Source organism: Mesorhizobium sp. B2-3-6 (assembly GCF_006442305.1).
In the GTDB taxonomy this organism is placed as follows: Bacteria; Pseudomonadota; Alphaproteobacteria; order Rhizobiales; family Rhizobiaceae; genus Mesorhizobium.
Map to the genome: position 1 here is coordinate 227,110 of NZ_VFVW01000009.1, position 54,607 is coordinate 281,716.

The window sequence follows — 54,607 nt, forward strand, 5'->3', positions numbered from 1 at the left end:
GATCGACATCATTATTGACTATTACGAACGGTTCTTCGCCGTAAGATTGGGTCTATCTCGAGCAAATTTGACAGTCCAGGAATTGCAAAACTGGGTTGAAAGCATTGAGCTCCACGTGTCTGCGGGCAAATTTGACCCTGCGTTCAATCTTATTGGAGAGGTCCTCCGAAGCGGCCTATACCAGCTCAATAGCCGGGAATTCGTGCGCGTTTGCGGAATTCTTTTCTCTCAAGATATTTGGGCGAATCACTCGTCCTACGAGGCGTTCGACAGGATCGCTACTGCTTACACGAGCGTTTTAGCAGACTTGGGACGGGTGGATGAAGCGCGTAGGTTTCTTGCTCAATATAGAGAGACTATTGAGGGGAAGAGTGCTCGCTATATTAATTACTGCGATATGTTTTGCTACTTAGAATGGGTTATCGGCGAATTCAAAGAATCTATTAAATGGGGTGAGGAAGGCGATAGGTTGAAGTCGAAGGCGAATACTGACACGGTCTTCGATAGTCGCCATAACCTTGCGCTGGCTCGCAGGGACAGCGGAGACATCGATCCTGCGCTAACGTTTTTTTTGAAGGGCAGAGCGATTGAGGCTGCGTTAGATCCAGACGACTTGGACGAAAAAGTAGACGGCTCTTACTACGGGAATATTGGGAGGTGTCTCCAGCTTATGGGCCAAGTGGATACCGCTTTGGTATGCTATCGAAAATCGGCATTGCTGATTGAGAAAGATGAGGCGGGTCGGGCAGTAAGCAATCGAGGATATGTGCGCCAATGGATTGGCGAGGTATTCGCAACCAAGAATGCTCTTGCCGACGCAGCCAAGTTTTTAAAGGCTGCGATGAAGATATGGGAGATGACATCTCCGGTTCGCGAATCACGCCTGATGGCTTTGGTTGCGTCAAGACCGGAGTTGGCAATTAAGGTAGCGGAGACGGATGAGGTCGAGTCCGAGCGATATTGCGTAGCCTGGTTTTTCGGCAGAGAAAGCGATCTTTAAAGTCCCTTAATCCCCCATCTTCAAGGCCTGAATAAACGCCTCCTGCGGGATATCCACCTTGCCGAACTGCCGCATCCGCTTCTTGCCTTCCTTCTGCTTGTCCAGCAGCTTGCGCTTGCGGCTCACGTCGCCGCCGTAGCATTTGGCCGTCACGTCCTTGCGCAGGGCGGAGATGGTTTCGCGGGCGATGACCTTGCCGCCGATCGCGGCCTGGATCGGGATCTTGAACAGATGGTGCGGGATCAGCTCCTTCAGCTTCTCGCACATCTGGCGGCCGCGCTTTTCCGCCGCGGTGCGGTGGACCAGCATGGAGAGCGCGTCGACCGGCTCCTCGTTGACCAGGATCGACATCTTCACCAGGTCGCCCTCGCGGTAGTCGGTGAGGTGATAGTCGAACGAGGCGTAGCCCTTGGAGATCGACTTCAGGCGGTCGTAGAAATCGAACACCACTTCGTTGAGCGGCAGGTCGTAGGTCAGCATGGCGCGCTTGCCGACATAGGAGAGGTCGGCCTGGATGCCGCGCCGGTCCTGGCAGAGTTTCAGGATGCCGCCGAGATAGTCGTCGGGGGTCAGGATGGTGGCGCGGATCCACGGCTCCTCGATGGCCGAGATCTTCACCACGTCGGGCATGTCGGCCGGGTTGTGCAGCTCCTTCACCGAGCCGTCATTGAGCAGCAGCCGGTAGACGACGCTGGGTGCCGTGGCGATCAGGTCGAGGTTGAACTCGCGCTCCAGCCGCTCCTGGATGATTTCCAGATGCAGCAAGCCAAGGAAGCCGCAGCGATAGCCGAAGCCGAGCGCGGCACTGGTTTCCATTTCATAGGAGAAGGAGGCGTCGTTGAGACGCAGCTTGCCGACGGCGGCGCGCAGATCCTCGAAATCGGCGGCGTCGACCGGGAACAGGCCGCAGAACACCACCGGCTGCGCCGGCTTGAAGCCGGGCAGGGCATGCGCGGTCTGGCGCTTGTCCTCGGTGATGGTGTCGCCGACGCGGGTGTCTGCCACTTCCTTGATCGAGCCGGTGAAGAAGCCGAACTCGCCGGGGCCGAGCTCCTCGACATTGATGCGGGCGGGCGTGAACACGCCGGTGCGCTCGACCAGGTACTTGGCGCCGGTGCCCATCATGCGGATGGTCTGGCCCTTTTTCAGCACGCCGTCGATGACGCGCACCAAAACGATGACGCCGAGATAGGCGTCGTACCAGCTGTCGACCAGCATCGCCTTCAAGGGCGCGGTCGCGTCGCCCTCGCGCGGCGGCGGCAATTGGTGGACGATGGCTTCGAGCACATCGGGAATGCCAAGGCCGGTCTTGGCCGAGATCAGCACGGCGTTGGAAGCGTCGATGCCGATCACCTCCTCGACCTGCTCGCGGATGCGCTCGGGCTCGGCGGCCGGCAGGTCGACCTTGTTCAGCACCACGACGATCTCGTGGTTGTTGTCGATGGCCTGGTAGACATTGGCGAGCGTCTGGGCTTCGACGCCCTGAGAGGCGTCGACCACCAGCAGCGAGCCCTCGCAGGCGGCGAGCGAGCGCGACACTTCATAGGCGAAGTCGACATGGCCGGGCGTGTCGATGAGGTTGAGGATATAGTCCTCGCCATTGTTGGCGCGGTACTTCAATCGCACCGTCTGCGCCTTGATGGTGATGCCGCGCTCGCGCTCGATGTCCATCGAGTCCAGCACCTGCTCCTTCATGTCGCGCAGCTCCAGCCCGCCGGTGAGCTGGATCAGGCGGTCGGCAAGGGTGGATTTGCCATGGTCGATATGGGCGACGATGGAGAAATTCCTGATATGGTCGAGGGGCGTGCTCATGCCGCGCGCTTTAGCAGGGGCGGCAAGCGGCGGCAAGGCTTGCGGCGCAAGGGCCCCCTTGGCGATCACAAAGCGGTGAACCGGGTGCGAAAGCCCGAAACAGCGGGCGGGGGCGGCCGGATGCTTAAACTTTGAACGATCCTCTTAGACCCCGGTTTGCCGGCGCATGTTAGTTCCCCCGCAGGTAACCGTTTTTTGGGGTAAGAAAAAATGCCGGGGCTTGCAGGAAGGTTCGCCCGCTCTCGCGGCGGCTCGATGATGCCGCTGTTCTTCATCAGCCTGGTGCCGCTGGTCACCGTGGTCGGCTTCTCGGTCGACTATACATCGGCGGTCCAGACCCGCTCCAACATGCAGCAGGCGCTCGACGCGGCGACGCTGGCCATCACCACGCTGCCGAAGACGACGGCGCTGGCGGCCCGCCAGCAGATGCTCCGGGACACCTTTGCCGCCAATGGCGGGCAAGGCACCGCCACGCTGGTGAGCTTCACCATCGCGGCCAACGGCACCGCCACGGCGCAGGCTTCCGCGAGCTTCGCCATGCCGACCGACTTCATGCAGATCGCCAGGATCGACACCGTGCCGGTCGGCGTCACCTCGGCGGTCAACAAGGCGGCGGCCCTGGTGCAGACCACCTTCAAGATCGAGAAGGCGTCGGGCTGGTGGGACAAGACGATGTATCTCTACGGCACGCGATTTGGCTCGACCACGAAGCAGAAGCTGATGCAGATCAGCTATGTCTACAACAAGGGCGGCGATCCCAAGGGCTATGGCACCACCACCGTCTCAACCGTCAGCGGCACCACGCTTACCCAGGTGCAGCAGCAGGTGTGCAACACCACGACGGTCGCCAATTTCGACAACACGCCCTCTGGCGCCATCACCAGCACCGACGGCAACGGCGTCATGCGGCAGACCGTCTGCACCACCACGCCGGCCAACAGCACCGGCGCGGTCATCGACGTCAGCCAGATGGACCAGCTCTATCTGGAGATGAACGTGCCTTCCGCCGCGACGGCCAAACCAGCCCAGCCGACCACGCTGAGGTCGAACGATCCGAACACCTCGAACCGGCTCTATATCGGCACCAGCCCGACCGACATGCCCGAAATCGCCACGGGCCAGACCGTCGATATCTTCACCGCCGTGCCGTGCGGCCAGACGGGCTACCAGGCCTGGGAAGACGGCGGCTCGGCCGTGCCGGCGCCTGTCGTCAACGCCGACTTCTTCTACACCGTGATGGGCAAATGCGACTTCAACCAGCGCCCCTCGCAAACGGTGCTGACGCAGTGACACTGCGGCTTCTTCCTTCTCCCCTTGTGGGAGAAGGTGGCCTCGCGAAGCGAGGTCGGATGAGGGGTGTTCCAGGCAACGCCAACGCCTCACTCCGCTGGAACAGCCCTTTTGCGCTCGGCCTCGTCCCGTCCGCCGGGGCTATAGACGGATCGCAGCGTTCGACTAGTCTGGCGCCATGCCGCACCAACCCGTCACCCCCGCCAAGCGCAACTTTGCTCGCTCACTCCGCCGTGACATGACGGAAGCGGAAGACAGGCTTTGGCAGGAACTGCGAGACCGCAGACTGGACCGGATCAAATTCAGGCGCCAGGTTCCTTTTGGAAAATACATTGCCGATTTCGTTTGCCTCGAAGCCGGGCTGATTATCGAGATCGACGGCAGCCAACACGCGGACTCGGATGCTGACCGGATCCGCAAGGCCGAGCTGGAGGCTAGGGGTTTTCGCGTTCTGCGCTTCTGGAACGACGATGTCCTGAAAGAGATGAATGCCGTTTGCGACACGATCATCGCCTATGTGCGGGACAGAAGTCTGCAGCCCTGGAGATAGTGGCGCCGTTTTCCCTTCTCCCCTTGTGGGGTCCGAAGGACGGGGCGGGACGCGTGGCTCGCCCCCGGGCGGTGGCCTGGCGAAGCGAGGTCGGATGAGGGCTGTTCCAGGAAACGCCAACGTCTCACTCCGCTGGAACACCCCTCAACCGTCTCGGCGCTGCGCGCCGATCCACCTTCTCCCACAGGGGGAGAAGGAAGAACCCGCTGGCGCTCAATCACAAACCGGTGAGCGCTGTAACGAAGCGATAATTGGCGGCGAAGTGGGGACATCAGCGGCGCATCGCGGCGCCGTCGCCCACGGAGCAATCCATGTCGCAAGCCAAACGTAGCAGGTCCCTCGCAGTGTCCAGCCTGGGCGCGCTTGCGCTCGCGGCGTCGGTCGGTGCGGCCGCGGCGCAACCGCTTACCGTTGTCGAGCTGTTCACCAGCCAGGGCTGCTCGTCCTGCCCGCCGGCCAATGCCAATCTGATCAAGGTCAAGGACCAGCCTGGCGTGCTGGCGCTGTCCTTCAACGTCACCTACTGGGACTATCTCGGCTGGAAGGACATTTTCGGCCGGCAGGAGTTCACGCAGCGCCAGGTGAGCTACGAGCCGCCGCTCGGCCGTGACGGGCCGTTCACGCCGCAGGTGGTGGTCAACGGCCATGCCGACGCGGTCGGCGCCGCGCCCGGCGAGATCGAGCGGCTGATTGCGGCGAGCGGCCGCATCAAGGGGCCGTCGCTGTCGCTCGATGGCGGCAAGGCCAGCATCGGCGCGGGGAGCGTGCCGGGCGGCAAAGCCGACATCTGGCTGGTGCGCTATGCCAGGGGCGTCGTCGAGGTGCCCGTGGCGCGCGGCGAGAACACCGGCCGCACCTTGCCGCACGGCAATGTCGTGCATGCGCTGAAAAAGCTCGGCAGCTGGACCGGAGAGGCCACGACGCTCGACGTGCCGGCCGCCGCCGATGGCCTCAGCACCGCCGTGCTGGTGCAGTCGCCCGGCGGCGGGCCGATCCTGGCCGCCGCCGCCGATTAGCTTGCCTCCGGGAACTTCCCGTTTGCGGGGAGAGACCATCAGAAATTGCGCAACGCCGCGCCTGCGGCGCCGCAACAGCCGGCCGCCGCGAGGGCGCGCCACCCAACCAAGGAGACCATCATGACCGTTCTTTCCCGCCTGACGCTGCCGGCGCTCGCGCTCGCTTTGTGCTCGACGGCATTGCTGGCCGGCGGCATCGCCCGTGCCGACGAGGCCACCAACGCCATGAAACCCGCCGCCGACGCGATGAAACCGGCAACCGATGCGATGAAGCCGGCCGACCCGATGGCCACCAATGCCATGAAGCCCGCCGCCGATGCGATGAAACCGGCGGACGCCGTGAAGCCGGCGACGGATGCGATGAAGCCTGCCAACTAGGTCAAGCCGCGGCGGAGAGTTACGCACCCGCTGGGGCCGCACGAGAATGTGAGCCTCCGCCGCAACTCGCGCATCGCACCGGCTCCGCTAATTCAATAGACTGGACCCTATGCAAGCCATTAGGAGTGCAACCATGACCGACATCAAGAACCGTTCGAGCGGCCTCGTCCGCGGCGCGCTCGCAGCTTTCGCGCTCGCCGTCGCGGGCGCCGCCTTCTGGCTGACGCCGGCCGTCTCGGCGGAAGACGCCGTGGTGATCCCGCCGCCGGCGCTCGATGAAAAGGCAGCGGGCGGCAGCGAGACGGCAGTCTTCGCCGGCGGCTGCTTCTGGGGCGTGCAGGGCGTGTTCCAGCACGTCAAGGGCGTCACCAAGGCGGTCTCGGGCTATACCGGCGGCGCCAAGGACGACGCCGTCTACGAGACGGTCGGCACCGGCCGCACCGGCCATGCCGAATCCGTCGAGATCACCTACGATCCCTCCAAGATCACCTATGGCCAGCTGCTGCAGGTGTATTTCTCGGTCGCCCACAATCCGACCCAGCTCAACTATCAGGGGCCCGACTCCGGCACGCAGTACCGCTCGACGATCTTCGCCGAAAACGAGGCACAGAAGAAGATCGCGCAGAGCTACATCGCCCAGCTCGACCAGGCCAAGCTGTTCGGCAAGCCCATCGTCACCACGATCGAAACCGGCAAGACCTTCTACCCGGCCGAGGAGTACCACCAGGACTTCCTGACGCTCAACCCGACCTATCCCTACATCGTCTACAACGACCTGCCCAAGGTGGCGAATTTGAAGACGCTGTTCCCGCAGCTTTACAGCGACAAGCCGGTGCTGGTGCTGTCGGCCAGCAATTGAGGTTCAGAAGCGGAGGCGCTGGCGGGAAGCGCCTCCTGCTGCCCTGCCGGCCAGAGGGGGCGCGAGGGATCGCGGCCTCTCCTGCGAAGAAGGCTACACCCTCTTCCGCCACGGCAGGCTCCAGCGCGCCTTCTCCAGCGAGGCCTTGGCTTCGACCGTGGCCGGGGCGGCCTGGGCTTCGCGGTATTGCACCGAGCCCTGCGGCGGATAGGGCAGGCTGTCGTTGAGCTCCAGCCTGTCGAGCTGGCTGAAATCGGGGAAAGGCAGTTTTTCCTCCTCGCGCCAGGCGCTGACCCGCTTTTCCGCGGCGATGCGCTTTTCCTGGTCGAGCGGCAGGTCGGCGGCGCTGTATTCCAGCTGCGCCGGGAATGCGAACTGGGCGCCGGCCTCGTCCATCACCGCGATCATCGACAGCAATATGTCCTCGCGGATGGCGAGAAACTCCGAGCCATCCGCGGTCGTGATGTAGGTGAAGACCTCGATGTCGAGTGAATAGGGGCCGAAGCCGACGAAGCGCACGCGGCACGGGTCGTCGATGACGCGCGGATGAGCGATCAGGAGCTTGCGCAGCGCCGCCAGCGTGTAGCGCAGCTGGTCGGGCGTCGTCTCGTAGCGCAATTGCAGCGTGGTGGCGAAGCGGGTGCGGTCGCGATGGGCGTAGTTCTCGATCTGCATGCCGGCGAAGTCGGAATTGGGCACCGAGATCACCGTGCGGTCGACCGAGCGGATGCGGGTCGAGCGCATGCCGATATGCTCGATGGTGCCGGACTGGTTGCCGAATTTGCAGAAGTCGCCGACGCTGACCGGCCGGTCGGCATAGAGCGTCAGGCCGGAAAGAAAATTCTGCAGCGTCGGCTGCGCCGCCAGCGCCACCGCCAGGCCGCCAATGCCGAGGCCAGCCAGCACGCCCTGATAGGGGATCGCCAGCACCTCCGCCAGGAGCAGGAAGGCGACCACCAGGGCGGCGATGCGCGCCACCCCGGTCAGCAGCGAGATCAGCGTCTCGTGGTAGCCGGGCACGTTGAAGGTGGCGCGGTAGCGCTCGGCGATCTTGCCGATCAGGTGCCAGACGACGGGAACCGCGCCGATCAGGATCAGGCTCCAGGCCGCCGCCTTGGCGGATGCCGCGATCACCTGCGGCAAGCCGAGCGGCCGCAGCGCAAACAGCAGGAACAGGCCGAGGAAGATCGAGCGCACCGCCCATTCGACGACGCGGAAGAAGCCGGCCCGCCCCGAACTCCTGCCGCGGCGGGCGAAGAACACGATGACGGCGTTGGCAAGGAAGCCGAAGGCGATGCCGGCAAGCACGGCAATGCCGAGCCCCAGCCATTGCCAGCGTTCGATCGGCCCGGCGCGGGTCAAAAGGGCAGGGCTGATCTCGCGGGCAAGGCCCCTCGTGGCGAAGAACGGATCGTTGCTGGCGAAGGCGGTGAATTCCGGCGCCACCGGCGCGTCCTCGATATCGGCATAGAGCGTGCGGATGTTGGCCAGCGTTTCCGGCGTGAATTTCCACAGCTTGCCGCCTTTCTCCGTCCCCACCGGAGCGACGACGATGTTGCCGGCCGGGTGCTCGAAATACACATAGGGCGTGTTGCTTTGGGGATCGTCGGGAATTTCCTGCCAGTAGACGTAGCCGATGCGGTCGATGACTTTCTTGAGATAGCTCTCGAGCAGAACCGCCTCGTCGGACCGCACCGCCGGATTGTAACCGCGCATGTCGAGCGCCGTTTGCGTCGAACCGCCATTCTGGTCGGCGATGCCGCCGAGCAGCATCTTGAACGTGTCGCGCGGCGAGGCGAGCTTGGCCGGATCGTCGACCATGTCGGGGGCTTCGCCACGCGCCGCCTGGAACTCGGCGAGCTTGGCCTGCAGCACGGCGAGCTGCGGCCCGACGATGAACCATTCGCCGGCCTTGCGGCGGAAGGTGACGTCGAAGAAAACCTTGCTGCCATATTGCTGCAGCCTGGCTGTCACCTCGTCGCCGGGGATCGCATCATGCGGCAGGTTCCACAGGCGCAAGGTGGCGTTGTCGATCACCGAAAACAGGAGCTTGGTGTAATCGGGCATGTTGAGGCCGCCGCGATCGGCCTCCGTGACGTCGACGAGGCCGGCCGCCAGCGCGGCAAGGCCCATGCCGCCGCCGGTGGCGCGCGGCACATTGTCGGCGCCGCTCTCGTTCATGGTCTGCAGGAATGAGCGCATCGTCGTCATCGGGCTGGTCTGGTCGACCTTGAGGGTCTCGGCGGCGTCGACGCGCACGCCCGTCCACCATTCGGCGGTGGCGGATTCGAAACGGCCCATGAAGCTGGCGCCGTCCGGCGCCATGACGAAGCTGAACTCGCCCTGGCGACTGCCCTCGAACCAGCGGCCGAACAGCTTTTCGCCTTCGGTCTTGGCTTCGATGCGGCCGCCATACAGGGGATAGACGCCCTTCACCTCGGCGCCGTCCTGCTCGAAGGTGATCTGGGCGCCGCCGCCGCGCCATTTGGTGTCCCAGACACCGGCCCAGTTGGCCGTCTGCTGGGCATGAGCGGGCTGAATGACAGGCAGCAGGCCGGCCAGCGCAAGCGCGGCGATCAGCGTGACCAGGCGGATCAGGACCAGAGCAATTCCAGGAAAGCGGCGTAGCGATTTTCCCGGGAAAACTGCGTAGCGCTGCCGCGCCTGCGGATCGTGTTCTATCGAGGCAACCGGGACACCGCGCATTGCATTGCCCTTCTTCTCGGACCGCTGCCATCAGGCCGCAGCATGTCGCGGAAGGTTATTCCGCGTGAAGATGAATATTGTCTTTCCGGCAGGCGACAGGCGGCAGGCGGAGGCGATGATTTCGCGCCGTCGCCTGGCCCTTCAATCGTAGGTCAGGTCCCTCGCCTTGCCGCCGAACACGCGGTAGGCATAGAAGGAATAGAAGATGATGATCGGCAGCACGACCACGGTGCCGGCCAGGATGATGGCCAGGCTTTCGGGTGCGGAAGCCGCCTGCCAGATGGTCAGCCTGTCGGGCACCACGAACGGATAGAACGACCAGGCGAGCCCGGCAAAGCCCAGCGCGAAGATGGCGGCCAGCGTCAGGAACGGCGTCAGCGAATGGCGGTCGTCGGGCCTGGGCAGATGAGAGGTCTGCCGCCACAGCCACAGGAACAGCAGCGCCGACAGGATCGGCAGCGGCGACAGATAGAGCATTTCGGGCAGCACGAACCATTTGGCGAAGATGCGCGGGCTGGCGAAGGGCGTGGCCAGCGACACGGCAGCCATGCCGAGCGCGGTCAGCACCAATGTGGTGCGCAGCCAGCGCACCGCCTTTTTCTGCAAGTCGCCTTCGGCCTTGTAGATGACCCAGGCCGCCCCCATCGCGGCGTAGGCCGCCGCCAGGCAGAACGCCACCAGCACGCCGAACGCCATGCCGCCCAGGCCGAAGTCGAGGCCAAGCACATAGACGCCCAGCATATAGCCTTGCGCCAGCGAGGCGATGAGCGAGCCGAGGAAGAAGATGCGGTTCCAGCGATGCTTGCGCTCCGTCGCCACCTTGGCGCGGAAGTCGAAGGCCACGCCGCGCAGGATGAGGCCGACCAGAAGCACGAACACCGGGATATAGAGCGCGCTGAGGATGACGCCATGCGCCATCGGAAAGGCGACCAGCAGAAGGCCGACGGCCAGCACCAGCCAGGTCTCGTTGGCATCCCAGAACGGGCCGATGGCGGCGATCATGGTGTCCTGCTCGGCGTCCTCGGCCGCCGCGAACAGGATGCCGATGCCGAGATCGAAGCCGTCGAGAATGACGTAGATCAGGATGGCGAGGCCCATCAGGCCGGCGAAGATGAGGGGGAGCAGGGTCGGCCAGTCATAGGTCATTTCTCTCTCTCCTACTCGCCAGCCGCGGGCTGTGACATCGGCTTGTTGAGCACGCCCGGCAGCGGCGAGGTGTCGCCGTCCTTGGCCGCCTTCAGCGCCAGGTGGACCAGAACGCCGAGATAGGCGATCAGCAACAGCACGTAGAGAGCGAGATAGACGGCCAGCGTCAGCGCCACATGGCTGCCGGTCACCGGGCCGACGGCGTCGGCGGTCCTCAGCACGCCCGTCACCAGCCAGGGCTGGCGGCCGATCTCCGTCGTATACCAGCCGGCGAGCGTCGCCACCCAACCGGAGATGGTCATCGGCACCATGAGCAGCGCCAGCGGCCTCGGCAAGCCATGACGGCGCTTGAGGAAGAAGGCGGCCGACCAGGAGACGGCGAGCATCAACAGGCCCGTGCCGACCATGACGCGAAAACCCCAGAACACCGGGAAGACGGGCGGATGATTGCCGGGATAGTCGTTGAGTCCCGGTACCACGCCCCTGGCACTGTGCCGCAGGATCCAGCTCGCCCCGTCGGGAATGGTCACCTCGAACCTGTTTTCCCTGGCCGCTTCATCCGGAATGGCAAACAGCACCAGCGGCACGTTGGGGCCGGTGTTCCAGTTGGCCTCCATGGCGGCGATCTTCTGCGGCTGGTGCTCGAGCGTGTTCAGGCCGTGCTGGTCGCCGGCAAGGATCTGGATGGGGATGAGGATGGCGGCGGTGAAGACGCCGGTGCGCAGCGCCTTCCACATCGATTCCGAGCGGTCGCCCTTGAGGTAACGCAGCGCCGACAGGCCGGCGATGAGAAACGATACCGTAAGCCCGGAGGCGAGCAGCATATGGACGAGACGGTAGGGCATGGAGGGGTTGAAGAGGATCGCCCACCAGTCGACGGCGTGGGCGACGCCGTCGCGCATCTCGAAGCCGACCGGCGTCTGCATCCACGAGTTCAGCGCGATGATCCAGAAGGCCGACACGGTGGTGCCGCCGGCGACCAGCACGGTCGCCAGCGTGTGGATGCGGTTGGAAACGCGGCGGAAGCCAAACAGCATGATGCCGAGGAAGGCTGCCTCGAGGAAAAAGGCGGTGAGGATTTCGTAGGCCAGCAGCGGCCCGGCGATGTTGCCGACCGTTTCCATGTAGCCCGGCCAGTTGGTGCCGAACTGAAAGCTCATGGTGACGCCGGAAACCACGCCCATGGCGAAGGACAATGCGAACACCTTCACCCAGGTGAAATAGGCGCGCATCCAGGCCGAATCATTGGTCGCGTTGTAGCGGAGCTTGAAGAAAAGCAGCACCCAGCCGAGTGCGATGGTGATGGCTGGAAACAGAATATGAAACGAAATATTCGCACCGAACTGAATGCGCGAAAGGATGAGCGGGTCCATGGCGGGCTCCGGCTGCTTCTAATAAGCGGAGAATAGGCTTGTAGGGCCAGCCGGTCAAAGCGGCGTCCCGCCGCGAGGCGGAACGCCGCAGCGCCATGCGGCGGCAATGTCGAGAACTGTCAGCAACGGCATTGACTTGCGGTTGCATGCGGCGACATTCGTCCTATATCTGGGGTCCTCTTTCAAGCAGCCGTTTTCAGCCATGCAGCCTGTCATCTCCATTTCCGGGGTCACCAAGACCTACGCCACAGGCTTCAAGGCGCTGAAGGAAATCAATCTCGATATCGAGCGCGGCGAGATTTTCGCGCTGCTTGGCCCCAACGGCGCCGGCAAGACGACGCTGATCTCGCTCGTCTGCGGCATCGTCAACCGTTCGTCCGGCAGCGTCACGGTGGACGGCCACGACATCACCAAGGACTATCGCGCCGCGCGCGGCCTGATCGGGCTGGTGCCGCAGGAGCTGACCATCGACGCCTTCGAGAGCGTCTGGGCGACGGTCAACTACAGCCGCGGCCTGTTCGGCAAGCCGGCAAACCATGCCTTTGTCGAGAAGGTGCTGCGCGACCTGTCGCTGTGGGACAAGAAGGACGCCAAGGCGATCACGCTTTCGGGCGGCATGAAGCGGCGGCTGATGATCGCCAAGGCGCTGTCGCACGAACCGCGCGTGCTGTTCCTCGACGAGCCGACGGCCGGCGTCGACGTCGAACTGCGCCAGGACATGTGGGCGATGGTGCGGCGGCTGCGCGAGGACGGCGTCACCATCATTCTCACCACCCACTATATCGAGGAAGCCGAGGCGATGGCCGACCGCGTCGGCGTCATCAACCGCGGCGAGATCATCCTGGTCGAGGGCAAGGCCGAACTGATGCGCAAGCTCGGCCGCAAGCGCCTGGTGATGGAACTGCGCAGCCCGCTCGGCGCCATTCCGGACGCCTTCTCGCACTACGCCCTGGAATTGTCGCCGGATGGCGGGCAGATCACCTACACCTATGACAACCAGAGCGACCGGCCGGGCGTGGCGTCGCTGATCCGCGATCTCGAGGCCGCCGACATCCAGTTCCGCGACCTGGACACGCAGAACAGTTCGCTGGAGGAGATCTTCGTCAATCTTCTGAGGCAAGAGCCATGAACCTGCGCGCGGTATGGGCGATCTACCGGGTGGAGATGGCGCGCGCGCTGCGCACCGTTTTGCAGAGCATCGTCTCGCCCGTGCTGTCGACGTCGCTGTATTTCGTCGTCTTCGGCTCGGCCATCGGTTCGCGCATCACCGAGATCGACGGCATCAGCTACGGCGCCTTCATCGTGCCCGGGCTGATCATGCTGTCGCTTTTGACGCAGTCGATCTCCAACGCCTCCTTCGCCATCTACTTCCCGAAATTCGTCGGCTCGATCTACGAGCTGTTGTCGGCTCCGGTCTCCTATCTCGAGATCGTCCTCGCCTATGTCGGGGGCGCCGCCACAAAGTCGATCATCCTCGGCCTGATCATCCTGGCGACGGCCTCGCTGTTCGTGCCGCTCTCGATCCAGCATCCGTTCTGGATGCTGGCCTTCCTGGTGCTGACGGCGGTGACCTTCAGCCTGTTCGGCTTCATCATCGGAATCTGGGCCAGGAGCTTCGAGCAGTTGCAACTGGTGCCGCTGCTGATCATCACGCCGCTGACCTTCCTCGGTGGCAGCTTCTATTCCATCAACATGCTGCCGGGCGCCTGGCGCACGGTGACGCTGTTCAATCCGGTCGTCTATCTGATCAGCGGCTTCCGCTGGAGCTTTTTCGGAAAATCGGACGTTTCGGTCGGCATCAGCCTCGGCATGACCGTGGTTTTTCTGCTGATCTGCGTGGCGACCGTCGCCTGGATATTCAGGACCGGCTACCGGCTGAGGAATTGAGGGGCGAAGCCACGCTGAGCCGCGGTCAGAGCTAGATCGCCTTCACCAGCCGCAGCAGGCCCAGCATCTCGACATAGGTTCCCTTACGGAAGGCGACGTAGACCGGCTCCTCGATGCCGTGGAAACGACGCTTGAACGCCGCCTGCCCCTGCAGGTTGAAGCGGCGGCGGTTGACCCAAGGCGAATCATAGGCGCGCTGGAAGGCGTTGCGCCAGAAATCGCTTTCGGCGAATCCGCTGGGGCCGACGTCGACCAGCGGCGACAGCCCGAGCGTGACGACCGAAATGCCTTCCTCGCGAAAGCGGTCGACGGCGAATTTGGTCAGGCCGACCTCCGCATGCGGCGAGGCGTCGATGTGCTTGCGCTTGAAGGCTGTGGTGTAGCCGATGACCTTGCCGCCGCGAAACAGCGGATCGAAGTCGAGCAGGGCGACCAGTTCGCCATCGGGGCCGTGCAGCACGAAGCGGCGCATGTCGACGCCCACATGATCGGCGAAGTGCCGGTTGAGGAAGCCCATTTCCCAACGCTTGACGATGCGGTCGCCGCGCCAGTTCGCCGAAAGCCGGGAGATCTCGTCGAGAAAGATCGTCCGCTTGTCCTCGGCGAACGAAAAGCCCTTCTTCAACAGCCAGCGCTCGGAGTAGCGCACGGTTTCGTTGCGCTTGCCGGAAAAATCGTGTTCGGGCAGCGGCAGACGGGTGTCGATGCCCAGCCGGTTGACCTTGTAGCCGAGCCCGGCCAGCACCCGCGCCGACTGTTCGCCGATCTGCACGAACCAGGGGCTGCCGGCGGTCTCGACGAAGCGCCTGATGTAGTCGGCCCGATGGGCCGGATCGGCGACCGGGTCGCCGAGCGCGAAATGATGCTTCATCTTGGTGCCGAAAGCGATGTAGCCGTCGGCATCGCCGAAATAGGAGAGCCTGCCTTGCACGGCGGAGGAGTAGGCGAGTGAGAAGTCGCCGTGGCGGCGCACCAGCGCCAGCCGTTCGGCATGGGTGAACGCCTGGCGCTCGACCTTTGGCGAGGCACGCTCGAGGATTTTGTCGAGATAGATCCGCAAGGAGGGCATGGGTCGAGATTCCGCGTGCATCTGCGGCGCGCACCCGGGTACGCTATACGCCGTGGCGCCTTGATTTTGCACAGGAAGCCGAAAAAAGCGTTTCGAGGACTTCGGATTCCTGTACCGGTAACAGAGATCCGCCAGCCCCCGGATCTCGAATCAATCACATTGCCGCGACCTGATTATCGCCGATCTCGCGTATATGCCATATAGGACGCAACCGCGGTGCGGCGCATGGCCTCGAAATCCGGGGCCGATCTGCTGTATGGATCATGCGCGGGAGGGCGTTCTGCCGGTGTCGGCGGAAGCGCCACAAGGGTGGAATGGGGTTCGTGAGCGAATGGCAGATACGACAATCAGACCGGCAGCGCACCAGACGGTAACCATCGAACCGGCGATCGTCATCGGCGCCGGCGCCGCCGGTCTCGCGGCAGCGCAGGCCTTGGTAAAGGCCGGCGTGGCGACGGCGATCCTGGAAAAGGAGAGCCGGCTGGCGGAGCCATGGCATCGGCGTCACCAGCAGCTGCGCCTCAATACTCACCGCGACCTTTCGGCACTTCCCGGCCTTGCCTACCCGAAGGGCACGCTCGCCTTCCCCCACAGAACCGCCGTCATCCGCTATCTGAACGATTTCAGCGAGGCGAACCGGCTGCCGGTGGAGCTCGGCGTCGCCGTCGAGGCGGTCCTGTTCCGGGGCGACCACTGGGCGATAGAAACCAGCGCCGGGAAGCGCCTGGCGCGCCACGTCGTGATCGCCACCGGCCGCGACAGACAGCCGTTCATCCCCGAATGGAAAGGAATGCGGGATTTCGCCGGCCGCATCATCCATTCGGCGGATTTCGGCGACGCGAAGGACTATGCCGGCAAGAAGGTGCTGGTCGTCGGCGCCGGCAATTCGGGTATAGACGCGCTCAACCACCTGGCCCAGGCAAGCACCGCCTCGCTGTGGCTGTCGGCCCGCAATGGTCCGTCGGTCCTGCCCAAGCGCATCGGCAAGATTGCCGTGCACCGGCTGTCGCCGCTGATGGCGCGGTTGCCTTTGCGGGTCGCCGATGCGGTGATCGCCTTGACGCAACGGCTGGTTTTCGGCGACCTGACGAAATTCGGCGTGCCGCCGGCACCGGTGGGCGGCGCCAGCCGCCTGACCACCGACTACACCGCGATCGCCGCCGACGAGGGCGCGATCGACGCCATCCGCTCGGGCAGGATCACCGTCGTGCCGGCGGTGCGGGAATTCACCCGCGACGGCGTCATCCTGGCCAATGGCAGCCTGATCGATCCCGACATCGTCATTGCCGCGACGGGATACCGCACCGGGCTTGAGCAGATGGTCGGCGATCTCGGCGTGCTCGACGGCAAGGGCGTTCCGCTGTTCAATGGCGGGGATGCCGATCCGAAACTGCCTGGCCTCTGGTTCACCGGCATGCGGCCGAGCATCCGCGGCTGCTTCGCCAATGCCGCCATCCAGGCCAAGGCGATCGCCGAGCGGATTGCCCGGCGGATCGCCAATTCCGGCCCCTGAACCGGGCTGGAGGTTCGTTTTACGCGTCGGACGGAACCCCACTTTCCTGGAATTGCCCTCTAAATCGCGATCTTGCCGCCGCCTTGCCTGGTAATGGCGACGACCGCCGGCCGCACCGGCATGTCCGGCTTGAAATCGGGCCAGCGCGTCGACGGATCCTCATAATAGGACGGGCGGCCGAACGCCTCCCAATCCTCGCCGCCGTCGCCTGGATGCTGGACGGCGACGAAGGCGGTCTGATCGTCGGGCGCAAACAGCGGCCCGCACATTTCAGCGCCGATCGGCACGCGGAAAAACAGTTTTGACGTCGCGCGCGCCGGCCCTTCGGTGTCGACCGCCCACAGGCCGTCGGTGCGGCCGGTGGTCTTCGGGCCCTGGCCGTCGGTGGCGACCCACAGGCGCCCGGCCGAATCGACCGCGCAATTGTCGGGCATGCCGAACCAGCCATTGGCCGTGGTGGCGGTGGAGAAGGTGGCGCCGACATCGGCAACCGCTGGATCGCCGCATTTCAGGAGCACCTCCCATTTGCCCCTGGTGCCGGCGAAATCGCCGCCATCCTCCGATATCTCGATGATATGGCCGAAGGCGTTATCGGCGCGCGGGTTGGCGGCGTCGACCTGGTCGGCTTTGCGCTTGGAATTGTTGGTCAGCATGACATAGACCTTGCCGTTGACACGATTGGGCTGGATGTCCTCGGGACGGTCCATCTTGGTGGCGCCGAGCAGGTCGGCGGCACGCCGCGTCTCGATCAACACGTCGGCCTGGCCGGCAAAGCCGTTCTCGGCCGTCAGCGGGCCCTGGCCGAAGACGATCGGCAGCCAGTCCACCGTACCGTCCGCAGCGAATTTGGCGACATGCAGCGTGCCGTCGTCGAGCAGGTTCATGTTGGCGGCGCGGTCGTCCGGATCGAAACGGCCCGCGGTGACGAATTTGTAGACGTACTCGAAGCGCTCGTCGTCGCCGAGATAGAAGACGACGCGGCCATCCTTGGCGACGATCGATTCGGCGCCTTCATGCTTGAAGCGGCCCATTGCGGTGCGCTTCCTCGGCGTGGATGTCGGATCGTTGACGTCGACCTCGACGATCCAGCCGAAACGGTTGGGCTCGTTCGGCTCCTTGGCGAGGTCGAAACGATCGTAATGCGCGCCCCATTCATAGGCGCCTTCCGGAATGCCGAGGCGCTTGTAATTGGCGGCTTCCTTATGGCCTTCCGGCAGTTCACCGGAGAAATAGCCGTGGATGTTCTCCTCGGCCATGACATAGGTGCCCCAAGGCGTGACGCCGCCGGCGCAGTTGTTGAATGTGCCGATGACCTTGGTGCCGGATGGGTCGGCATTGGTCTTGACGCGGTCATGACCGGCGACCGGGCCCGACAGCGCCATTTCGGTGTTGGAGGTGATGCGGCGGTTCAACTTGCCGTCGCGCACCACCTGCCACTTGCCGCCTTCCTTGCGGATCTCGACGATGGTGCCGCCATGTGCCGCCATCTCGACATCGACCTGCTCCTTCGAGAGCGGCGCGAGTTCGGCCGCCTTCTTGCCGTCCTTCTCGACGATCCTGACGATGCCCGGGAACATCAGATGCGGATTGGTGTATTCGTGGTTGACGACCAGCAGGCCGTGCTCGGCGGAGCCACCGATCCCGATATAGCCGACATAGTCATTGTTGTAGCCGAATTGTCTTGCCTGGGCCTCAGCCGACTGCCTGGCCGGGTCGAACTCCGGCGAATCGGCAAACAGCGGATCGCCCCAGCGCAACAGCACGTCGGCATCGTAGCCCGGCGCGACATGGTGCTTGTCGTCGATACCGGCTTCGAGTTCCTCGAACGAGAAGGCGGAGCCCTCGGCGGCACGCGCATCGTCGGCGGCCACGAGCGCCAGCGGGCTGACGGTGGCGGCGATGGCCGAGACGGCCAGCGAGCCCTTGAGGAAGGCGCGGCGGGAGAACCGCTCGGCAATGATTTCGCCCATGGTGCGGTTTTCGGTGGGGTTGGTCGCCGGACCGTCGTTTTCCTCAAGCAGGCTGGTGCGGAATCGGGCGTCGGGCGAGCGATGGTCGGTCATGGTCTGCCTCTGGCTGGATGGCTGGAGCGTGTCACGCGTTTCGACCCCTTATAGACGATCGGTCACACTTTCGTGACATTCGTGCACCCGCCAGCTGACCGCGAACCTCGCGCCACATTCGGTTTGAAACTCGGACCAAGGTCCTAAACCGATCGGGCGAAGGTCCGGATTGCCGCGGCATCGGTCGTGGGCCACTTACACGAACACGCCATGTCGCCGATGGTCGCGTACCTGCACGAGATGGCCCTTGAATTCGCCGGCCCGATCAAGTGAGGGACTGATGCGCAGCTCGATCATGGCTCATTGTTGCTGGCTGGCCCTGAGAGCAGTGCCGGCACTGGCGCTGACCATAGCCCCCTATCACCTCGATTTTCACGGTTCCGCCGCAGGCATTGTCGCGTCCAGCGCCCAAGCCAAGCCTGGCGGGAACAGCGGCAATGGCGGTAACGGCAATGGCGGCAATGGCGGCAATGGCGGCAATGGCGGCAATGGAAATAACGGCGGCGGCAACAATGGCAATGCCGGAGGCAACAATGGCAACGCTGGCGGCAACGGGAACAATGGCGGCGGCAACAGTGGCAAGGGGAAGGGTGCCAACAGCTCCGGCAAGCATGTGAACGCAACAACCGGCGATCGTGTCGAAATAGACGACAACAAGATCGTGGTGCAGCACCCTAACGGCTTCGGGGAAGAGATCGAGAAGGGTCGCTTCAAAATGACCGACGCTCTGGGCCGCACGATCGTCGAGCGCCCTGCGACGGCGGCGGATATAAGCCGCCTCAAGGGGTTGTAGAGCGGGCAATAGGCATCGCCCGCTTTACGTGTCACCTCCGCCGCCCCCCGGCGGAGGTGACCTTGTCGCTCCGGCCCCGTATAGGGGCCGTCTTTTTTGCCCTGGAGCGTTCCGCTGCTGCACCGCGCTTCAGGTTTTCATTTATGCGTGTCGTTATCCCAAACCGGGGATCCCTTGCGGCCGACCAGGATTAGCTGCCGGCCCGATCCCGCGCTTCGCGCATCAGCAGCGCCGCCTCGGTGCGATTGCGGACGTTGAGCTTGGACAGCACACCGGTCATGTGATGCTTGACCGTTTTTTCCTGCAGTGCCAGCCGCAGCGCCACTTCCTTGTTGCTCAGCCCTTCCGCCACCAGCTGCAGGATCTCGGCCTCGCGTCCGGTGAGCTGACGCAGGCGATCCGTCCTGCCGTTGGCCGGCTGCAGCGATTGCAGGTCCGAAAGCAGGCGAGCCGACAGGGTCGGCGACACATAGGTCTCGCCGGCCGCGACACCATGGAGGATTTCGGCCAGCATGCGCGAGCCGACCCCCTTCAGCACATAGCCGCGCACACCGGCATTCAGCGCCCGCGCCACGTCGGCATTGGCCTCCGAGACCGTCAGCATGACGATCTTCTGTCCGGGATTGGCACCCAGTATGCCGGCCACCGACGCAAGGCCGTCACCCGGCATGCTGATGTCGAGCAGCAGTATGTCGGGCTGCAAAGTCGAGGCGATGCGTTCGGCATCCTGCGCCGTGGCGCCCTGGGCCACCATTTCGAAGCCGCCGATCTCCGACAGGCTGCGGGTAACGCCTTCGCGAAACAGCGGGTGGTCGTCGACAATGGCGACACGGATGGTACCGATCATGGTTGATCCTCGACGGCTAGCGTAATCATCAATCGTGTTCCCTGTGGCCCGGTCGTGGTCTCGAACTGGCCACCAATGCTTTCGATACGTTCCCTGATGCCGGCGAGCCCCAGGCCCTCGGCTCGCCTTGGGTCGAATCCAGGCCCGCCATCCGACACTTCAACGAAGAACTTGCCGCCTGTCATCCCGGCCTTCACCTCCTGATCCTTGCCCTGCCCATGACGATAAGCGTTGTTCAGCCCCTCCTGGACGAAGCGATAGATGCTGATCTTCTCCGAAGCGCCCAGTTCGGGCAACTGCCTGGATAGGGTCAGCGCCACGGAACTGCGGGTCCTGCGTTGATGCTCGTCGACGGCAAGACGCAGAATGTCGCCGGTCGCGGCCGTTTCTATCTGCGGCAGGACGAGGCCGTTGCAGATGCCGCGGATTTCACGCATCGCGTCGTCCAGCGCCATGCGGATCATGGCGATCTCGGCGTTGCGGCTGTCGCTGGAGGCACCCTCGCCGGAAATGGCGGGGCTGTCCACACGCAGCGCCGCCAGCGCGACGAGCTGAGCCGGCCCGTCGTGAAGGTCGGCGCCGATGCGACGCAAGTATCGTTCATTGAGCGCCGTGGCACGGCGCGACGCCTGCTGGACGCGCAGGCGCAGCGCCCGGTTTTGCGAAACCAGCGCCTGCAGCTCGGAGACCTGACCCTGCAGAACGCCGCGCTGCTTGTCGATGGTGCGGCTGCCACGTATGACGATCCCCGACAACAGCAGCAGCGCCGTCAGCGTGGCGCCGGCCACGATCAGCCAGCTCGACAGCAAGGCGGAAGCCAGAGCCGCCTGGAAATCGTCGGCGATCTCGTAGAATTCGGTGACGGCGACCACCTCGCCCGACCAGGGTTCGCGGACTGGATTGTAGATTTCCAGCAGCGGCACGCCCGCGGCCCTCTCCTCCTTGTCGTCCTCGTCGCCTAGCTCGTTGAACTCGGCGACGACATTCCCGGCGAAGGCGGCACGCAGGTTGGCGCTCGGGCCGAACTGCCGGCCGATCAAGGCCGTGTCCTTCGAATACAGCACCGTGCCGTCCCGACGCCACAACTTGAAGGAAAACAGCCGTTTGCCGAGCGCGCCTTGGCCGAGGGTCTCGTCAAGCGCCCGTTTGACGGCGTCATCGAGCTGATGGTTCGTGCGCAGATCGGGGAGCAGCGGAGCGATCACACTGTCGACATAAAGGGCAGTCGTGGCCGCCGAATTGTGGAGCACGCTTTCGCGGATTTGCGCGGTGACCCAGAAGCCGACCACCAGCATCACCGCAAGCAGCCCGAAGCCGCCGGCAATGATGAACTGCAGCGCCAGCGTAAGCCCGTTCCAGCGCCGCGACAAGGTTTCGAGAAATCGCACGCCACGCTCCTCGCCCCCACCCGCAGGGGCAGGGTAGTGGCCGCGACTTTGGCGCTTCGGTCCTGCCGACACAAGAGCCTGGTCCCACGGCAGCTGCTTGACGTCCCGACGCGCTTGCGAAACAAGGCACGGACGACCGGCATCAATATCGAGGGCAGGGTGAGTTTTTCGGGGTTACTTCAGCTCGGTCTTTCGACCGTGATCTTTCTGCTGGCGGCGGCGGCCGCCAAGCAATGGGGGATGGCGCCCAGCCTGGGCAAGATCGTGCTGACGCTTGCGCTCTATTCGCTGGGCAACCTGATCATGCTGCGGCTGATTCGCGAGTTCGGCATGTCGGTGTCGTTCAGCCTGTCGGCCGTCATCCAGCTGGTATCGGTCAATCTGGTGGCGCTGATATTCTTCGGCGAGCGCATCAATACGCTGCAAGCGGCCGGCATCGTGCTGGCGATTGCCGCCGTGGCGCTGATCACGCTCGGGCCCTATGTGCAAGGGCGATGACCGGCAAACCATGGTTGCGAAACGAGGTTCGATGAAGACTGCGGCAAAGGCTCTGCTGAGCCGGGTCGAATTCCCGGTGCTGCTGGCCGGCCTTGTCGTCGCCGCCGGCCTGTGGGGCTTCGTGGAGTTGATGGAGGTGGCACGGGCCACCACGCCGCACGCCTTCGACGCTGAAATCATGCTTGCCTTCCGCCAGGCCGGCCAACCCGGTATCCCGATCGGCCCGCCATGGATGGAAGGGGCGATGCGCGATATCACCAGCCTCGGCAGCACCAGCGTGCTGGTGCTGATCACGGCGGCGACGATCATCTATCTGCTGTTGATCCGCAGGCCCGGGACCGCGCTTCTCATCTTCGTCGCCGTGGCGGGCGGCCAGATGCTGTCGAGCCTGCTGAAGCTCGGCGTCGACCGGCCGCGGCCCGAACTCGTCTCGCATCTGGTCAACGAGACCTCGCTTTCCTTCCCGAGCGGCCACGCGATGCTTTCGGCGGTGACCTATCTCACATTGGGCTCGCTTGCGGCGCGCTTCCTGCAGGGCCGGACGACGAAGATCTATGTTCTGGCGCTCGCCGTGCTGACGACGGTGCTGGTCGGCATCAGCCGCATCTATCTCGGCGTCCACTGGCCGTCGGACGTGCTGGCCGGCTGGTGCGCGGGCTTTGCCTGGGCCATGCTGTGCTGGTTGGCGGCAAGGGTCCTGCAACGGCGCAGGGTGGTGCGTGACGACGTCTGACGACGCTCGACCGGGAAGCGGTCAGATCAGCCGGTTGATCAAGTGTCCGCAGCCCGTTAGCAGAAGGACCACCGATACCAGGCATGCCGATGTCGTCAATGTCTTGAAAATGGTCAACCACGTTATCCCCTGCCCCAGATGGAACACCATAGCTCTCAATGCTCGGGAAGTATCCGAAAAATGCTCGATAGCGATGATGATCAAGGCTCAAGCATACATCCTGATGCTTGAAACATCATAATGATCGTATTATACATCATATCCGCAGACTCAGACGGGGATCCCGGCCGATGATCACTGCCGCGCAGATGCGCGCCGCGAGGGCGCTGGCCGGCATCGATCAGAAGACGCTCGCCGAGCGCGCCGGCGTTTCGCTTCCCACCATCCAGCGCATGGAAGCGAGCGACGGCGTGGTCAGGGGTGTGGTCGATACGCTGATGAAGGTCATCCAGGCCCTCGACGAGGCCGGGGTGGAGCTGATCGGCGAGAATCAACCCAGTGAGCGCGGCGGCCGGGGCGTGCGCCTCAAGCCTGCCGTGCCGCCCAATCCGAAAGCTGAGCCGGCATAAGTCGCGACGGCGACCGCCGACAGTCCTGCCGACGATCCCGCCGCCTTTCAGGTGCGGAAGGAAGTCCATGGACGAGATCGGGCAGACGCTCAACGAAACCGCGCGCAAACCGACCCATGGGCCGGCAAAGCCGACTTTTTCCGAACTGTTCACACCGAAACTGGTGACGGTCTGGCGCGAAGGCTACAGGCTCGAACATCTCAGGGCCGATGCCATTGCCGGGCTGACCGTCGCCATCGTCGCCTTGCCGCTGTCGATGGCAATCGCCATCGCATCAGGGGTGACGCCGGAGCGCGGGCTCTACACATCGATCATCGGCGGCTTCATCATCTCGGCGTTCGGCGGCAGCCGTTTCCAGATCGGCGGCCCCGCGGGCGCCTTCATCGTGCTGGTGGCGGCGACGGTCGCGCGGGTCGGCGTGGACGGGCTGTTGCTGGCGACGATGATGGCCGGCATCTTCCTCATCGCCATCGGCTATCTGCGGCTCGGCACCTACATAAAGTTCATTCCCTATCCGGTGACGGTCGGCTTTACCGCCGGTATCGCCGTCATCATCTTCTCGGGCCAGATCGTCGAACTGTTCGGGCTGAAGCTCGCCGGCAAGGAGCCAGGCCCGCTGGTGCCGAAGCTGACGGCGATCGGCGAGGCGGCCGGCACGATCAATCTCGCGGCGACCTTCGTGGCGGTGCTGACAATCGCAACCATCGCTTTCCTGAAGCGCTGGCGGCCGAAATGGCCGGCGATGTTGATCGCCATCGGTCTGGCGTCGCTCGCGGTGGCGCTGTTTGCGCTGCCGGCCGAGACGATCGGCACGCGCTTTGGCGGGATCCCGCGCAGCCTGCAATGGCCGGCGCTTCCCCCCGTCAGCCTCGACAGGATGATCGACGTGCTGCCGGACGCCATCGCCTTCGCGTTGCTAGGCGCCATCGAATCCTTGCTGTCGGCCGTCGTCGCCGACGGCATGACCGGCCGCCGGCACCGTTCCAACTGCGAACTGGTGGCGCAAGGCTTCGCCAACATCGCCTCGGCCCTGTTCGGCGGCATCTGCACCACCGGCACCATTGCCCGTACCGCCACCAATGTGCGGGCCGGCGCGCACGGGCCGGTTTCGGGCATGATCCACTCCATGATCCTGCTCGTCCTGATGCTGGCGGCAGCGCCGCTCGCCAGCTACATCCCGCTCTCCGCCCTCGCCGGCGTGCTGGCGGTGGTGTGCTGGAACATGTTCGAGAAGCAGGCTTTCGCCACGCTGCTGCGCGCCTCGCGCGGCGATGCGCTGGTGCTGATGGCCACCTTCCTGATCGTGGTCTTCCGCGACTTGACCGAAGGCATCGTTGTCGGCTTCGCGCTGGGCTCGATCCTGTTCATCGACCGCATGGCGAAATCCATCGCCGTCGAGGCCGACCAGACGCTGGTGCCTGAGGACGTCGCCGACCGCGAGAGCGTCTATGATTCCAGGGTCGCGACCGACGCCGACACCGTCGTCTACCGCATCTCCGGCGCATTCTTCTTCGGCGCCGCTTCGACCGTCGGCGCGGTGCTCGACCGCATCGCCGACCAGCGCAAGAACTTCATCCTCGACTGCTCGGCGGTGCCGTTCTTCGATTCGACCGCGGCCAATGTCATCGAGGGTGCGGCGCACAAGGCCAGGCGCGCCGGCGTGCGCTTTGTCATATCTGGCGCTTCGCCGCAGACAAGACGCACGCTGATCAACCACGGCCTCAAGCGCCCGCTGGTGACCTACGCCGCCTCGATCCGGGCAGCGCAGGCGCAGTTGGAGGGAAAAAGGGCAGCGCAGTAGCTTGCATTCTTCTTCCTTTCAACGCGCCGGGAAGCACCTCTCATGGGTTGAGCGATCGTGAACCGCTGACAAACGGACTTCCCCGGACGTAAAATCGCAGCAGGCGGTCGGCATCCTTCGAAATGCCGATCCGAACGCTCTGCCCGATTTCGCCGGGGTCGCGGCCATCGCTTGCAAGCCATAGAGGGCCTTCCCGGCAAAGATCGCGCCCGTCGAGCGAACGGTCGATCCGCAACGCCATGGCGAGCCTTCCCGGTCCTCGCGCCAGGTCACGCAGGCGCTCGATGCCGCGATTGAGCTGCATGATCGGAATGCCGTCGAGCGGCTCCAGTGCCCTGATCAGGACGCCGGTTCCGATGCCGGGCATCTCGCTCGAGACATTCAGCATGTATGAGATGCCGTAGGCGAGATAGACATAGGCATGCCCGCGCTCGAGGAACAGCGAGCGATTGCGCGGGGTCATTCCCCTGAAGCCGTGCCCGGCAGCATCGCCGGCGACATACGCCTCGGTCTCGACGATGCGGCCGCTGGCAATGCCTTCGGGCAATTCCCGGACCACGATCTTGCCGATGAGATAGCGCGCGAGAGCGGCCGTATCGTGCGGCAGTTCCGAACGAGCGAGCGGGCGGCGGACGACCATCCTCATGGCGGCTGGTTTTAGATCCGCCCGGCCCATGTGGCAAAGGCTCTCGTGCGGCCGGCTCCGAAAATCTTCTCAATCCAGCTTCAGCGCCGCGACTTCGCCCTCGTTCATCAGCGGGATATAGAGGATCGACTTGCCGTCGGTACCGATGCCGGTGCGCGAATGAAGGGCCAGCCCCTCCCGGCGAGCCATACACGGCCAATGCCGGCATGACCGGCGATGAATGCCGTTGCGTCACCTCGCCGCCAATTCCTCCGCGGGCGGAGCGCCGGCGAGATCGTCGCGCGCCTTGCGGGCCAGCTTCTTCGTCGAGCGCCTGGGACTGTCGCCGAACAGTTCGGCCGCCTCGGCAAGGCAGGACTTCCTCAGGCTCTTTTCGGAATGCTTCAGGAGTTTGCCAAGGAGTTTCGTATCCCCGGGCGGCCCAAGCGGCTCGCCGCCGGCCTCCAGCATCGCGCGCATGACGAAGACGTCGTGCAGTTCGCCGAGTTGCTCTGCGAGCTTGTCGACCGCCTTGCGACGAGCCTTGATTGGCGTCGGCCACAGGCGGCCGAGCAGCGACAGATGCATGCTGTGGGTCTTGGCCGCCTTGCGCAGGTCGTGGAAATCCTCGGCCCCGCCGCTCGAGGCCGCCTTGTCCAGTGCTTTGCGCGCGCGCCGCAATGTGGCGCGGGCGCCCTCCGCCAGAATGTCGGCGGCCTGCTCCGGCTGGTCCGGCAAGGACAGCCTCTCGACGCGTTCGAGGCCCTCCTGGCAGGCGGCGATGGCAGCTTTTATGGCCGCATCGAGACCGGCGCCGGCATGAAGCGCGTGCTGGCGCATCACCAGGCGATCGCGGGCGGGGCCAAGGCCGTCACCGGCGCTTTGCCCCGGAAAGGCGCCGGCCAGGCGGTCGATCGTCTCGATCAAGGCGGTCGCCTCGCGCGGTCCGGCGAGCAATGCCGAGACCTGCCTGTAGCACTCGTTCTCCGTGCGGCAGAATGTTTCGCTTCCGGAACGAACGAGGTGTAACAAGGCGCGTACGCTCTTCAGTCGTTTGCGGGATTTGTGCAGTCCCTGCTCCGGCCTGTCATGCGCCGTGTCGAGATGAGCAAGCGCCTTGCCGATTTCCTCGGCCAGGATACGCCTGACCTCGCCGGTCAGCGGCAGGCGCGGATCAATGCGAAAGCTCATGCGGCGATCTCCGGAATCCCCCCGAGGGCGAGCGACGCGTTGTAGAATTTCTGTTCGCCAGTCACTTCGCGGCCGAGCCAGTCTGGCAGCATTTCGTCCGGGACATCGTCCGGTGTCTCGAGTTCGGCCATCACAAGCCCCGCCAGCGCGCCGCCGAAGACATCGACTTCGTAGAGATAGCCGCCATGCCTAACATGGTGACGTGTCTTCTCGATGACACGCCCGATGGCGAAGCCGAGCATCTCCACGGCGTCGGCCAGCGGAATGGGATATTCGAATTCGTCGCGCTCGCGCGCCTTGCTGCCGAATTTGAGCGTCAACCTGGCCGAGGCGCCGTCACTGATGCGCACGCGCACCGTGCGTCCCGGCGCGGCGGCGAGATAGAACTGGAGGATGCGGATGTCCGCCTCGACCAGATCCCGCCATGCCGTGCCGGAGACCAGGAACTTGCGCTCGACTTCCTTGCCCATGGCCGCGCACTAAAGCCCGCGCGGGCCGGCATGGCAAGCCATGTCCGGGATCGGATTTGACTTTAATCAATCGATTGATTAAAGTCTGCCGCATGATCAAACCGCCCGAAGCCCGAACTCCTCGCCGCGAGCCGCCCGCCGCGGAGATGACGCGTGAAGCCCTGGTCCGCGCGGCGCTCAAGCTGTTCGGACGACAAGGCTTCGACGGCACCTCCACGCGCGAGATCGCGGCGGAGGCCAAGGCCAATATCGGTTCCATTGCCTATCACTTCGGCAGCAAGGAGGGGCTGCGCCTCGCCGCCGCCGACCATATCGTGGACACCATACAATCGGTCGCCGGCCAGGCACTCGGCGAAGCGGGGGCGTCGGCAATCGCGAACCCCGAGACGGCGCGCGCGCAGCTGTTCGCGGCGCTGGAGCGGATGGTGGCATTCGTCGTGGCGCAGCCGCAGGCCGGTGAGATCGTGCAGTTCGTGCTGCGCGAGCTCTCGCACCCGACCGCGGCGCTCGACCGCATCTATGACGGCGTGTTCGAGCCGACGCATCGGCGCCTGTGCCTGCTTTGGGAACAGGCGACCGGCGAGGCGGCCGAGAGCGAGGCGACCCGGCTCACCGTGTTCACGCTGATCGGACAGGTCATCTATTTCCGCATCGGCCGCGAGGCGGTCATGCGCCGCATGGGCTGGCGCGAGATCGGCGCCGCCGAGGCCGCCAAGGTGGCGGCCGTCACATCGGACAACCTCGGCGCCATACTGGCCGCCCGGAAGGGATCGAGACGATGAGCTTTCTTTGTTCGCTGCCGCTTGCCGCTCAACTCTTCGGCGCCTGCGCACCGGCTTCGCCGCTGGCCGTCGGCTATGTCGAAGGCGACTATGTGCTGCTGGCGCCGATCGAGGTGGCGCAGGTCGAGACCGTCGCGGTCAAGCGCGGCGATCGCGTCACATCGGGCACCACGATCGTGACGCTGGAAAACGCCGACGCGAAAATCGCGGTCGCACAGGCCACGGCAAGTCTCGCCCAGGCGCAGGCGCAGCTTGCCGATCTGCAGGTGGGCAAGCGGCCGGAAGAAATCGCCGCCCTCAAGGCCCAGGTCGACATGGCCAAGGCGCAGGCTGACGATGCCAGACGCAAATACGACCGCGCTGCCGACCTCTTCAAGCGCGGCACCGGCACGCAGGCCGACTACGACACCGCCTCGGCCACGCTGGAGACGGCCAACGCGCAGGTCGGACAGGCGCAGGCCAATCTCGCCGCGGGCGGCCTGCCGGCGCGTCCCGAGACGATCAAGGCCGCCGAAAGTCAGGTCAAGCAGGCACAGGCCGCGCTCGACCAAGCGGCGTGGCGGCTATCCAAGCGCACCCTGGCGGCCCCTTCTCCGGGCCGCGTCAGCGACGTCATTCGCAATCCGGGCGACACGGCAGGTCCGACCGCGCCCGTCATCTCCGTGCTGCCCGACGGCGCGGTGAAGCTCAGCGTCTATATACCGGAAGCCGCCTTCTCCTCGGTCAAGGTCGGCACCTTGCTCCGCGTCCATTGCGACGGCTGCGGCCCGGATGTGAAGGCGCGCGTCAGCTATGTCTCGCCCGATCCGGAATTCACCCCGCCGGTGATCTATTCGCTGGAGAACCGGCAGAAGCTGGTCTACCTCGTCGAGGCGCGGCCGGAGGGCAGCGCCGGCGCCTTGCAGCCGGGCCAGATCGTCGACGTCGAGCTGGCGGTTTCAGGGAAATGAACGTCATCGACGTGCACGGACTGGTCAAGCGCTTCGGCGACAAGACCGTCGTCGACAATGTCACGATGACGGTGGCGGAAGGCGAGATCGTCGGCTTCCTCGGCCCCAACGGCTCGGGCAAGACCACCACCATCCGCATCATGTGCGGCCTGCTGACCCCGGACGAGGGCGAAGGCACGGTGCTGGGTTTCGACATCCTCACCGACAGCCTGCGCATCAAGCGCGAGGTCGGCTACATGACGCAGAAATTCTCGTTCTACGAGGATCTGACGATCGGCGAGAACCTCGAATTCGTGGCGCGGCTCTACCGGTTGAAGCCGGTCGAGGAGCATGTCGCCAGGACCTTGGAGGAACTCGGTCTGACGACACGCCGCAACCAGCTCGCCGGGACGCTGTCGGGCGGCTGGAAGCAGCGGCTGGCGCTGGCCGCCTGCATCATGCACAAGCCCAAGCTGCTTCTGCTCGACGAGCCGACGGCCGGCGTCGACCCCAAGGCGCGGCGCGAGTTCTGGGACGAGATCCACCGGCTGGCGAGCGGCGGGCTGACCGTGCTGGTCTCCACCCACTACATGGACGAGGCCGAGCGGTGCCATCGCATCAGCTATATCTCCTACGGCAAGATGCTGGCGACGGGCACCGTCGCCGAGGTGGTCAGGAATGCCGGCCTGACCACTTTCGTCCTGCAGGGCCCGCGCCTCGACCAGGTGGCGCAAGCGCTCGAAGGCCGGCCGGGCGTCGACCAGGTGGCGCCGTTCGGCGCGACGCTGCATGTCGTGGGAGCCGACAGGAAGAAGCTGGAGACGGCGCTGGCCGATGTCGAGAAGGAACACAAGGGCGTGACGGTTGCGCCGGGCGAAACCAGCCTCGAGGACGTCTTCATCCAGTTCATGTCCGGCTCGAAGGACAACATGGCATGAACGCGGTCTTCTCCTTCGCCCGGCTCGGCGCGCTGCTGATCAAGGAGTTCATCCAGATGCGCCGCGACCGCATCACCTTCGCCATGATGCTGGGCGTGCCGCTGATACAGCTGGTGCTGTTCGGCTACGCCATCAACAACGACCCGAAGAGCCTGCCGGCGGCACTCGTGGCGACGAGCAGCGATCCCTATACGCGCGCCATGGTCTCGGCGCTGCAGACCACCGGCTACTACCGTTTCGACCATGTGGCGCAAAGTGCCGAGGAGGCCGAATTCCTGATGGCGCGCGGCGACGTCGCCTTCGTCGTCACCATTCCGGCCGATTTCGCGCGGCGGGTGGAGCGCGGCGACAATCCGCAGATCCTGATCGAGGCCGACGCCACCGACCCGGCGGTTGCCAGCGGCGCCATCTCGACGCTCAGCACCGTCGCCGGCCAGGCGCTGCTCAGAGCGCAAGGCATGCAGGAGGCCGCCGCCGAGGCCGCCCGGGGCCAGCTCGATGTGGTCGTGCACCGGCGCTACAATCCGGAGGGCATCTCGCAATACAACATCGTCCCCGGCCTGCTCGGCGTCATCCTGCAGATGACGATGGTGATGATGACCTCGATCGCGCTGACACGCGAGACAGAGCGCGGCACGATGGAGAACCTGCTCGCCATGCCGTCGAGCCCGCTCGAGATCATGCTGGGCAAGGTGCTGCCCTATCTGGCGGTCGGCGCGGTGCAGGTCGTGGTGGTGCTGGCGGCGTCGAAGCTTCTGTTCGCCATTCCCTTCACCGGATCGATGACGCTGCTCTTGTCGGCGGTGCTGGTGTTCGTGCTGTCCCTGGTGCTGCTCGGCTACACGATTTCGACCGTCGCGCGCACGCAGATGCAGGCCTTGCAGCTCACCTTCTTCTTCTTCCTGCCGTCGATCATGCTTTCAGGCTTCATGTTTCCCTATCGCGGCATGCCGGGCTGGGCGCAGATCTTCGGCGAGATCTTTCCCCTGACGCATTTCCTGCGCATCACCCGTGCCGTCATGCTGAAGGGCGCGCAGCTGCCGGCGGTGGCCGTGGAGATCGGCTGGCTGGTGGTGTTCGTGGCGCTGTTTGCCGGCGTCGCCCTGGTCCGCTTCCGCCGCACGCTGGACTGAAAAACAGCCCCTGAGAGGGTCCAGGGTTCCATCGAGCCCTGGACCCTCCCGTTGGAACCATGCTTCTGCCCCGGCGTTGTCGATCAGCCTCGCCGCTGCCACTTGCGGGCCAAGACGGCCCCCTCAGTGCAAGCGAAGCCCTTGGCATCTCGAGTCCGGCCGGATCATCTGGCGGGATGCGGAATGCCATCAAAACAACGGGATAGAGCGCAGACTTGCAAGTGTATTGCGCTCTATCGACCAGCAATGGAGGCAATGATGAGACTGTATCTTTCCGCCACCGCGGCCGGGCTTCTGCTAGCCGCCGGCATCGGTGCCGCCGCTGCTCAGGACGTGATCATCGAGCCGCAGCAGGAGACCGTTATCCGCGAATATGTGCACAAGAAGCCGATCGCCTCGGTCGACCTGCTGGGCGTCCAGCTGGCCATCGGCTCGACCTTGCCGGACACTGTTGAGCTGCATGCGATCGATGTTCCTGATGTGCAGTACCGCTATGTCGTCGTCAACGGTCAGACCGTCCTCGTCGATCCCGGAACCCGTCGCATCGTGAAAGTCATCGACTGACGGCACCGTCATCAGCTGACGGGCACTGGGCAATTCCAGGAAAAGTGCGCAGCGGTTTCCATCCGGAATTGCGAAACAACAAGGCTGCCCGCCCTGCCATGCAGGGCGGGCGTCAAGCGGCAGCAGCCATGATCTTGGCATAGGCGTCGAAATCGACATTGCCGCCAGACAGCACCACGGCCACGCATTTGCCGGCCAAGTCGATCCTGCCCGACGAGAGCGCGGCGAGCCCGACGCAGCCGCCGGGCTCCACGACGAGCTTGAGATGGGCCATGGCGTCGCGCATGGCCTGCTTCGTCGCCTCCTCCGAGACGGCAATCCCGCCGGCCAGCGTCCTGCGATTGATCTCGAAAGTGAGCGCGCCCGGCTCGGCGACGAGAAGTGAATCGCAGATCGAGGTGTGGCCGGGCTCATTCGCTACCCTGGTGCCCTTGGCCAGCGACCGGCTGGTGTCGTCGAAAAATTCCGGCTCTGCCGCCCAGACGGCGGTGGCGGGCGAACCGTCCTTGACCGCGATCGAAATCCCGCTGCTCAGCCCGCCGCCGCCACAGGGAACGATGACGGCGTCGAGGCTCACGCCAAGCGCCTTGGCCTGACGCAGCAGTTCGAGGCCGATCGTGCCCTGGCCGGCGATGATGGCGGGATCGTCATAGGGCGGCACCAGGACCATGCCCTTCTCCACGTAAGGCCGCACCACGGCCACGCGGTCTTCGCGGACGCGATCGAAGGCGACCACTTCGGCGCCCATCTTGCGGACATTGCCGATCTTCATGGCCGGTGCGTCCGACGGCATGGCGATGACCGCCCTGACGCCGAACATGGCGGCGGAAGCGGCAACGCCTTGCGCATGATTGCCCGAGGAAAAGGCGACCACGCCGCGGCCACGCTCCTCGGCCGATAGCGAGGACAGCTTGTTGTAGGCGCCGCGGAACTTGAACGAGCCGGTACGCTGCAGCGTTTCCGGCTTGAACAGGATGCGGCCGCCGAAGCGGCTGTTGAGCTCGGGCGATTCGATCAGCGGCGTCTCGACGATAAGGCCGGAGAGCCGGGCGGCGGCGGCGTGGATATCGGCGATGCCGGGAGGCGTGGTCATGGCGGGTCCTGTAAGATGTGGTCCGGCCATGGTGCACGCAAAGGGCCGCGCGAGGCCAACAAAAAAATGTAACCCTCACAAGGTTTGAGATCACGACGGCCGGCAGTGCTGGCAGTCACCTGCCTGCCGGTCCGTCCAGTTCAACCCTCACCCCAACAACGTCCGCTGCCGCTTGTTGCCGCCGGCCTTGCGCCAGGCGTTGAAGCGATGGGTGGCGGCGGCAAAGGAAATCTTCATCTGCTGGGAGACCGAATAGCGCGACTTGCCTTCGTCGAACATGCGGTAGCAGCACTCGACGCCTTCCTCGGTCAGCTTGCCGTCGAGGGTCTTGTTGTGCGGGTTGGCGGGATCGAACTTCTCGATCTGCTGCTCGACCAGACCTTTCAGGCGCTGCAGATCGGCCTCGATGCTGGCTATGAGGTCGAGGACGGGTTTCGGGTCGAAGTGATGGGCGTCCGGCTTTGCAGTCATCGGCGGCTTCCTCGGTTGTTGGCTTGAGTTTGGTCATATAAGTGAACATTTGCCGATAATGAAGAGGCGGCGCCGAATGGCGGCTTCAACAAATCTTGACCACTGCCCAGGCGCACGATTGACCGATGCGGCAGCAAACTTTAGTTTAGAACAATTCTAAACTAGGGTGATTTCCTCATGCTTTCCCGTGTTTTCGGCTTCGGCCGCCGCTCCTTCGATTCGCTCTCCGAACAGGAGATCCTGGCGCTTGCCATCTCGTCGGAAGAAGACGACGGGCGCATCTATCGCGCCTATGCGGATGGGCTGGCGGAGGATTTTCCGCAATCGGCCAAGATGTTCGAGGACATGGCCGAGGAGGAGGACGGTCATCGCGACGCGCTGATCGAGCTTTTCCGCAGGCGTTTCGGGGAGCGCATTCCGCTGATCCGGCGCGAGCATGTGAAGGGCTATTACGAGCGCAAGCCCGACTGGCTGGTCAAGCCGCTCGGCATCGAGCAGGTACGCCGCCAGGCCGAGGCGATGGAGCGGCAGGCCTATCTGTTCTATGTCGAGGCGGCCAGGCGCACCACCGATGCCTCGACCAGAAAGCTGCTCGACGAACTGGCGGCGGCGGAACAGAGCCATGAGAGCATGGCGCAGCGGCTGGAGCAGCAGCACGTGCCGGGCACCGTGAAGGTCGAGGAGGCGACGGCCGAGCAGCGCCAGTTCATCCTCACCTATGTGCAGCCGGGACTGGCCGGACTGATGGACGGCTCGGTATCGACGCTGGCGCCGATCTTCGCCGCCGCCTTTGCCACGCACGACACGTGGCAGACGCTTCTCGTCGGCCTCGCCGCCTCGATCGGCGCCGGCATCTCGATGGGCTTCACCGAGGTCGCCTCCGACGACGGCAAGCTGTCGGGTCGGGGTTCGCCGGTCAAGCGCGGCCTGACCGTGGGCATCATGACGACGCTCGGCGGCCTCGGCCATGCGCTGCCCTACCTGATCCCACATTTCTGGACGGCGACAGCGGTTGCCGCCGTGGTGGTGTTCTTCGAACTCTGGGCCATCGCCTTCGTCCAGAACCGCTACATGCAGACACCCTTCCTGCGCGCCGCCTTCCAGGTGGTGCTCGGCGGCGCGCTGGTGTTCGCGGCAGGCGTGCTGATCGGCAACGCATAACGCCATTTCCCTTCTCCTCCTCCTGTGGAGAAGAGAAAGGTGTTACCCGTTCACCGCCCGGCTATCGACCGGCGCCTCTTGCCTTTCACTCAGCCCATAATCGCGCACGACGTGCGCGATGCGCAGGCGGTAGCCGGCAAAGATGCCGCCGCGCCCGGCCTGCTGGGCCTGCCGGTGTTCTTGCGTGTTGCGCCAGGCCTTCACCGCTTCCTCGTCGCGCCAGAACGATAGTGACAGGATGCGATCCGGATTGGCGAGGCTCTGGAAGCGCTCGACCGAGATGAAGCCATCGATGCTTTCAAGCAGCGGCCGCAACTGCGCGGCGATGTCCAGATAGGCATCGCGCCTGCCCGCGGCCGGCTCGACCTCGAAGATGACGGCGATCACGGCAGCACCAGCTTCGCGTGCGGGCCGGACGCCAGTTTCAGGAACATGCGGTCCTCCTTGAGGATGAATTTTTCACGGCGGGCGAATTCGTAGTTTGCCTTGCCGGCCGGGTCGGCGGCAAGCCGGGCCCTATAGGCTTCATAGGCAGCCAGGCTTTCTATGTTGTAGGCGGCATAGGCGGTCGTGGCCGAGCCTTCATGCGGCGCGTAGTAGCCGATCAGGTCGGCGCCGCAGCGCGGAATGGCCTGGCCCCAGTTGCGGGCATATTCCTCGAACGCGGCCTTGCCGAACGGATCGATCTCGTAGCGGATGAAGCAGGTGATGGTCATTTCGGTCTCCCTGAGTTGACGCACAGATTATTCGATCTCTGTCGAAACGTCGCCTACGCCGTTGTGCTAAGCAGTTTCCTGTCAGGAGCATCGTCAGCGCTCCTTGAGCTCAGCGAAGGATAGTGATTATCTGGCGAGAATGCTTCGATAGGGATGAAACTATGCGCGAAGGACCCGACATTGCCCGCATCGCCAGCCTGATCGGCGACCCGGCCCGCGCCAACATGCTCAACGCACTGATGGGCGGCACGGCGCTGACGGCAAGCGAACTGGCGCTCGAGGCCGGCGTATCGATGCCGACCGCCTCCTCGCATCTGTCGAAACTGATGGAAGGCGGGCTGCTGACCGTGGCAAGCCAGGGCCGGCATCGCTATTACGGGCTCGCCGGGCCGCAGGTGGCTGAAATGATCGAAGCCATCGCCGGCGTCGCCGAAACCATCGGCCCCAGGCGCGTGCGGCCGGGCCCGCGCGACGGGGCCATGCGCGTGGCGCGCGTCTGCTACGATCATCTTGCCGGCGAGCAGGCGGTGGCGATGCTCGACCGCCTCATCGACCGGAGACTGCTGCTGCGAGACCACGGCGAAATCCGCTTGGCGCCTTCGGCCGCCTCGCATTTCGCGGCGATGGGCATCGATGTGGAGGCAAAGGCCCGGCGGCCGGTGTGCCGCGCCTGCCTCGACTGGAGCGTACGACGCTCGCATCTCGCCGGCACGCTGGGCGCCGCCATCCTCGACAAGATCCTCACCGAGAAATGGGCGCGCCGGGAGAAGGACAGCCGCGCCTTGATTTTTTCGCCGCCCGGCAAACAGGCGTTCGAGAAGGTGTTTTTGGCTTGAGCTATCGGCGCTGTTGCCAGCATCGATTCGTCGGCGGGACAGGCGCGAAGGATCGCCGCGCTGCAAATGCGGGCAGGATTACCCCCGCTTCAACACCTTCCCCTTCTTGAAGAAATCCTTCCACGGATCGGCTTCCGCGAGTTGCTTCAGCGTCGTCTTGTCGCCGATGGGGAATGCGTTCGGCGGCAGGCCGGCTTCGATCTCGGCCCAGGTCACCGGCATCGACACCGTGGCACCCTTCTTGGCCCGCGACGAGTAGGGCGCCACCGTGGTCGCGCCGCTGCCATTGCGCAGATAGTCGACGAATATCTTGCCGGTGCGCGCCTTCTTGGACAGCGTCGCGGTGTAGCGGTCGGGCGCGCCCTGTTCCAGCGCGCGCGCGAAATCATGGGCGAAGCCTTTCACCTCCTCCCAGTTGGCCGACGGCTTCAGCGGCACGACGACATGAAAGCCCTTGCCACCCGACGTCTTGACGAAATTGGGCAGCGACAGCTCGTCAAGCTTGCCCCTTATGTCGAGTGCCGCCGCCCGCACCGCCTTCACGTCGACGCCTTCATCGGGGTCGAGATCGAAGACGATCTGGTCAGGTCGTTCGAGCTCGTCGATGGTGCAACCCCAGATGTGGATCTCAACCACGCCGAGCTGGACAAGTGCCGCGACGCCGTCGAAGTCACGGATAAACAGGATTTCCTCGCCATCCGTGGGATCCCTCGTTTTCTCGATCTTGTCATGCATGCCTGGCGAGGCATGCTTCTGGAAGAAGCGCTGGCCGCCGACACCGTCGGGGGCCCTGACCAGGCTGAGCGGGCGGTTGACCACGAATTGTTTCATGCGCGGCCACACCAGCGCGTAATGATCGAGCAGCCCCTGCTTGGATATCTTTTCGTCGGGCCACAGCAGCTTTTCTGGGTGGGACAGCTTCACCGTGGTGGTTGCCGCCCTTGCCGGCGTTGCGCCGCTTGACGCCGGCTTGGCCCGGGCCGTGCTTTTGCCTGTCGGTGTCTTCGGCTTTTCCTGCACGACTTCCTCCGCCGGCTTGTCCTCGCGCAGCCCCTGGAACGAGGCGTGGCGTACTATACGGTCGGAGGTCCAACTGCGGAACTCCACTTCGCCGACAAGCTCGGGCTTAACCCAGACCAGGCCCTTGCCTCTCGGCACGGCCTTGTCGAAGGGCGACGACTTCGTTTGCAGCGCATCGAGCTTCTTCTTCAGGGCATTGGCGCCGCCGGTCGAGAAGCCGGTGCCGACGCGGCCGGCATAGTGCAGCTTGCCGGCCTCGAAATAGCCGAGCAGCAGCGAACGCAGCCCGCGCCCGGTCTTGTCGGACGGCAGGTAGCCGGCGATGACGAACTCCTGTCGCAGCGTGCATTTCGACTTCACCCAGGACGGCCCGCGCCCGCTGCGGTAGACCGCGTCGGCGCGCTTGGAGACGACGCCTTCCAGTCCCATGCGGCAGGCATGCTCGAGCATCACCTTGCCGGGCTCGGCGAAATGGTCGCTGAAGCGGACCGCCGAATCCTCCGGCTGGCTGGCCAGCAATTCCTGCAAGGCCTGCTTGCGCTCGACCAGCGGCTCGCGGCGCAGGTCCCGCCCATTCAGCCGCATCAGGTCGAAGACGTAGTAGATGAAGCGATCCGTGCGCTTCGCCGACAGGTCGGCCTGCAAAAGCGCGAAGGAAGAGACGCCGCTGTCGGCCAGCACCACGATCTCGCCGTCGATGATGGCGTCGCTGCATTTCAATCCGGCGAGCTCGGCGACGATCGCGTCGCCGAATTTCTTCGTCCAGTCGAGGCCGGTGCGGGTGAGCAGCCGCACGTCCGTGCCGGCGATCTGCGTCTGCATGCGATAGCCGTCGAACTTCACCTCATGCAGCCAGTCCTCGCCCGGCGGCGCTTCCCGCTCGAGCGTGGCCAGTTGCGGCTCGATGAAGTCGAGGCGCTTTGCGTGTCCGGCCTTGGCTTGGGCGGCGGCCGGTTTGTTGGAGTGCCAGACCTTCGCCTTCTCCCCTTTCGCGGCCTTGCCCGCCCCGACCTCCTCGATCGTCAGGCCCGACTTCACCGATTTCGGCGCTTCCTCCAGAATATCCTCGCCTGGCCGGGCCGCGCCATCGTCCGACTTGATCAGCAGCCAGTTGTCGCGCTTCTCTCCGGGGCGCGGTCTCAGCCGCACCAGGTGCCAGCGGCCGTGCAGCTTGTGGCCGTTGAGCTCGAAGTTGATATGGCCCTTCTTCATCGCCTTGGCCGGATCGCCCTCGGGCACCCATGTGCCCTCGTCCCAGACGATGACCGAGCCGGCGCCATATTCGCCCTTGGGAATGGTGCCCTCGAACGGCGCATAGTCGATCGGATGGTCCTCGACATGCACGGCGAGCCGTTTCTCGTGCGGATCGAGGCTGGGCCCGCGCGTCACCGCCCAGCTCCACAGCACACCGGCATGTTCGAGGCGCAGGTCGTAATGCAGCCTGGTCGCGGCGTGCTTGTGGATGACGAAGATGCCGCCTGCCTCGCTCTTCTTGCCGCGGGCGACCTTGCCGGGGGGTTCGGCGGTTTTCCTGAAATCGCGCTTGGCGTGATATTGTTCGAGGCTAGCCATCCCTTGATGTCCTCACGCCGATTTGCGCTTGGGCGCGGCTTCTTTCGGCTTGCCGCGTTTGACCGCCGGTTTGGCTTTCGCGGAGGCCTTGCCGCGGCGTTCGCCCGATCCGCCGTCCGACGAAAGGCTCTTCTTCAGAGCGTCGAAAAGATTGACGACGTTGGACGGCTTGGGCGCCGCCTTGGCCTTCGGCGCCTTGCGGCCCGCCTTCTTGGCGCGGATCAGTTCGAGCAGCGCATCCTCATACTTGTCCTCGAATTTCGAGGGATCGAACTTCGCCTTCTTCTTGTCGATGATGAGCTCGGCCAGATCGGTCATCTCCTGATCCGTCTTTACCGATTCGATGTCGCCGAAGACGGTGTCCGGCTGGCGCACCGTGTTGTCGTATCGCAACGTCGTCAGCACCATGCCCTTGCCGAGCGGTTCGATGACCACGGGACGTTCGCGCCGATAGAGCACGATGCGCGCCAGACCCGCCATCTTCTTGCCGGCCATCGCGTCGCGGATGACGGCGAAAGCGTCCTGCGAGACCTTGTCGGCCGGCGCGACGTAATAGGGCGTATCGAGATAGATCTGCTCGATGGAGGATTTGTCGACAAAGCCGTCGAGGCTCATCGTGTGCGAGGACTCGATCTGGATGGCCTCGATCTCGTCCTCTTCGATGTGGATGAACTTGCCATCGTCGTCCTCGTAGCCCTTGATCTCGTCGCCATCCTCAAGCGGCTTGCCGGTTTCGGCGTCGACATAGATCCGCTTCACCGTGTTGCCGGTCTCGCGGTTGAGGATGCGAAAAGAGACCTTCTCGGCATGGGTGACGACATTGGTCAGTTCGATGGCGCAGGTGACCAGCGAAAGCTTCAGATAGCCTCTCCAGGCGGGACGCGGCGCCATGATGATTTCCTGTAGAGAAAGACCTGGCTGGAACGGACGACGACCCCAACGGTTCCAATCCGGTCGAGCCAAGGCCGGCGCGATTGCCACCGGCCCCGGCTCTTTCAGCCCCTATTCGGCGGCCTGCAGGTTGATCTTGCTTTCCGCTATTTCGGTCAGCTTTCGATCCGTCGCCTGCTCTTCCTTGAGGTTCTTGGCCAGCACGTTGGCGCAGTCGCTGCGGCCAAGCTGCTTGGCCCAGGCGATCAAGGTGCCATAGCGGGTCATCTCATAGTGCTCGACCGCTTGCGCCGAGGCGATCAGCGCCGCGTCCAGCACCTCCTTGTCGTCGACGTCGCCACTGACGTCGTCGGCTTCCTCGAGGATGCCGTCTATGGCCGGGCAGTTGACCTCCTTGGCCTTGACGCCGTGCAGTTCGAACACCTGCTCGACGCGCTCGACATGGCCCCTGGTCTGCTCGAGATGTTTCTCGAAGCCGGCCTTCAGCTGCGGATCCGTCGCCTTGTCGATCATCTTCGGCAATGCCTTCTCGATCTGCTTTTCGGCATAATAGATGTCGCGCAGCGTGTGCACGAAGAGGTCGTCCAGGGTTTTGATGTCCTTCGAAAAGAAGCCCATGATTGCGGCCCTTCCTTTGCTCTTGCGGTTGCGGGTTAGCGTGGGGCCGCAGGTCGGCGGCCCCATGGCCGGCCATGCCGGCTCGAAGAATCAACGTCTCGTCCCGGGCCGGGTTCCGGACTTGCGGCGGCGAGCAAGGAAATTCTCCCGCCAGGGCGAAAGCTGAAACGCAACCGCACCCAGGCGACATTCAAACGAAACATATGTGATGCAAAAGTCACACACGCCGAAATGGCGACAAAAGGCGTGGAAAGACCCCGAATCAGCCGCATTCCGGCCATGAAGCGACGGGTTTTCGACCAGAAATTAACATCGCGTTCACCGACTATTCACGCCTCGACGCTATGATTTCCGCAATTCGGAAGGGACATCCGAAAGTCGGGACAGGGACAGGTAAAATGAACTTCCTCACGCACCTCATCGGCTATGCCGCAGCCATCCGCGAATTCGTCGCGCCGACCTATCGGCCCGAGCGCTACTACATGCGCGGACCAGGCCCGGCCTGCGCTCGTCGCGGCACCTCGCTGGGCGCGCACTGACCATGACTTTCGAGAGCCGACACAACAGCCGCATCTGCAGGCCGGACGCCGAGTCGCGCGCCACCACCTATCGCGCCGAGCGCCCGACCTTCGCCGATCGGCGGCGTGCGACATCGCCGCGGCTTTGAGACCGCCTTCGCCGGCTTAATGTCTCAGGACACAGGCCGCCGAGGCCCGCGTGAGCGACCTTCCCCAGTCCAGTCGCCCCAGTCCAGTCGGGCCCCAGTCCAAGCCGTCCTTCTGAATACCCTTCGATGCAAGCCAGCCGCTGACCGTCTTCGACGGCGTTTGCGCCAGCCGGGATGATCGTGCGCTACCGCGGCCGGCTCGCGCCGTCCGGCGCACACGGCTCCAGCACAATCGTGCCGCCGGCCACCTTGCCGAGTTCTCGGCAACCCTGATCTGTGCACAGTGTCCAACCATCACCGGTCGCGCCGGAGGCGGCGAGCATAAGGCTTCGCTGCGGCCCGACTTTCGGAGCATAGGCCCACCAACCGTCTCGCAGCACCGCGCCCTCGGGTGGTTCCATGCCGGCGCCGGAGCCCTTTATGCGCGCCTCGGTGACTTGCAGGCCGGTAGGCATCACCTTCCAGTGTTCCTCCCAGCGCGTGCGCTCCACCGAGTGCGTCCAGGACAGGGTGAAGGCGGCGGCCGCCAGCGTCACCGTCTTGCCGGCGGCAAGGATACACAGGCTCATGCTTGGGCCGTCGCCCGCCGCGCGCGCCAGAAATGCCAGCCGATCCAGGCGAACGACAATGCCCAGCCTGTCTCGTCGGTGAGCGGGATCGCCGCGACCAGCAGCACGCCGGCACAGAAGGCGACGAGCCGTTCCCACCACGCCATGCGCCTGGCAAGGAAGCCGACGGCGGCGGCGCCCCACAGCACGATGCCCATACACGCCTTGACGACGATGTAGGCGACCTCGAGGGGGTAGCCGAACTGGGCGGCGATCGGGCCTGGATCCTGCAGCATGAGCGCCGGCGTGTAGACGGCCATGAACGGCACGACGAAACCGGCAATGGCAAGCTTGGTCGCCTGGATGCCGATCTTGAGGCCGCTTTCCCTGGCCATCGGGGCGGCCGCGAAAGCGGCCAGCGCCACCGGCGGCGTAAGATCGGCCATGATGCCGAAATAGAAAACGAACATGTGACTGACCACCAGCGGCACGCCGAGCGACAGAAGCGCCGGGCCGGCCAGCGAGGAGGTGATGATGTAGTTGGGAATGGTCGGGATGCCCATGCCGAGCACCAGGCAGGTGAGCATGGTCAGCACCAGCGACAGGAACAGATTGTCCTGGCCGATGGAGATGATCCAGCCGATGAAAGTGGAGGCGATGCCGGTGAGCGTCAGCGTGCCGATGACGATGCCGACGATGGCGCAGGCGATGCCGACCGGCAGCGCGTTCTTGGCCCCTTCGGCGAGTGAATCCACGCAGATCCGCAGCGTTTCGCGCCCGCCCTTGAAGGCCAAGCAGGCGACGACGAGAGCGGCGATGACGAGGCCGAGTATGTTGACGCCGAAGCGCATGAACGAGGCGGCGGCGAGCCCGAGCGCCAGCCAGAAGACGACGCGGAAGGCGAGCGGTCCGATCAGGGCCGCCAGCGGCGTGCCGAGGATGAGCACGATGGTCAGCGCCAGCCCCATCGTGCCGGCGAAGATCGGTGTGTAGCCGGCAAACAGGAGATAGATGAGGGCCGCCAGCGGCAGCACCAGCGGCCAGTGCTGGCGCACGGCATCCCAGGGATTGGGCAGTTCGGCCTTGGCCATGCCGTGCAGGCCGGCCTTGCCGGCTTCCAGATGCACCTGCCAGAAACAGGCGCCGAAATAGAGCAGCGCCGGGATGATCGCCGCCTTGACCACTTCGGCATAGGGGATGTTCAGCGTCTCGGCCATGATGAAGGCGACCGCGCCCATCACCGGCGGCATGATCTGGCCGCCCATCGAGGAGGTCGCCTCGACGGCGCCGGCGAAGGCCGACCGGAAGCCGAAGCGCTTCATCAGCGGGATGGTGAACTGGCCGCTGGCCACGACATTGGCGACGCCGGAGCCGGAGATGGTGCCCATCAGCGCCGAGGACAAAACGCAGACCTGCGCCGGGCCGCCGCGCCACGAACCGACCAGGCCGAGCGCGAAATCGTTGAACAGCGCGATCATGCCGGCGCGTTCGAGGAAGGCGGCGAAGACCACGAAGATGAAGATATAGGCGGCCGAGACATAGACCGGCGTGCCGAATATGCCTTCGGTGCCATAGGCGAAAGTGTCGACGAGCTGGGCGAAATCGTAACCGCGATGGATGAAGGGCGGCGGCAGATGGTTGCCGACGAAACAATAGGCGAGAAAGATGAAAGCGATGATCGCCAGCGGCAGTCCCATCAGCCGCCGGGCCGCCTCGAAGACCAGCACCACCAGCACCGCGCCGACGACAAGATCCGGCGTGGTGAGGAAACCGGAGCGGCGGATGAGGTCGGTGTAGAACACCCAATTGTAGAGGCCGGTGCCGAAGCCGAGCACGCCGAGCGCCCAGAACACGGCCTTGGCCGGCAGGCTTCGGGCGCGCAGGTTGGCGATCAGGCCAAAGCCGAGCAGCAGCAGGAAACCGACATGCATGGCCCGCACCACCTGGCTCGGGATGCTGCCATAGGCGGCGACGTAGATCTGGAACACGGAAAAGGCGACGGCGATGAGGAAGGCAGCCTTGCCGGTGATGCCCTCGCCAAAGCCCGGCGGCAAGCCTTCGACCTGCTCTTCGGCGACGGGGAGACGGAAGGTGGAGGATTTGCCGTCGGCTGTCGTTCCATGCGTTGTTTCGCTCATCCGATGCACTCCAAAATGAGCGAATGACAGTGCGAAGACATCTCAGATAGTCCTCGCCTACTTCAGCAGCCCCTTCTCCTTGTAATAGCGTTCCGCGCCCGGATGCAGCGGCACCGGCATGCCGTCGAGCGCCTTGGCAGGGTCGATCGCCTTGGCGGCGGCGTGGGCGGCGGCTAGTTGGTCGAGATGCTCGAACATCAGCTTGGTCATCTGATAGGCCGTCTCGTCGGAAACATCGGCGCGGGTGACGAGGAAATTGCCGACGGCCGCGGTCGCGACGTCCTCGGCCTGGCCCTCATAGGTGCCCTTGGGGATAACCACCGACAGATAGGGGGCGCCGATCTTGGCGACATCCTCGGCCGGCACCGCGACGACGTTGATCGGCACCGAGGTGGCGAGATCGCGGATCGAGGCGACCCCGAGGCCGGCCGACTGCAGCGTGGCATCGAGCTGGCGGTTCTTGATCAGCTCGACCGATTCGGCGAAGGGCAGGTATTCGACCCGGCCGAGATCCTCGTATTTCAGGCCGGCGGCGGCAAAGATGGCACGCGCGTTGAGCTCGGTGCCGGAGGCCGGCGCGCCGACCGACAGGCTCTTGCCCTTGAGGTCGGCCAGCGTCTTGATGCCGGATTCCTGGCTGGCGACGATCTGGATATAGTTGGGGTAGATGGCGGCGATGCCGCGCAATTTGTCGAGCTTGCCGGGGAAGCCGGCCTCGGCATTGCCTTCGGCGGCCATCTTGACGGAATCGCCGAGCGCGAAGGCGATCTCGCCCTTGCCCTGCTGCAGCAGGTTGAGGTTCTCGACCGAAGCCTTGGTGGCCTGCACCTGGGTGCGGGCGCCTGCGATGCCCTTGCTGTAGATTTCCGACAGCGCCACGCCGAGCGGGTAGTAGACGCCCGACGTGCCGCCGGTCAGCACGTTGATGAATTCCTGTGCCCTGGCCGAGGCAATGCCGAGCCCAAGCGATAGCGCCATTGCGCCGGCTGCAACGAACTTCGTTCTGAAATGGAACATCCGGTTTCCTCCCTGAAATATTGGCTGCCGCACCACCTCCTCGATGCGAACCGGCCAAGTTTAGACGGCGGGCCGCAAATGCCAACCCGCAATTGCATTCATTAGACGAACGGTTGAATGGATGCGGAAACAGCTCCGGCTTGCGCGGGACGCGACCGTGGCCGAAAGATTTTTTCCGGCACCTGTCGAAATCGGCCCTTGCCGCGCGACATATGTCCGGCTCGCAAGGACGCAGCCTAGGAAACCACGGGAGAAGACCCATGCGATACATGCTTTTGATCAACAACGACGAAGCCGCACTGGCGAACACGCCGATCGAAAAGGCCCAACAGATGAGCGCGGCCTATGGCGCCTATACCGAAGCGTTGAAGAAATCTGGCGCGTGGCTGGCCGGAGAAAGGCTGCGCCCAACTCAGGCAACCACCTCGGTGCGGATCACCGACGGCAAGACCAACGTGATCGACGGCCCCTATGCGGACACCAAGGAGCAGCTTGCCGGCTTCTACATGATCGAAGCGGCCGACATCGATACCGCCATCGAATGGGCCGCGCGCTGCCCGGCGGCCAGCACAGGCACGGTCGAGTTGCGGCCGATTTGGGAAATGGCCGAATACATGCCCAAGAAATGACGATGTGATGGACAGCAGCGCGCAGATTGCCCGGGCAGCCGCCGAGGCCGCCGCCCGGCAAAGCTACGGCAAGCTGGTCGCCTGGCTCGCGGCGCGCACGCGCGATGTGGCCGCCGCCGAGGACGCGCTGGCCGACGCCTTTGCCGCGGCGCTCGAACGCTGGCCGCGAACCGGCGTGCCCGAAAAGCCGGAGGCCTGGCTGCTTGCCGTGGCAAGGCGGCGGCGTGTCGACGCGGTGCGGCGGCGGCTCACCAGCGAAGCCGGCCGCGACCATCTCAAGCTGATTGCCGAGGAGGCGGAGGCGTGCATGACCGACCAGGACCTGCCCGACGAACGGCTGCGGCTGATGTTCGCCTGCGCGCATCCGGCGATCGAACCTGGCGTGCGCGCGCCGCTGATCCTGCAGGCCGTGCTTGGTTTCGACGCCGCGACGATCGCCTCCGCCTTCCTGGTCCCGCCGGCGACAATGGGCCAGCGCCTGGTGCGGGCCAAGGCCCGCATCCGTGAAGCCGGCATTCCGTTCCGCGTACCGGAGCGAGCCGAACTCGGCGAGCGCCTGGATACCGTGCTGGAGGCCATATACGCGACCTTCGCCGAGGGCTGGTCCGACCCGGCGGGCACAGAGACGCGGCGCCGGAACCTGGCCACCGAAGGGATCTGGCTCGGGAGGCTGGTGGCCTCGCTGCTGCCGGACGAACCGGAGGCGCTGGGCCTGCTTGCGCTGATGCTGTTCGCCGAGGCGCGCCGTACCGCGCGCCGCGATGGGTCCGGAGATTATGTGCCGCTCGCCGAGCAGGATCATGCGCTTTGGGATCATGCCTTGATCGACGAGGCGGAAACCCTGCTCGGCCGCGCCGCCTCCATGGGCGTGATCGGCCGCTACCAGCTCGAGGCGGCCGTGCAGTCCGTCCACGCGGCGCGGCGGCTGAGCGGCGAGACCGACTGGGTGGCGATCCGCGAATTCTACGACGCCTTGCTTTCGATCGCACGATCGCCCGTGGTGGCGATCAACCGCGCGGTGGCGATCGCCGAAGCCGAGGGCGCCGTGGCGGGGCTGGCGGCGCTGTACGTGCTTGGCGACGACAAGCGGCTCAATGATTACCAGCCCTATTGGGCCGCGCGCGCCGGCCTTCTGGCCAGGCTCGGCCAGGTGCCGCAGGCGGTCGAAGCCTATGACCGTGCGATCGGCCTCGAAAGCGATCCGGCGGTACGCCGCTTCCTGCAGGGAAAACGCGCGACGCTCAGGCATTGAAATGCCTGAGCGCGGTGCTTTGCCGATGAATTGTTCAGCCCGGCCACATTTCGTGCGATGCGTTGAGCGTCTTCATCAGCGGGTGCTCGCGAAGCCTGGCCCACAGGCGTTCGATGTCGGGCCAGGCAGTGCGTGCCTTGCCGCTGTCGGGATGCCAGGCCACCAGCATGGCCAAATAGATATCGGCCACCGACATCGCCTCGCCTGCCAGCCAGTCGCGGCCGCGCAAGGCGGCATCGACGACGGCAAAGCCGCGGTCCATCTCGGCCACGGCCGCCTGCTTGACGGCCTTGGCGCCGTCGGCGTCGGCCGTGTAGCGTGGCGCGTAGTAGAAACGCAGCACCGCCGGATAGAGGGCGGACGACATGAACGCCATCCAGCGCAGGAAGTCGGCGCGGGCCGGTTCATCGGCCGCTGGCGCCAGTCCGGCCCGCGGATGGCGTTCGGCGAGCAGGATGCAGATGGCCGCCGATTCGGTCAGCGAGCGGCCGTCCGGCAAGGTCAGCACCGGCACCTGGTTCAGGGGGCTGATGTGGAGGAAAGCGGGATCGGGCCGATCGGATTTCGGTACGTCGATCTGCTCGAACGGCGCATTGGCCAACACCAGGGCCGCCTCGACAACGAAGCCGCCGCTGCCGGGACGGGTGTAGAGCTTGTACATGAGGTCCTCCGCCGGCCCTGCTAGGGCCGGGGGCGATATGAACCGGAAGCAGGGCGCTGCTCAAGCCCGTGGCATCCGTCACGGCGGGTTTTTTCAGCGGGCCAGGCTAAGCACCTTTGTGTTAGGCGCTCGGCAGGGGGCGTGTCGAAACTTGACAGGCGACGCGTCGTATCGCTTCGCCCAACGAAGACCCTAAGCGCCCAGCCCTTCGAACAGGATCGTCGACAAATAGCGCTCGGCGAAGGACGGGATGATCACCACCAGGTTCTTGCCCTTGTTCTCCGGCCGCGAGCCGACGACGATCGCCGCCTGCAAAGCGGCGCCCGAGGAGATGCCGACCGGCACGCCTTCCAGCCGGGCGACGAGGCGGGCATTGGCGACCGAATCCTCGTTCGAGACCGTGACGATTTCGTCATAGATGGTGGTGTCGAGGATTTTTGGCGCGAAGCCGGCGCCGATGCCCTGGATCTTGTGCGGGCCAGGCTGGCCGCCCGACAGCACCGGCGAGGTTTCCGGTTCGACCGCGACGACATGCAGCGAAGGCTTGCGCTTCTTCAGCACCTGGCCGACGCCGGTGATGGTGCCGCCGGTGCCGATGCCGGAGACGATGATGTCGACCTCGCCATGGGTGTCGTTCCAGATCTCCTCGGCAGTCGTCGTGCGATGGATCTCGGGATTGGCCGGGTTCTCGAACTGCTGCGGGATGATGGCGTTGGGGATGGTGGCCGCCAGTTCGTCGGCCTTGGCGATGGCGCCCTTCATGCCTTTCGGCCCTTCGGTCAGCACCAGTTCGGCGCCGAGCAGCGCCAGCATCTTGCGGCGCTCGACCGACATGGTCTCGGGCATGGTGAGGATCAGCTTGTAGCCCTTGGCGGCGGCAGCGAAGGCAAGCGCTATGCCGGTATTGCCCGAAGTCGGCTCGATCAGCGTCGTCTTGCCGGGAGCGATCTTGCCCGATGCCTCGAGCGCCTCGATCATCGCCACGCCGATACGGTCCTTGACCGAGGCGATCGGGTTGAAGAATTCGAGCTTGGCAAGGAGATGGGCAACGATGCCCTTCTCCTTGGCGAATTTGTCGAGCCGCACCAGTGGCGTGTCGCCGATCGTATCGGTGATGGAATTGTAGATGCGGCCACGGCCGGGAACACGAGCGGAGGCGGCGAACTTGTTCATTGGTTTGGCTCCCAGAATGTCAGGCGGATGGAACTGATCTCAGACGGATGGCCGCCAAGATAGGCCTTCCACGGACGCAAGATAGACCGTCGCCCGAAAATATCCGAGTGGGGCCCGTGTCTAAAACGCCTCGGCCTCGGAAAAGCGTTCCCGCAAAAGCCAGTCCGGCGGAATGCCTTGGCAAAAATGGCCCTATTGGCGGGCGGCGATCGCCGCCGCCGCGCCGACCATGAAACCGGCCGCGGTGCGGTTCAGCGCCTTCAGGGCGCGCGGCGAGCGCAGGAACCAGCGCGCCTTGGCCGCCAGCGCCAGATAAGGCACCAGCACCACGAACAGGACGAGGACGGTGAGTGCGGCGAGGATGCCGTAATCGGCCAGCGTGATGGTCTTGAGGTCGACGATGGTCGGCGTGATGGCGAGATAGAAGATCATCGTCTTCGGATTGCCGAGCGTCACCGTCAGGCCGGCGAGGAAGCTCGACGCTAGCCCGCCCTTGCCTTTCCTGGCCTCGACCGTCTCGGGCGTGATGCCGGCGGTCCAGAAGCGCCAGCCGAGGAAGGCGAGATAGGCGACGCCGGCCCATTTGACGGCGAGGAACACCAGGCCGAAGGTCTGCGCGACAAAGGCAAGCCCAAGCACCACGGCGGTGAGATAAAGGAGGTCGCCGAGCATCAGGCCGAAGGACATGGCCAGCGACGAGCGGAAGCCGGAACCGAGCGCGCGCGCCACAAGCGCGGTGATGCCGGGGCCGGGAATGGCCGCGGCCAAGCCGAGGGCGGCGCTGTAGGCGAGAAAGCCGGTGAGGGTCATGGATCGAGCCTTGCGTCCGCGAAACTGCTGGGACGGCGCCTTGTCGCACAGAGTTTCGCGGGCGGGAATTGCCTGGAGCCGGATTTGGTTGCACCAGGCATGCCCCGTGCTCGAGGCCTCCCAGCGGATCAGGACCGGCCGTCGCCGTAGGTCACGCGCCAGATGGTGCCGTTGCCGTCCTCGGTGACAATCAGCGCGCCGTCGCTCGCCACCGCCACGCCGACCGGCCGGCCCCAGACCTCGCCGCCGGAGGTGACGAAGCCGGTCATGAAATCCTCATATTCGCCGGTCGGCTTGCCGTCCTTGAACTTGAGCCGCACCACCTTGTGGCCAGTCCTGTTGCCGCGATTCCACGAACCGTGCAGGGCGACGAAGGCGTCGCCCCTGTATTCGGCCGGAAAACCGGATCCTGCGCGGACATTCCTGCCGTCGTAGAAGGCGATGTTGAGCGGCGCCGAATGCGCCTGCATCAGAATGTCGGGGACGGTGACCTTGCCGGCAAGGTCGGGACGCGCGCCCTTGTGGCGCGGATCCTCATTGTCGCCGATATAGTACCAGGGCCAGCCGTAGAAGGCGCCTTCCTTCACTTCGGTCGCATATTCGAACGGCACGTTGTCGCCGAGCGCGTCGCGCTCGTTGACCACGCACCACAGCGCGCCCGCCGCCGGCTGGATGGCCATGCCCGAACAGTTGCGCAGGCCGGTGGCGACGATGCGCCCATTCCTACCGTCCGGGTCGAAAGCCCTGACGTCGGCGCGGCCTTCCTCCGCGCCCCAGGTGGCGCCGAGCGGCTTCGACCTGGCCCAGGCGTCGAGCCCGCCCCGCGGTTTCCTTGCCATGTCCTGGGCGGCGTTCGAGCCGGAGCCGACCGAGAGATACAGCGTCTTGCCGTCCGGCGAGAAGGCGATGTCGCGGGTCCAGTGATGAGTGGCCGGAATATCGCGGACGATGGTTTCCGGCTCGCCGGAGGCCTCCAGGTCGCCATCGCGGTAGGGAAAGCGCACGATGCTGTCGCTGTTGGCGACATAGACCCATTGCGGGTTGTCCCCAGGCGGGTAGAAGGCGATGCCGTAGGGCTGGTTGAAATTGCGGGCGAAGATGCCGTCCCTGACAGGTTTCGCGCTGCCCTCGCCGAGACGGTAGACGCGGATCTGGTTGGCCTCGCTGTCGGCGACGAACAGGTCGCCATTGGGCGCGACGCGCACGACGCGCGGATTGTCGATGCCCGAAGCGATCAGTTCCGCCGAAAAGCCCGCCGGCAGCCGCGGCTCGGCGCCTTGCGGCCTTTGCACCGGACCGGCGCCGTTCGAGGCGGATCTGGTGACATAGGGCCTGGGCTGGTCTTGCGGGCTGATCAACCGGCGCACGCCCGGCGCATCGGCCCGCCAGTCACCGAATGCGGCCGCGCCCTTCAGCACCGGCTCTTCCTGCTGGGCCAATGCCGTCGCGGCGAAGAGCAAGGCAGCAGCGATTACCACGGCGCCGGCAAGTCGGATCATCCCAGTCTCCAGCTTCTCGCTTCTTCATGCATGTCGTTGTCCCAAGACCGAAGTCACATGCATCAAGGGAACGGGCGGGCTCGGCAGTCGTTCCGGACGACACGGGGAGTTGAAGGAATTCGGGTCAGCTATCCGCGTCGAGATCGAGATCGGCGTCGAGGTTCTTTTCCAGTTCGACGAGATCGGCCGGCAGCGGCATGCCCATGGCGCGGATTTCGCGCAGCTTCTCGCGCAATTGCTCCTGCACTTCGCGCACATCCTCAGGCTGGTTGACCATCTCCTCCAGCAGCAGGCTGATCTGGGCCTTGAACGATTCCAGCGCCATCTTTTCTCTCCTCGGCCGTCTGGATCGATCCCAGCTCTCAGCGCAGCATGCGCGATATCAGCTGCGCCGTATAGTCGACCATCGGGACAATGCGGGCATAGTTGAGCCGGGTCGGGCCGATGACGCCGAGCGCGCCGACGACGCGGGCGTCCTTGTCGCGGTAGGGTGCCACGACCAGCGACGAGCCGGAGAGCGAGAAAAGCTTATTTTCCGAGCCGATGAAGATGCGCACGCCCGGTCCCGCCTCGGCGAGGTCGAGCAGCTGGATCAGCCCGTCCTGCGTCTCCATGTCCTCGAACAGGTGGCGCAGGAGTTCGATGTCGGCCTGGGCGGTGACGTTTTCGAGCAGATTGGCGCGGCCGCGCACGATCAGGCGCGCCGGCAGGCCGCTTTCCGCGCCGGCCCACACCGCCAGCCCTTTCTCCACCAGGTCCTGCGACAGCGTGTCGAGCGCTGCCCTTGTCTCTTCCTTGATACGCTCGACCTCCGCCCGCGCCTCGGCCAGCGTACGGCCGCGAATATGGGCGTTGAGAAAATTCGAGGCCTCGTGCAATTGCGAGACGGTGATGCCGGCCGGCAGATCGATGACCCGGTTCTCGACGTCGCCGTTCTGCGACACCATCACGGTCAGCGCCTTGGTGGGCTCGAGCTGGATGAACTCGATGTGCTTGAGCGCCACCTCGTTCTTGGCGGCCAGCACCAGGCCGGCGCCGCGCGACATGCCCGACAGCATCTGGCTGGCCTCGGTCAGCATGTGTTCCAGCGTGGCGCCCGAGCCGGAGGCGCGCACCTGCGCCTCGATGCTGCGCCGCTCCTCGTCGGAGAGGTCGCCCAATTCCATGAAGGCGTCGACGAAGAAGCGCAGGCCGGCCTGCGTCGGCAGGCGACCGGCCGAGATGTGCGGCGCGTAGATCAGGCCGAGATGTTCGAGATCGCTCATCACGTTGCGGATGGTGGCGGGCGACAGCGAGGACGGCAGGATGCGCGACAGGCTGCGCGATCCCACGGGCTCGCCGTCCCTCAGATAGGAATCGACGATACGCCGGAAGATGTCGCGCGAACGCATGTCGAGCGCCTGAAGTGCGGGCGCCTGAAGTGCCGGCGCGTGAAGAGCGAGCGACTGCGAAGCGGGATCGACTGCCTTGGTCATTGCGGCCATAACCTCCGGTTCAAGGATATAGACTTCGCGGCGCTGCGCGCAACCCGGTGTCGCGTTGCGCGATCAGCCGGTGTCGCACTTGCGATCACCCGGTGTCGCCGTTTGCGATCACCCGGTGTCGTGTTGCGCGATCGCCCCGGTGTCGCCGCGTTTGCGGCCGCCGGTCCATTTTCCTTTACGCCGTGCCCCGCATGCGTCTAAAAGCCGGCCAAGATTCAAAAAAGCTGACAAGAAAGCAGGCCGAATGCGCCCCTCCAAACGCCAGTTCGACGAAATGCGCGCCATCTCCTTCGAGCGCGGCGTCTCCAAACATGCCGAAGGCTCGTGCCTGGTGAAGTTCGGCGACACGCATGTCTTGTGCACGGCAAGCCTGGAGGAAAAGGTGCCGGGCTGGATGCGCAATTCCGGGAAAGGCTGGGTGACGGCCGAATACGGCATGCTGCCGCGCTCGACAGGCGAGCGCATGCGCCGCGAGGCCTCCGCCGGCAAGCAGGGCGGGCGCACGCTGGAGATCCAGCGGCTGATCGGCCGCTCGCTGCGCGCCGTGGTCGACCTGCAGGCGCTGGGCGAGCAGCAGATCACCGTCGACTGCGACGTCATCCAGGCCGATGGCGGCACCCGCACCGCCTCCATCACCGGCGGCTGGGTGGCGCTCTACGATTGCCTGCGCTGGATGGAAGCGCGGCAGATGGTGAGCGTCGCCAAGGTGCTGAAGGACCATGTCGCGGCGATTTCCTGCGGCATCCATGACGGCCAGCCGGTCATCGACCTCGACTATCTCGAGGATTCCTCCGCCGGCACCGACGCCAATTTCGTCATGACCGGCAAGGGCGGCATCGTCGAGATCCAGGGCACGGCCGAGGGCGAGCCCTTTTCGGAAGGGCAGTTCGCCGAGCTGATGGGCTTGGCCAAGAAAGGCATCCAGAGGCTGGTGAGTTTGCAGCAGATGGCGGTGGCGTAGTTTATTCATGCGGAGCCTGGGCCCCCCCCTCTGCCCTGCCGGGCATCTCCCCCCCAAGGGGGGAGATCGGCTGTTGTCTCGAGCTTCGCCAGTAATCAGCATAGAATACCATGAGCGGGCGCTCACGCCGCCAATCTCCCCCCTTGCGGGGGAGATGGCCGGCAGGCCAGAGGGGGGCGCCTCGTGACCCCCTCTGCCATTCTTGAATCCGCTCTTTACGTCACCGACCTCGCCGCTGCCGAAGCCTTCTACACCGATGTCCTCGGCCTCACCCTCCTCGGCAAGGTCGAGGGCCGCCATCTCTTCTTCCGTTGCGGAGCCGGCGTGCTGCTGATCTTCAACGCCGAGGCGACCAAGGTCCCGCCCGCGCCCGACGCGAGGCTGAAAGTGCCGCCGCACGGCACATCAGGCGAAGGCCATCTCTGCTTTGCGGCGACCGCCGATGAAATCAGCCGCTGGAAATCCCATCTGAAGGCGAAGAACATCGCCATCGAAAGCGAATTCGAATGGCCGCAAGGCGGCCGCTCGCTTTATATCCGCGATCCTTCCGGCAATTCGATCGAATTCGCCGAGCCGAGAATCTGGGGACTTTGATGCATTCTCTCGATGGAAAAAAGATCGTCGTCGCCAGCCACAATGAAGGCAAGCTGCGCGAATTCGCCGATCTGATGGCGCCATTCGGATTCGAGGCGAAATCGGCGAAGGACTATGGCTTGCCCGAACCCGAAGAGACCGGCACCACCTTCCAGGAGAATGCCTATATCAAGGCCTTCGCCGCGGCCAAGGCGACGGGCCTGCCGGCGCTGTCGGACGATTCGGGCCTGTGCGTTGACGCGCTCGACGGCGCGCCCGGCGTCTACACCGCCAACTGGGCCGAAACGCCTGATGGCAGCAGGGATTTCGGCATCGCCATGCAGCGCACCGAAGTGGCGCTGCAGGAAGTCGGCGCCGCCACGCCCGCGCAGCGCACGGGACGCTTCGTCGCCGTCATCTGCCTCGCCTTTCCCGATGGCGAGGCCGAATATTACCGCGGCGAGGCCGAAGGCACGCTGGTCTGGCCGCCGCGCGGCGAGCTCGGATTCGGCTACGACCCGGTGTTCCTGCCCGACGGCTTCGAAAAGACCTTCGGCGAGATGAGTGCCGAGGAAAAACACGGCTGGAAACCCGGCCAGGCTACGGCGCTGTCGCACCGCGCCCGCGCCTTTCAGAAATTCGCCCAAGCTCGATTGGGTCTGGCCAGGTTAGGCTCGGCATGATCAGGCCCGGCGCCACCATGCCGCTCGACCGCAGCCCCGGTTTCGGCGTCTATGTGCATTGGCCGTTCTGCGCGGCCAAATGCCCCTATTGCGACTTCAACAGCCATGTTCGCCACCAGCCGGTCGACCAGGAGCGCTTTGCCGCCGCCTTCGAGGCGGAACTGGCGACGATGCGCCAGCGCACCGGCCCACGCGAGGTGACCAGCATCTT

General features: G+C 64.8%; 55 protein-coding genes (2 of these 55 running past the window's edge). 28 read left to right on the forward strand and 27 right to left on the reverse strand.

Annotated features, from left to right (window positions below):
- Positions 1-1,000, forward strand: partial view of an SIR2 family protein gene (locus tag FJ953_RS25090; protein ID WP_140625281.1) — the 3' portion only. The gene continues 2,081 nt to the left of window position 1, outside the view; 1,000 of the gene's 3,081 nt are visible here — the last part of the coding sequence; its start codon lies beyond the left edge, outside the window; its stop codon occupies positions 998-1,000.
- Positions 1,001-1,006: 6 nt separating this feature from the next.
- On the opposite strand, the gene lepA is transcribed toward FJ953_RS25090, so the two are convergent.
- Positions 1,007-2,812 carry a translation elongation factor 4 gene (lepA, locus tag FJ953_RS25095; RefSeq protein ID WP_140514160.1) on the reverse strand — a complete coding sequence of 602 codons (1,806 nt, stop codon included), beginning with the start codon at positions 2,810-2,812 and terminating at the stop codon, positions 1,007-1,009.
- A gap of 210 nt (positions 2,813-3,022) precedes the next feature.
- Between lepA and FJ953_RS25100 the strand changes: the two genes are divergently transcribed.
- The 5 genes from FJ953_RS25100 (at position 3,023) to msrA (ending at position 6,905) form a co-directional block, all read left to right on the forward strand.
- The gene (locus FJ953_RS25100; protein ID WP_140625282.1) at positions 3,023-4,102 is read left to right on the forward strand and encodes a TadE/TadG family type IV pilus assembly protein; all 1,080 of its coding nucleotides are present in this window, start codon (positions 3,023-3,025) and stop codon (positions 4,100-4,102) included.
- A 178-nt stretch (positions 4,103-4,280) separates the two neighbouring features.
- A complete protein-coding gene (locus FJ953_RS25105; protein WP_140491726.1) occupies positions 4,281-4,652 on the forward strand; it encodes an endonuclease domain-containing protein in 372 nt (123 codons plus the stop codon).
- Positions 4,653-4,963: 311 nt separating this feature from the next.
- Positions 4,964-5,668 carry a DUF1223 domain-containing protein gene (locus tag FJ953_RS25110; RefSeq protein ID WP_140625283.1) on the forward strand — a complete coding sequence of 235 codons (705 nt, stop codon included), beginning with the start codon at positions 4,964-4,966 and terminating at the stop codon, positions 5,666-5,668.
- A gap of 120 nt (positions 5,669-5,788) precedes the next feature.
- Positions 5,789-6,046 (forward strand): hypothetical protein, encoded by a 258-nt coding sequence (locus FJ953_RS25115; RefSeq protein ID WP_140625284.1) that lies wholly within the window; start codon positions 5,789-5,791, stop codon positions 6,044-6,046.
- 133 nt (positions 6,047-6,179) lie between these two features.
- A complete protein-coding gene (gene msrA, locus FJ953_RS25120; protein ID WP_140625285.1) occupies positions 6,180-6,905 on the forward strand; it encodes a peptide-methionine (S)-S-oxide reductase MsrA in 726 nt (241 codons plus the stop codon).
- Between the two features lie 93 nt (positions 6,906-6,998).
- Here the strand turns inward: msrA and FJ953_RS25125 are convergent, their stop codons facing one another.
- The 3 genes from FJ953_RS25125 to FJ953_RS25135 all read right to left on the reverse strand — a co-directional run bounded on the left by FJ953_RS25125 (position 6,999) and on the right by FJ953_RS25135 (position 12,130).
- On the reverse strand, positions 6,999-9,611 hold the full coding sequence (locus FJ953_RS25125) for a mechanosensitive ion channel family protein (RefSeq protein ID WP_140625286.1): 2,613 nt from the start codon (positions 9,609-9,611) through the stop codon (positions 6,999-7,001).
- A 141-nt stretch (positions 9,612-9,752) separates the two neighbouring features.
- Positions 9,753-10,757 carry a cytochrome d ubiquinol oxidase subunit II gene (locus FJ953_RS25130; protein WP_140524385.1) on the reverse strand — a complete coding sequence of 335 codons (1,005 nt, stop codon included), beginning with the start codon at positions 10,755-10,757 and terminating at the stop codon, positions 9,753-9,755.
- Between the two features lie 11 nt (positions 10,758-10,768).
- Entirely contained in the window at positions 10,769-12,130 is a 1,362-nt protein-coding gene (locus FJ953_RS25135) for a cytochrome ubiquinol oxidase subunit I (RefSeq protein WP_140625287.1), read from the reverse strand.
- Positions 12,131-12,332: 202 nt separating this feature from the next.
- Between FJ953_RS25135 and FJ953_RS25140 the strand changes: the two genes are divergently transcribed.
- Together FJ953_RS25140 and FJ953_RS25145 are read left to right on the forward strand one after the other, a co-directional pair.
- Complete coding sequence (locus tag FJ953_RS25140) at positions 12,333-13,259, forward strand: ABC transporter ATP-binding protein (RefSeq protein WP_140625288.1); 927 nt, start codon at positions 12,333-12,335, stop codon at positions 13,257-13,259.
- Positions 13,256-14,017, forward strand: coding sequence for an ABC transporter permease (locus FJ953_RS25145; protein WP_140491741.1), 762 nt, complete (start codon positions 13,256-13,258; stop codon positions 14,015-14,017). Before FJ953_RS25140 ends, FJ953_RS25145 begins: the two co-directional genes overlap by 4 nt.
- A 31-nt stretch (positions 14,018-14,048) precedes the next feature.
- Here FJ953_RS25145 and FJ953_RS25150 read toward each other — a convergent pair whose 3' ends face one another.
- Positions 14,049-15,086: a phosphatidylglycerol lysyltransferase domain-containing protein gene (locus FJ953_RS25150; protein ID WP_140491743.1), complete on the reverse strand. Its 1,038-nt coding sequence runs from the start codon at positions 15,084-15,086 to the stop codon at positions 14,049-14,051.
- Positions 15,087-15,417: 331 nt separating this feature from the next.
- Here FJ953_RS25150 and FJ953_RS25155 point away from each other — a divergent pair, with 331 nt between their 5' ends.
- The gene (locus FJ953_RS25155; protein WP_140625289.1) at positions 15,418-16,599 is read left to right on the forward strand and encodes an NAD(P)/FAD-dependent oxidoreductase; all 1,182 of its coding nucleotides are present in this window, start codon (positions 15,418-15,420) and stop codon (positions 16,597-16,599) included.
- Between the two features lie 59 nt (positions 16,600-16,658).
- Here the strand turns inward: FJ953_RS25155 and FJ953_RS25160 are convergent, their stop codons facing one another.
- Positions 16,659-18,662, reverse strand: coding sequence for a PhoX family phosphatase (locus FJ953_RS25160; protein ID WP_140625290.1), 2,004 nt, complete (start codon positions 18,660-18,662; stop codon positions 16,659-16,661).
- A 280-nt stretch (positions 18,663-18,942) separates the two neighbouring features.
- On the opposite strand from FJ953_RS25160, the gene FJ953_RS25165 reads away from it, so the two are divergent.
- Positions 18,943-19,455, forward strand: a complete 513-nt coding sequence (locus tag FJ953_RS25165) for a hypothetical protein (protein ID WP_140625291.1) — start codon at positions 18,943-18,945, stop codon at positions 19,453-19,455.
- A 190-nt stretch (positions 19,456-19,645) separates the two neighbouring features.
- Here FJ953_RS25165 and FJ953_RS25170 read toward each other — a convergent pair whose 3' ends face one another.
- Positions 19,646-20,302 carry a response regulator transcription factor gene (locus tag FJ953_RS25170; protein WP_140491751.1) on the reverse strand — a complete coding sequence of 219 codons (657 nt, stop codon included), beginning with the start codon at positions 20,300-20,302 and terminating at the stop codon, positions 19,646-19,648.
- Positions 20,299-21,690, reverse strand: coding sequence for a sensor histidine kinase (locus FJ953_RS25175; RefSeq protein WP_140491753.1), 1,392 nt, complete (start codon positions 21,688-21,690; stop codon positions 20,299-20,301). Before FJ953_RS25175 ends, FJ953_RS25170 begins: the two co-directional genes overlap by 4 nt.
- Before the next feature lie 159 nt (positions 21,691-21,849).
- Here FJ953_RS25175 and FJ953_RS25180 point away from each other — a divergent pair, with 159 nt between their 5' ends.
- The 4 genes from FJ953_RS25180 to FJ953_RS25195 all read left to right on the forward strand — a co-directional run bounded on the left by FJ953_RS25180 (position 21,850) and on the right by FJ953_RS25195 (position 25,291).
- On the forward strand, positions 21,850-22,188 hold the full coding sequence (locus FJ953_RS25180) for a hypothetical protein (protein ID WP_140493450.1): 339 nt from the start codon (positions 21,850-21,852) through the stop codon (positions 22,186-22,188).
- 31 nt (positions 22,189-22,219) lie between these two features.
- Complete coding sequence (locus tag FJ953_RS25185; RefSeq protein ID WP_140514147.1) at positions 22,220-22,921, forward strand: phosphatase PAP2 family protein; 702 nt, start codon at positions 22,220-22,222, stop codon at positions 22,919-22,921.
- Positions 22,922-23,211: 290 nt separating this feature from the next.
- On the forward strand, positions 23,212-23,490 hold the full coding sequence (locus FJ953_RS25190; protein ID WP_140491757.1) for a helix-turn-helix transcriptional regulator: 279 nt from the start codon (positions 23,212-23,214) through the stop codon (positions 23,488-23,490).
- A gap of 67 nt (positions 23,491-23,557) precedes the next feature.
- The gene (locus FJ953_RS25195; RefSeq protein ID WP_140625292.1) at positions 23,558-25,291 is read left to right on the forward strand and encodes a SulP family inorganic anion transporter; all 1,734 of its coding nucleotides are present in this window, start codon (positions 23,558-23,560) and stop codon (positions 25,289-25,291) included.
- A 40-nt stretch (positions 25,292-25,331) separates the two neighbouring features.
- Here the strand turns inward: FJ953_RS25195 and FJ953_RS25200 are convergent, their stop codons facing one another.
- From FJ953_RS25200 to FJ953_RS25210, 3 genes are all read right to left on the reverse strand, one after another.
- The gene (locus tag FJ953_RS25200) at positions 25,332-25,931 is read right to left on the reverse strand and encodes a DNA-3-methyladenine glycosylase (RefSeq protein WP_140625327.1); all 600 of its coding nucleotides are present in this window, start codon (positions 25,929-25,931) and stop codon (positions 25,332-25,334) included.
- Positions 25,932-26,168: 237 nt separating this feature from the next.
- Positions 26,169-27,107: a CHAD domain-containing protein gene (locus FJ953_RS25205; RefSeq protein ID WP_140625293.1), complete on the reverse strand. Its 939-nt coding sequence runs from the start codon at positions 27,105-27,107 to the stop codon at positions 26,169-26,171.
- Entirely contained in the window at positions 27,104-27,577 is a 474-nt protein-coding gene (locus FJ953_RS25210) for a CYTH domain-containing protein (protein ID WP_140625294.1), read from the reverse strand. Before FJ953_RS25210 ends, FJ953_RS25205 begins: the two co-directional genes overlap by 4 nt.
- 92 nt (positions 27,578-27,669) lie before the next feature.
- Between FJ953_RS25210 and FJ953_RS25215 the strand changes: the two genes are divergently transcribed.
- The 5 genes from FJ953_RS25215 to FJ953_RS25235 all read left to right on the forward strand — a co-directional run bounded on the left by FJ953_RS25215 (position 27,670) and on the right by FJ953_RS25235 (position 31,923).
- The gene (locus FJ953_RS25215; protein WP_140625295.1) at positions 27,670-28,359 is read left to right on the forward strand and encodes a CerR family C-terminal domain-containing protein; all 690 of its coding nucleotides are present in this window, start codon (positions 27,670-27,672) and stop codon (positions 28,357-28,359) included.
- Positions 28,356-29,309: an HlyD family efflux transporter periplasmic adaptor subunit gene (locus FJ953_RS25220; RefSeq protein ID WP_140625296.1), complete on the forward strand. Its 954-nt coding sequence runs from the start codon at positions 28,356-28,358 to the stop codon at positions 29,307-29,309. The genes FJ953_RS25215 and FJ953_RS25220 overlap by 4 nt, the downstream gene beginning before the upstream one ends.
- Positions 29,306-30,226: an ABC transporter ATP-binding protein gene (locus tag FJ953_RS25225; RefSeq protein ID WP_140625297.1), complete on the forward strand. Its 921-nt coding sequence runs from the start codon at positions 29,306-29,308 to the stop codon at positions 30,224-30,226. The genes FJ953_RS25220 and FJ953_RS25225 overlap by 4 nt, the downstream gene beginning before the upstream one ends.
- Entirely contained in the window at positions 30,223-31,359 is a 1,137-nt protein-coding gene (locus FJ953_RS25230) for an ABC transporter permease (RefSeq protein ID WP_140559144.1), read from the forward strand. The genes FJ953_RS25225 and FJ953_RS25230 overlap by 4 nt, the downstream gene beginning before the upstream one ends.
- A gap of 258 nt (positions 31,360-31,617) precedes the next feature.
- On the forward strand, positions 31,618-31,923 hold the full coding sequence (locus FJ953_RS25235) for a DUF1236 domain-containing protein (RefSeq protein ID WP_140491773.1): 306 nt from the start codon (positions 31,618-31,620) through the stop codon (positions 31,921-31,923).
- Between the two features lie 112 nt (positions 31,924-32,035).
- Here the strand turns inward: FJ953_RS25235 and FJ953_RS25240 are convergent, their stop codons facing one another.
- Both FJ953_RS25240 and FJ953_RS25245 read right to left on the reverse strand, forming a co-directional pair.
- On the reverse strand, positions 32,036-33,016 hold the full coding sequence (locus FJ953_RS25240; protein ID WP_140491775.1) for a threonine/serine dehydratase: 981 nt from the start codon (positions 33,014-33,016) through the stop codon (positions 32,036-32,038).
- 147 nt (positions 33,017-33,163) lie between these two features.
- Entirely contained in the window at positions 33,164-33,487 is a 324-nt protein-coding gene (locus FJ953_RS25245; RefSeq protein WP_140514141.1) for a hypothetical protein, read from the reverse strand.
- Positions 33,488-33,664: 177 nt separating this feature from the next.
- On the opposite strand from FJ953_RS25245, the gene mbfA reads away from it, so the two are divergent.
- Positions 33,665-34,648: an iron exporter MbfA gene (mbfA, locus tag FJ953_RS25250; RefSeq protein ID WP_140491779.1), complete on the forward strand. Its 984-nt coding sequence runs from the start codon at positions 33,665-33,667 to the stop codon at positions 34,646-34,648.
- Between the two features lie 42 nt (positions 34,649-34,690).
- On the opposite strand, the gene FJ953_RS25255 is transcribed toward mbfA, so the two are convergent.
- Both FJ953_RS25255 and FJ953_RS25260 read right to left on the reverse strand, forming a co-directional pair.
- On the reverse strand, positions 34,691-35,035 hold the full coding sequence (locus tag FJ953_RS25255) for an antibiotic biosynthesis monooxygenase (RefSeq protein WP_140559146.1): 345 nt from the start codon (positions 35,033-35,035) through the stop codon (positions 34,691-34,693).
- A complete protein-coding gene (locus FJ953_RS25260; protein ID WP_140491782.1) occupies positions 35,032-35,364 on the reverse strand; it encodes an NIPSNAP family protein in 333 nt (110 codons plus the stop codon). Before FJ953_RS25260 ends, FJ953_RS25255 begins: the two co-directional genes overlap by 4 nt.
- 161 nt (positions 35,365-35,525) lie before the next feature.
- Between FJ953_RS25260 and FJ953_RS25265 the strand changes: the two genes are divergently transcribed.
- Entirely contained in the window at positions 35,526-36,200 is a 675-nt protein-coding gene (locus FJ953_RS25265; protein ID WP_140625298.1) for a winged helix-turn-helix domain-containing protein, read from the forward strand.
- A gap of 78 nt (positions 36,201-36,278) precedes the next feature.
- On the opposite strand, the gene ligD is transcribed toward FJ953_RS25265, so the two are convergent.
- The 3 genes from ligD to FJ953_RS25280 all read right to left on the reverse strand — a co-directional run bounded on the left by ligD (position 36,279) and on the right by FJ953_RS25280 (position 40,301).
- Positions 36,279-38,792, reverse strand: coding sequence for a DNA ligase D (ligD, locus tag FJ953_RS25270; RefSeq protein ID WP_140625299.1), 2,514 nt, complete (start codon positions 38,790-38,792; stop codon positions 36,279-36,281).
- 12 nt (positions 38,793-38,804) lie between these two features.
- Positions 38,805-39,683 (reverse strand): Ku protein, encoded by an 879-nt coding sequence (locus tag FJ953_RS25275; RefSeq protein ID WP_140514137.1) that lies wholly within the window; start codon positions 39,681-39,683, stop codon positions 38,805-38,807.
- Positions 39,684-39,794: 111 nt separating this feature from the next.
- Positions 39,795-40,301: a ferritin-like domain-containing protein gene (locus FJ953_RS25280; RefSeq protein WP_140491790.1), complete on the reverse strand. Its 507-nt coding sequence runs from the start codon at positions 40,299-40,301 to the stop codon at positions 39,795-39,797.
- A 398-nt stretch (positions 40,302-40,699) separates the two neighbouring features.
- Here FJ953_RS25280 and FJ953_RS25285 point away from each other — a divergent pair, with 398 nt between their 5' ends.
- Positions 40,700-40,840, forward strand: a complete 141-nt coding sequence (locus FJ953_RS25285; RefSeq protein WP_013892047.1) for a hypothetical protein — start codon at positions 40,700-40,702, stop codon at positions 40,838-40,840.
- Positions 40,841-41,153: 313 nt separating this feature from the next.
- Here the strand turns inward: FJ953_RS25285 and FJ953_RS25290 are convergent, their stop codons facing one another.
- The 3 genes from FJ953_RS25290 to FJ953_RS25300 are packed head-to-tail and all read right to left on the reverse strand — an operon-like array spanning position 41,154 to position 44,671.
- The gene (locus tag FJ953_RS25290; protein ID WP_140625300.1) at positions 41,154-41,537 is read right to left on the reverse strand and encodes a DUF1850 domain-containing protein; all 384 of its coding nucleotides are present in this window, start codon (positions 41,535-41,537) and stop codon (positions 41,154-41,156) included.
- A complete protein-coding gene (locus FJ953_RS25295; protein ID WP_140625301.1) occupies positions 41,534-43,654 on the reverse strand; it encodes a TRAP transporter permease in 2,121 nt (706 codons plus the stop codon). The genes FJ953_RS25290 and FJ953_RS25295 overlap by 4 nt, the downstream gene beginning before the upstream one ends.
- Positions 43,655-43,711: 57 nt before the next feature.
- Positions 43,712-44,671 carry a TAXI family TRAP transporter solute-binding subunit gene (locus FJ953_RS25300; protein ID WP_140514134.1) on the reverse strand — a complete coding sequence of 320 codons (960 nt, stop codon included), beginning with the start codon at positions 44,669-44,671 and terminating at the stop codon, positions 43,712-43,714.
- A gap of 260 nt (positions 44,672-44,931) precedes the next feature.
- Between FJ953_RS25300 and FJ953_RS25305 the strand changes: the two genes are divergently transcribed.
- A complete protein-coding gene (locus FJ953_RS25305) occupies positions 44,932-45,300 on the forward strand; it encodes a YciI family protein (protein ID WP_140491798.1) in 369 nt (122 codons plus the stop codon).
- Between the two features lie 7 nt (positions 45,301-45,307).
- The gene (locus FJ953_RS25310; RefSeq protein ID WP_140625328.1) at positions 45,308-46,552 is read left to right on the forward strand and encodes an RNA polymerase sigma factor; all 1,245 of its coding nucleotides are present in this window, start codon (positions 45,308-45,310) and stop codon (positions 46,550-46,552) included.
- Positions 46,553-46,586: 34 nt separating this feature from the next.
- On the opposite strand, the gene FJ953_RS25315 is transcribed toward FJ953_RS25310, so the two are convergent.
- The 6 genes from FJ953_RS25315 to hrcA all read right to left on the reverse strand — a co-directional run bounded on the left by FJ953_RS25315 (position 46,587) and on the right by hrcA (position 52,170).
- Positions 46,587-47,213, reverse strand: a complete 627-nt coding sequence (locus tag FJ953_RS25315) for a glutathione S-transferase family protein (RefSeq protein ID WP_140554718.1) — start codon at positions 47,211-47,213, stop codon at positions 46,587-46,589.
- 192 nt (positions 47,214-47,405) lie between these two features.
- Positions 47,406-48,386 (reverse strand): cysteine synthase A, encoded by a 981-nt coding sequence (gene cysK / locus FJ953_RS25320; RefSeq protein WP_140514132.1) that lies wholly within the window; start codon positions 48,384-48,386, stop codon positions 47,406-47,408.
- A gap of 192 nt (positions 48,387-48,578) precedes the next feature.
- Positions 48,579-49,196 carry a LysE family translocator gene (locus FJ953_RS25325; protein WP_140514131.1) on the reverse strand — a complete coding sequence of 206 codons (618 nt, stop codon included), beginning with the start codon at positions 49,194-49,196 and terminating at the stop codon, positions 48,579-48,581.
- Positions 49,197-49,324: 128 nt separating this feature from the next.
- Positions 49,325-50,695: a sorbosone dehydrogenase family protein gene (locus FJ953_RS25330; protein ID WP_140625302.1), complete on the reverse strand. Its 1,371-nt coding sequence runs from the start codon at positions 50,693-50,695 to the stop codon at positions 49,325-49,327.
- Between the two features lie 124 nt (positions 50,696-50,819).
- Positions 50,820-51,020 (reverse strand): hypothetical protein, encoded by a 201-nt coding sequence (locus FJ953_RS25335; RefSeq protein ID WP_140491810.1) that lies wholly within the window; start codon positions 51,018-51,020, stop codon positions 50,820-50,822.
- Between the two features lie 37 nt (positions 51,021-51,057).
- Positions 51,058-52,170: a heat-inducible transcriptional repressor HrcA gene (gene hrcA, locus FJ953_RS25340; protein WP_140491812.1), complete on the reverse strand. Its 1,113-nt coding sequence runs from the start codon at positions 52,168-52,170 to the stop codon at positions 51,058-51,060.
- Positions 52,171-52,423: 253 nt separating this feature from the next.
- On the opposite strand from hrcA, the gene rph reads away from it, so the two are divergent.
- The 4 genes from rph to hemW form a co-directional block, all read left to right on the forward strand.
- Positions 52,424-53,140 carry a ribonuclease PH gene (gene rph / locus FJ953_RS25345; RefSeq protein ID WP_140491814.1) on the forward strand — a complete coding sequence of 239 codons (717 nt, stop codon included), beginning with the start codon at positions 52,424-52,426 and terminating at the stop codon, positions 53,138-53,140.
- Between the two features lie 183 nt (positions 53,141-53,323).
- On the forward strand, positions 53,324-53,734 hold the full coding sequence (locus FJ953_RS25355) for a VOC family protein (RefSeq protein ID WP_140625304.1): 411 nt from the start codon (positions 53,324-53,326) through the stop codon (positions 53,732-53,734).
- Entirely contained in the window at positions 53,734-54,396 is a 663-nt protein-coding gene (rdgB, locus tag FJ953_RS25360) for an RdgB/HAM1 family non-canonical purine NTP pyrophosphatase (RefSeq protein ID WP_140625305.1), read from the forward strand. Before FJ953_RS25355 ends, rdgB begins: the two co-directional genes overlap by 1 nt.
- Positions 54,393-54,607: the 5' end (the start) of a radical SAM family heme chaperone HemW gene (gene hemW, locus FJ953_RS25365; protein WP_140625306.1), read on the forward strand. 964 nt of this gene lie beyond the right edge of the window; the window shows 215 of its 1,179 coding nt (coding positions 1-215); its start codon is at positions 54,393-54,395; its stop codon lies off the right edge, out of view. The genes rdgB and hemW overlap by 4 nt, the downstream gene beginning before the upstream one ends.

Excerpts from the sequence above, each read along its gene's own strand:
- FJ953_RS25190 (WP_140491757.1), top strand. The coding sequence starts at position 23,212 with ATGATCACTGCCGCGCAGATGCGCGCCGCGAGGGCGCTGGCCGGCATC.
- FJ953_RS25145 (WP_140491741.1), top strand. The coding sequence starts at position 13,256 with ATGAACCTGCGCGCGGTATGGGCGATCTACCGGGTGGAGATGGCGCGC.
- FJ953_RS25185 (WP_140514147.1), top strand. The coding sequence starts at position 22,220 with ATGAAGACTGCGGCAAAGGCTCTGCTGAGCCGGGTCGAATTCCCGGTG.
- FJ953_RS25230 (WP_140559144.1), top strand. The coding sequence starts at position 30,223 with ATGAACGCGGTCTTCTCCTTCGCCCGGCTCGGCGCGCTGCTGATCAAG.
- FJ953_RS25305 (WP_140491798.1), top strand. The coding sequence starts at position 44,932 with ATGCGATACATGCTTTTGATCAACAACGACGAAGCCGCACTGGCGAAC.
- mbfA (WP_140491779.1), top strand. The coding sequence starts at position 33,665 with ATGCTTTCCCGTGTTTTCGGCTTCGGCCGCCGCTCCTTCGATTCGCTC.
- FJ953_RS25310 (WP_140625328.1), top strand. The coding sequence starts at position 45,308 with ATGGACAGCAGCGCGCAGATTGCCCGGGCAGCCGCCGAGGCCGCCGCC.
- FJ953_RS25240 (WP_140491775.1), bottom strand. The coding sequence starts at position 33,016 with ATGACCACGCCTCCCGGCATCGCCGATATCCACGCCGCCGCCGCCCGG.
- FJ953_RS25325 (WP_140514131.1), bottom strand. The coding sequence starts at position 49,196 with ATGACCCTCACCGGCTTTCTCGCCTACAGCGCCGCCCTCGGCTTGGCC.
- rph (WP_140491814.1), top strand. The coding sequence starts at position 52,424 with ATGCGCCCCTCCAAACGCCAGTTCGACGAAATGCGCGCCATCTCCTTC.
- FJ953_RS25220 (WP_140625296.1), top strand. The coding sequence starts at position 28,356 with ATGAGCTTTCTTTGTTCGCTGCCGCTTGCCGCTCAACTCTTCGGCGCC.
- FJ953_RS25315 (WP_140554718.1), bottom strand. The coding sequence starts at position 47,213 with ATGTACAAGCTCTACACCCGTCCCGGCAGCGGCGGCTTCGTTGTCGAG.
- FJ953_RS25205 (WP_140625293.1), bottom strand. The coding sequence starts at position 27,107 with ATGAGCTTTCGCATTGATCCGCGCCTGCCGCTGACCGGCGAGGTCAGG.
- FJ953_RS25225 (WP_140625297.1), top strand. The coding sequence starts at position 29,306 with ATGAACGTCATCGACGTGCACGGACTGGTCAAGCGCTTCGGCGACAAG.
- msrA (WP_140625285.1), top strand. The coding sequence starts at position 6,180 with ATGACCGACATCAAGAACCGTTCGAGCGGCCTCGTCCGCGGCGCGCTC.
- FJ953_RS25295 (WP_140625301.1), bottom strand. The coding sequence starts at position 43,654 with ATGAGCGAAACAACGCATGGAACGACAGCCGACGGCAAATCCTCCACC.
- FJ953_RS25100 (WP_140625282.1), top strand. The coding sequence starts at position 3,023 with ATGCCGGGGCTTGCAGGAAGGTTCGCCCGCTCTCGCGGCGGCTCGATG.
- FJ953_RS25150 (WP_140491743.1), bottom strand. The coding sequence starts at position 15,086 with ATGCCCTCCTTGCGGATCTATCTCGACAAAATCCTCGAGCGTGCCTCG.
- FJ953_RS25260 (WP_140491782.1), bottom strand. The coding sequence starts at position 35,364 with ATGACCATCACCTGCTTCATCCGCTACGAGATCGATCCGTTCGGCAAG.
- FJ953_RS25130 (WP_140524385.1), bottom strand. The coding sequence starts at position 10,757 with ATGACCTATGACTGGCCGACCCTGCTCCCCCTCATCTTCGCCGGCCTG.
- FJ953_RS25135 (WP_140625287.1), bottom strand. The coding sequence starts at position 12,130 with ATGGACCCGCTCATCCTTTCGCGCATTCAGTTCGGTGCGAATATTTCG.
- FJ953_RS25330 (WP_140625302.1), bottom strand. The coding sequence starts at position 50,695 with ATGATCCGACTTGCCGGCGCCGTGGTAATCGCTGCTGCCTTGCTCTTC.
- FJ953_RS25235 (WP_140491773.1), top strand. The coding sequence starts at position 31,618 with ATGAGACTGTATCTTTCCGCCACCGCGGCCGGGCTTCTGCTAGCCGCC.
- FJ953_RS25300 (WP_140514134.1), bottom strand. The coding sequence starts at position 44,671 with ATGTTCCATTTCAGAACGAAGTTCGTTGCAGCCGGCGCAATGGCGCTA.
- FJ953_RS25160 (WP_140625290.1), bottom strand. The coding sequence starts at position 18,662 with ATGACCGACCATCGCTCGCCCGACGCCCGATTCCGCACCAGCCTGCTT.
- FJ953_RS25285 (WP_013892047.1), top strand. The coding sequence starts at position 40,700 with ATGAACTTCCTCACGCACCTCATCGGCTATGCCGCAGCCATCCGCGAA.
- ligD (WP_140625299.1), bottom strand. The coding sequence starts at position 38,792 with ATGGCTAGCCTCGAACAATATCACGCCAAGCGCGATTTCAGGAAAACC.
- lepA (WP_140514160.1), bottom strand. The coding sequence starts at position 2,812 with ATGAGCACGCCCCTCGACCATATCAGGAATTTCTCCATCGTCGCCCAT.
- FJ953_RS25165 (WP_140625291.1), top strand. The coding sequence starts at position 18,943 with ATGCGCAGCTCGATCATGGCTCATTGTTGCTGGCTGGCCCTGAGAGCA.
- hrcA (WP_140491812.1), bottom strand. The coding sequence starts at position 52,170 with ATGACCAAGGCAGTCGATCCCGCTTCGCAGTCGCTCGCTCTTCACGCG.
- FJ953_RS25265 (WP_140625298.1), top strand. The coding sequence starts at position 35,526 with ATGCGCGAAGGACCCGACATTGCCCGCATCGCCAGCCTGATCGGCGAC.
- FJ953_RS25195 (WP_140625292.1), top strand. The coding sequence starts at position 23,558 with ATGGACGAGATCGGGCAGACGCTCAACGAAACCGCGCGCAAACCGACC.
- FJ953_RS25280 (WP_140491790.1), bottom strand. The coding sequence starts at position 40,301 with ATGGGCTTCTTTTCGAAGGACATCAAAACCCTGGACGACCTCTTCGTG.
- FJ953_RS25110 (WP_140625283.1), top strand. The coding sequence starts at position 4,964 with ATGTCGCAAGCCAAACGTAGCAGGTCCCTCGCAGTGTCCAGCCTGGGC.
- FJ953_RS25335 (WP_140491810.1), bottom strand. The coding sequence starts at position 51,020 with ATGGCGCTGGAATCGTTCAAGGCCCAGATCAGCCTGCTGCTGGAGGAG.
- FJ953_RS25170 (WP_140491751.1), bottom strand. The coding sequence starts at position 20,302 with ATGATCGGTACCATCCGTGTCGCCATTGTCGACGACCACCCGCTGTTT.
- FJ953_RS25140 (WP_140625288.1), top strand. The coding sequence starts at position 12,333 with ATGCAGCCTGTCATCTCCATTTCCGGGGTCACCAAGACCTACGCCACA.
- FJ953_RS25105 (WP_140491726.1), top strand. The coding sequence starts at position 4,281 with ATGCCGCACCAACCCGTCACCCCCGCCAAGCGCAACTTTGCTCGCTCA.
- FJ953_RS25210 (WP_140625294.1), bottom strand. The coding sequence starts at position 27,577 with ATGGGCAAGGAAGTCGAGCGCAAGTTCCTGGTCTCCGGCACGGCATGG.
- FJ953_RS25215 (WP_140625295.1), top strand. The coding sequence starts at position 27,670 with ATGATCAAACCGCCCGAAGCCCGAACTCCTCGCCGCGAGCCGCCCGCC.
- rdgB (WP_140625305.1), top strand. The coding sequence starts at position 53,734 with ATGCATTCTCTCGATGGAAAAAAGATCGTCGTCGCCAGCCACAATGAA.
- FJ953_RS25115 (WP_140625284.1), top strand. The coding sequence starts at position 5,789 with ATGACCGTTCTTTCCCGCCTGACGCTGCCGGCGCTCGCGCTCGCTTTG.
- FJ953_RS25200 (WP_140625327.1), bottom strand. The coding sequence starts at position 25,931 with ATGGTCGTCCGCCGCCCGCTCGCTCGTTCGGAACTGCCGCACGATACG.
- FJ953_RS25125 (WP_140625286.1), bottom strand. The coding sequence starts at position 9,611 with ATGCGCGGTGTCCCGGTTGCCTCGATAGAACACGATCCGCAGGCGCGG.
- FJ953_RS25290 (WP_140625300.1), bottom strand. The coding sequence starts at position 41,537 with ATGAGCCTGTGTATCCTTGCCGCCGGCAAGACGGTGACGCTGGCGGCC.
- FJ953_RS25275 (WP_140514137.1), bottom strand. The coding sequence starts at position 39,683 with ATGGCGCCGCGTCCCGCCTGGAGAGGCTATCTGAAGCTTTCGCTGGTC.
- FJ953_RS25155 (WP_140625289.1), top strand. The coding sequence starts at position 15,418 with ATGGCAGATACGACAATCAGACCGGCAGCGCACCAGACGGTAACCATC.
- cysK (WP_140514132.1), bottom strand. The coding sequence starts at position 48,386 with ATGAACAAGTTCGCCGCCTCCGCTCGTGTTCCCGGCCGTGGCCGCATC.
- FJ953_RS25245 (WP_140514141.1), bottom strand. The coding sequence starts at position 33,487 with ATGACTGCAAAGCCGGACGCCCATCACTTCGACCCGAAACCCGTCCTC.